The sequence below is a fragment of the Brachybacterium sp. genome, assembly GCF_036379615.1.
GTDB lineage: Bacteria > Actinomycetota > Actinomycetes > Actinomycetales > Dermabacteraceae > Brachybacterium.
The window spans coordinates 1-54681 of record NZ_DASVGJ010000006.1 but is presented as its reverse complement, the minus strand read 5'-3'; the positions used below and the strand labels follow the sequence as shown (position 1 = coordinate 54681).

Sequence of the window (54681 nt, the reverse complement as noted above, 5' to 3'; positions counted from 1 at the left end):
TACGGGACCGAGGTCCGGCAGGTCTCGGCCCCCCGCCCCACCTACGCCGAGGCTCTCGCGCACGCCCTGCACGAAGTCGGCCTCACCCCCACCAACCCCGAGGAGCAGTCATGAACGACGAGACCGAGTCCCTGGCCGAAGACATCAGCAGATGGGACGACACCATCGCCACAGACGGCCCGTGCGACGCCACCTGGGACTCTCTGGCCGAGTTCCTGACCGGGCGTGGCTGGACGCGTCATCCGTCCGCCCGGGCCGTGGGGAGGGACGCACGATGAACGACGACGGCAAGCCCTACTGCCGCCCGACGAGACGAGGAGAAGCGATGAGCAGCCGCCCGAAGTGCCCGACGGACTGTGGGTGCATCTGCCACGACTGGCCGGGCCATCCCGCCATGCACCTCCCCGGCATGAAGGGCTGCCCCGGGAAGCACGGCTACGTCATGAACGACCGAGACGAGTGGATCAAGGAGAAGCGATGACCGACACCGACGCGCTGACCGAGCGCATCGCACGAACCGCGCATCATCACGACGAGGTCGAGACCCACGCCAGGCCGCGAGCATGGGAGGACGAGCACCCGGAGCGACGAGGCGAGTATCTGGCCCTCGCAGACGCCCTCCTCACCATCGTGGCCGAAGAGGTGCGCAAGGCACAGGCAGACGCATGGGACGAGGGGTACGGGGACTGTTGGACCTACCACCAGTCAGAGGGCATGAAGGGCACCGAGCGCAACCCCTACCGCGCCACCGACATCGAGACGGAGGACTGACCATGGCCGAACGCGGCTTCAAGTACGACGAGCTGGCCGAGGCCGACGACGCGACTGTAGAGCGGTCCCGTCCCAACCTGCACGCGGCCCCGTGCGGACATGGCGTCTGGGTGTCCGCCCTGGATGGCGCGGTCTACGAGGGCCACGGCGGGAACGAGCGAGAGCAGTGGTCCCTGCACCAGCGCGGTCCCTGGGTCCGGCTCACCGACGAGGACTTCCTGTCCAGCACCCACCGTGAGGTACTCGCCCGGGCGGAGCATCGCGCTGCCCGTGCCGAGGCTCAGTCCGCGATCCGGGGCCGTGCTGTTGCGATCCACCGGAAGCGCACGCAGGAGGCGGAGGCCGACGGCGAGAAGCGCGGCGATCTGATCCTCCGCGCCCTCGCCACGTCGGACACCTGGCAGAAGCGCGCCAAGTCTGCCGAAGCGCGGATCAAGGCCGTGCGAGACATGCTCGACCGGCCCGCCGATGACACCGAGGGCATGGACTCAATCAGTGCCCACTACGCGAACGGCTACGAGATCGCCCTACAGGACATCCGCCGCGCCCTGGACGGTGACGCGTGACCGGGTGCGCCGAGTGCGACGACCAGAACGTCATGGACCCGCGCACGCTCCACCACGCGGCACGGGACCTACACCGGGCATGGCACGAACTAGTGCGCCCGGTCGAACAGGCCCTAACCGCGCGGCTGATCGAACCACTCACCCGCGCACTGGAAGGATGAGGACATGAGACTCGAGCAGCTAGGCACCGAACACGTCGGTCACCGAATCAGGATCCGCACAGCCGGAGGAACCGCAACCGGTGTCCTGACGGACATCCGCAGAGCCGTCAACCTTCACGAACAGCAGGGACATGGTGGCGACGCGGCGTTCACGGAAAGAACTTGGGTGACGCTCTGGATCGACGACACCCGCTTGGAACCGCTCGAAGGCTGGTCGGTCGACGTCGACATCCTGGACTAGACCAGCACCTCACCCATTCCGCAGCCCCGTCACCGTCCTGGTGGCGGGGCTTTCTCATGCCCAGGAAGGACACCACCGTGACCGAGGACCGCCTCGCCCTCCGACTCAAGAACATCCGCGACCAAGCCGACCGCGCGATCCGCGACGGCCAGCAACTCGACCCCCGACAGATCCGCTCCATGACCCTCGGAGAGCGCGCATGAGCCGCACCCGCGCCTCCGCCCGCGCAGCCGGCGCCCGCTTCGAACGCCAGATCGCTGACTGGCTCGCCGAGCACCTCGACGACCGGATCGACCGCCGCGTGAAGACCGGTGCGAAGGACCGCGGCGACATCGGCGGGATCCGCCACCGAGGCGAGCGTGTCGTCCTCGAGCTCAAGGACACCGCCCGCCTCGACCTCCCCGGCTGGATCCGTGAGGCCCACCTCGAGGCAGGGAACGACGACGCCGCGATCGGGGTCGTGGTCCACAAGCGCCGCGGCACCGCGGACCCGGCCCAGCAGTGGGTCGCGATGACCGTCGCCGATCTCGCATGGCTCCTCGGAGCCGACCACCCCACCTACGACGAATGAACAGGAGGCACCCATGTGGGTGAAAGTCGACGACCGACTCCCCTCGTCCCGGAAGGTGCTGCGCATCCCCCGCACGGCACGCCCGGCGGCGATGGGCCTGTGGGTCATGACGGCCGCCTGGTCCAGCCGCGACGGCACCGACGGGTGGATCCCCGCCTACGTGATCGAGGAGCACGGCGGCGAGATCGAGCACGCCGAGGCGCTCGTCGCCGCCGGTCTGTGGGACCACGATGACCGCGACGGGGAGGACGGCTACCAGTTCGTGAAGTGGGCCGAGTATCAGCCGACGCAGTCCGAGATCGACGAGCGACGCCGCATCGAACGGGAGCGTAAGGCCGAGCAGCGCCGCAACAAGGGCGGCAAGTTCGCTGGTCAGGACGAGTCCCACGAGAGTCCCACGGATGTCCCACGAGAAAACCGTGGGACACCACGGAAGTCCCACGGAAGTCCCACGGTCCCCGTCCCGTCCCGTCCCGACCCGTCCCCCTCTCCTACGGAGAGAGAGGCGCCCAAGCGCGCCCGCGCACTCCCCGACGACTGGACCCCGACCGAGGAGCACCGGGCCCTCGCTGCCCAGCGTGGCGTCGACTGCGACGCCGAAGCCGGGGCGATGCGGGACTGGGCCACCGACAAGGGCGCGACGGGCAAGGACTGGGACGCCCGGTTCCGGAACTGGCTCCGCCGCGCCGAACCGCCCCGAGGCAGTCAACAACGACCGAACCGCGAGGTCGCTTCCCGCGACTCGCTCGTGCAAGCGCACTTCGACATGCAACAGATGGGAGCACCCTGATGAACGACCCCACCCCGATCGGATCCGCCCTCGACACCATCGCCCAGCCCGCCACCGAGATCGTCACCGCCCCTGACGGAACCCGCGCCGCGATCCAGTGGCAGGGCACCGCCGTCACCGGCGAGTGGATCACCGCCTACGTCGAGTCGCTGATCCTCGCCCGCCTCGTGGAGCAGTGGCAGCCCCGCACCGGCACTACCGAGCAGCAGGACAAGGTCCGCCACGCGAACCGTGACCGGCTGATGCTTTGGCACCAGGCTCTCGCCGGCCTCCCCCGTGAGGGGCTCGAGGCTGCACGGGAGTACTTCGTCCGCCAGGGACCGCGGACGGAGCGTTGGTTCCTCCGCCCGTCGGACGTGTCGTCGTGGGTCCGTGCGCGTGCGGCCCGGAAGATCCCCGTCGGGAAGGAGTGCGGGTCGCATCCGGATCAGTGGGCGCATGACTGCCGGAAGTGCTCGACGCCCCTCTCCCCGGGTGAGGCGAAGGCCCGCATCGCGCAGATCCGGGCAGAGCTCGCACGACGGAAGGAGACCCCGTGAGCAATTGGCGAGACCTCATGACGCCGGAGGCCAAGTCGCGCGCGCAGGCCGTGCTCGACGACTGGCGCGAGAACCCCGTCCAGGGATCGGAGCCGGAGCCTGTGCCACCGGACGAGTGCACCAGCCCGGCGCACAGCCGAGAGTTCGGTCCATGCACGGACGTCGGGCAGTGCCGATGCGGGATGCCCGTCGCAGCCCTCCGCCCCCGCGGCGAGACGTACGGCTTCCACGCCGACGACTGCGCCTCCGAGGAGCGGCACTACGGCGCGTGCGACCCCGGCGGCACCGGCCACCCCGTCGGCCTGGTCCGTGGGTACTGGCGAGGTATGGAAGACGACATCGCCGCCGCCCGAGCACGGCACGGCACCTACACGAGCAAGGAAGAGGACTGGGACCTATGAGCACCCGAACCGTCTACGTTCCCCGCCTGATCGAGTCCGCCGAGCAGGCCGAAGCACTGCCAGAGGGGACCGTACTCATCCGCGAGGAGCACTTCGCATTCCAGAAGCACGCGGGCCAATTCGTGAGCGCCGACCCTCACGACCTTCCCACCGGAGCCGCATGGGAAGTCGTGGGCTGGACGGCTCTCGTGCCCGTCGAAGCCGAGGAGGAGTTCAGCGACAAGGTGGTCTCCGCTGTCGCCAACGAACTGCGGCACAGGATCCTCCCCGACAGCCTCGAAGGCGTCGTTCGCGAGGTCCTTTCCGCTCGCCACCTCGTCACCCCCTGGGAGGAAGCATGACCTCGTTCGAACTCATCGGCACCATGCGAGACCGCCTCGAGAACATCCGCCAGTGGCGCGGGCAGCTGACCGACGTCATGCTCACCATCACCAGCCACGGCCCGGACCTCACCGGCATCCGCGGCACCACCGACCGGATCCCCGGCGGCGACGCCCTCGCCATGCTCGGACCCTGGGCGCCGGACGCCGACCACGGTGACGACCTCCCCCACCCCGACCAGGTCCTCCGGGAGTGGCGGGAGACCATTACCGAGGACACCCATCGCGGGTCGTGGGAGGAGTGCTGGCGCTGGCACTGGGACCAGACTCAGCGGATCCTCGAGTCGCCCTGGGCCGAGGAGTGGCAACAAGACCTCACCGCCCTGTGGTGGCGTCTCGCCCGCCTCACCGGCAACGCCCCAAAGGACGACGTACCGACGATGGCGGACGCGGAGGAGATCCAACGCCACGCCGCAGCCGTCCCCGACCACACGATGCTCACCCTCCGCGAAGCGGACCGGTTCGCTCCCGGCATCGAGAACCGCGTCAAGCGGGACCGCAACGCCGAACGGGACCGTGCCCGCCGGCAGCATCGCGACCCCGACTACCGGTGCGACCCCGAGGGCAAGTACTGGTGCGTCCAGGACCTCCGCGCACACTACGGCTTCCCGGTACTCGCATCCGTCCCCGTCATCGTGTAACCTTCCGACTGAGGCACCAGTGTCTCTACAGCCAGGCCGCTACCCATCACCGGGTGAGCGGCCTTTCTCATGTCCAAGACCGGGCACCGACGACGCTTCCCGAGAGCGTGTCCCCCGGCACCCCGATCGGCGGTCGAGGCACACGGCGCACACGACAGCCTCCCGACCCGCGCACCGGAAGAGCACCCGAGAGGGCGAACCGGCCGCGCACGCCCGGCAGGGACCACCGGAGAGAAACCCGACCCCCTGCCGGGCCACACACCACGGGCACAGCCCACCCACCCCGCCCCCGTACCGACGCGACCGGCACGGGCAGGCGGGGACCAATACCCCATGGAAGGCACCCCGTCGTGCCGACCTCATGGAAGACCGAACGAAAACGCCCCCGGGCGGTGCTACCAACACCGACTCCGAGGGCTCACCCACCAACTCGATGAAAGCGAGAGGTGCGCTGCGATGCAGACTACCGCCCTGAACCCGAAGCGGGGAATTGCCCCCGCTCTCGATGCGCCCAGTGAAGTCACCGACGCTCTGCTGGATGTCTACGCATCGTGGCCGGAGAGGTTCCGCTCGAAGGTCCATATGGATGCCGGATGCTGGGAATGGCTTCGGAGCCGCCAGCGGAACGGCTACGGCCGGTACGGGCTCGGGCCGCGCGGCGCGGGATGGGCGGTTGCTCATCGCGTCGCGTACGAGCTGACGTACGGCGAGATCCCCGAGGGCCTGGTCCTCGATCACCTGTGCGGGAACGCCGGGTGCGTCCGCCCCGACCACCTTGAGGCTGTCGCCCAGGTCGAGAACGTCAACCGCGGCGCGGCTTCCAACGCCTCAGGCGTGTGCCGAGCTGGGAAGCACCAGTGGGTCCCCCAGAACATCATCGTCGAGACGAGCGGCGCGCGTCGGTGTAGGCCATGCAGAGACGACCGTGAGCGCGAGTACAGGCCGCACTACAAGGCAGGGAAGGGAGCACGTCATGGCACAGCGATGCTCCGCAACGGCTAAGTCGACCGGCAAGCCCTGCGGGCGCTGGGCGATCGATGGCGGGTCGACCTGCCCGATGCACGGCTCGTCGGCCCCGCAAGTGAAGGCGAAGGCCGCGCAGCGCGTCGCGGAGGAGAAGGCGGCAGCGAAGATGCGCCTGTTCGCCGCCCCTGTCGACATTGACCCCGCGAACGCGCTCCTCGAGCTGGTGCAGTGGACTGCGGGTGAGGTCCGGTACTGGCGTGCCGAGGTCGCTCGCATCGCCGAGGCTGAGGCCGAGAAACTGACGTGGTCCCAGACCTCCCACGAGGAGGGGACCACGCCCGGCGCGGAAGGTGGCTACTTCGACAAGGACGTCACCGAGGCTGTCCCCCACGTCGCGTACCGGATGCTGACCGATGCGCAGGACCGTCTCGCGAAGTACGCCGCCGCCGCGCTCCGTGCCGGCGTCGAAGAGCGTCGCGTCCGTCTCGCCGAAGACCAGGGTGCCGCCGTCGCTGGGGTCATCCGGAAGATCCTCGAACGTCTCGACCTCCTCGAGTGGCAGGCCGAGATGGTGTCGACCATCGTCCCCGAGGAGTTGCGGGCACTGACTGCGGGGGTGTGACGTGACGGTCCTGGATTGGGCCGAAGCTGCCGCGAAGCTGTTCGAGCCGTCCCCGTCGGCGAAGTACCTCCGCGACCCGGCGATGTGGGCGACGGACAAGCTCGGCGTTCATCTCTGGTCCAAGCAGCGGGCGATCTTCGAGTCCGTCACCCAGAACCGCCGCACCGCGGTGAAGTCCTGCCACGGTGCCGGCAAGTCGTTCTCCGCTGGCGCTCTCGCGGCATGGTGGATCGACACCCACCCACCGGGTGAAGCGATCGTCGTCAGTACGGCACCGACCTACAAGCAGGTCCACGCCGTGCTGTGGGAGGAGATCCGGAAGCAGCACCGCAAGGGCGGTCTCGACGGTACCGTCACCCTCGACGACGAGTGGAAGATCGGCGACATCCTCGTCGGCATGGGCCGCAAGCCCGCCGACCACGACGCGCACGGCTTCCAGGGCATCCACCGACGGTATGTTCTCGTCCTCCTCGACGAAGCGTGCGGCATTCCCGCCCCGCTGTGGGACGCGGTCGAGGCGATCACCACGAACGATGATGCGCGGATCCTCGCGATCGGGAACCCGGACGACCCGAACACCCAGTTCGGGGCAGTGTGCGGGCCGGGCTCCGGCTGGGAAGTGCTGCAGATCAGCTCGTTCGACACCCCGAACCTCAGCGGTGAATGGGTGCCGGACTATATGCGGCCCCTCCTCCCCTCTACCGAGTGGGTCGAGGACGCACGCAAGCGCTGGGGTGAGGACTCCCCCGTCTACAAGGCGAAGGTGCTCGGCGAGTTCCCTGACGCGTCGGAGAACACGCTGATCCGGCCGGAGTGGATCCTCGCCGCCCAGCAGCGCACGCTGCCGATGGTCGGTGAGCGGACCCTCGGCGTGGACGTCGCCCGGTACGGCACAGACCAGACCGTCATCATCGCCCGCGCCGGCGACCACGCCCGCGTGCACGACACCTGGCAGGGCCAGGCCACCACAGCGACCACCGGGCAGGTGATCCACGCGCAGGCAGCGCACATCGCCGACGCGATCAACGTCGACGGTGTCGGCGTCGGTGGCGGTGTCGTCGACCAACTGCAGGAGCAGGGGTATCCGGTGCAGGACATGCAGGCCGGGTCCGGCGCCCGCGACACGGGGAAGTTCGCCAACGCCCGCGCTGAATGGTTCTGGGGTTTGCGTGAACGGTTCGAGCAGGGCGACATCGACATCGACCCGAACGATGACGAGCTCGCGACCCAGCTCGGCCAGATCCGGTTCGAGTACACCTCCCGCGGGCAGATCAAGATCGAATCGAAGGACGACATGCTCCAGCGTGGCGTCGACTCCCCTGACCGTGCCGACGCGCTCGCCCTCGCGTACGCGATCCCGAAGAACTACCGGGCCCCGTCCCGTATCCACTGAGAGGAGCCGCAATGCCCGTTGCTGACGTCCTCGAGGCAGTGCAGGACCACATCGACCGTGCAGGCGACTACGACCTGTACCGGGACTATGAGGAAGGCCGGCACAAGTACCCGTACGCGTCGACCGCGTTCGTGAACTCGTTCGCGTGGATCCTCAAGGCCGCGCGCGCGAACGCCTGCTACACCGTCCGCTCGAACTTCACGGACCTGGTGCAGATCGAGGCATGGTCCGGTGCCGGCGCGAAGCAGGCACAGACCCTCGCGGACACCACCGATCTCGACATGGTAATCGACCTGGCCGTGTCGGAGTCGTGGCGGTGCGGTGACGCGTACATCCTCGCCTGGCCCGGGAAGGACGGCACTCGCCGCCCCTGGTACCACCGCGCCGATCAGGCAGGGTTCCGTGTCGACCCCGAGGACCCGTCGACCATCGAGGTCGCCTGGAAGATCTGGGTCGATGCGGGCGGGCGCGGGCGCGTGAACCTCTACTACGCGGACCGTCTGGAACGCTGGGCGACGCTCGGCGTGATCCGGGTGGGCAAGGACCAGCCCATCACGTGGGATGGTGCGAAGCAGGAGAACGCGTGGGGCCCGTACGACGACGACGGCGAGCCCGAGATCCAGCCTCACGACTTCGGGCGCGTCCCGTGGATCCACGTCCCGTTCGACCCGCAGACGCAGGGCGGTCGGGGCCGGTCGATCCTCCGTGATGTGGTCCCGCTGCAGGACGGCCTGAACCATGCCGTGCATGCGGTCGTCGTGAACACGGAGCAGTACGCTGCGCCTCTGCGTGCCCTCCTCGGGTATGTCGCCGCGAAGGAGCTCGACCCGACCACGGGCCGGCAGAAGCAGGTCGAGTTCAAGATGGACCCGACCCGGAAGAGCATCTATGCGTTCGAGGGCGAGAGCAACCAGCTGGTGCAGCTCGACCCGCCCGCATCGGAGAACATCCTCTCGGTGAAGCGCGACTGGCACTCCGACATCGCGAACACCGTCGGTGTGCCGGTCTCCGACGTCGTCCCGGATCTGGGGAACATCCCCTCGGGTGCCGCGCTTCGTGTCCTCGCCGCTCGTCGTACCGCGACCGTCCGGTCGTACACGCGCGCGATCCGTGGCCGCATCGGGGATCTGATGGGGATGCTCGGCGTTCCCGATGCTCTCCCGGAGTTCATCGACCCCGCCCCGACGGACGACACCGAGCAGTGGGCGCTCGCGGAGATCCGCGACCGTCTCGGGTTCCCCCTCGGGGAGAACCTCCGCGCCATGGGTTGGGATCAGGAGGACATCGACCTGGTCCTCGGTGCGGTGTCTAGTGAGGAGGTGGCTGTCGGGCGTGCTGCACGCGTCGCTTACGAGCAGGGCCAGTCGACAACCGCCCTCTCGGATGCGTCGGACGTGAAGTCCCGCGCTGACGCGATGGGCGTGCTGATCCGTGCCGGCGTCGACCCGGAGGACGCGGCCGAGAAGGCTGGTCTCGATGTCGACTTCACCGGCGCGGTCCCGACGTCGCTCCGCCTCCCTGAGGCTGAGGCTGGGAGGCTCGAGGCGACGTGACGATCAACCGGGACGTCCTCGCGATCGATGAGGAGCTGGATCGTCTCCTCGCGTCCGGCCTCGACGAGCACGAGGCGGTCCTCGTCGCCGCATTCGCTGATGTCCTCCGCGTGACCCGCGGGGAGGCTGAGGCGATCGCGGCGGCGATGGTGCAGGCCGCTGAGGAGGGCCGCTCGGTCGCGGGCCTCGCGGTCCGGAACGAAAGGGTCGCCCGCGCGCTCTCAGCGATCCAGGAAGCGATCCAGCAGGCACTCGCTGGCAGTCTCGCCCGCGTCCCGATGACCATCGCCCAGGACGTGCAGGCAGCTTCCGTGGGGGCGCGGGACATGATCGGCGCGCAGCTGACCGGGGTCGCCCGTGCTGAGCTCCGAGCGAGCGTGGTCGCCGCGTCCCCGGACCAGATTGCCGCGATCGTTGAGCGTTCCACGCAACGGATCGTCTCCCAGTCGATGCCGCTCGCCGCCGACGTGGAACGCGTGATGCGGCAGGAGCTGCGTCGCGGGGTCGCGGTCGGCGAGAACCCCCGCCAGGTCGCGCGCCGCATGGTGCGCGCCCTCGAGGATGCGTCGGACCTGTCCCTGTCCCGGGCGATGACCATCGCGAGGACGGAGCAGATCGACGCGCACCGTGCCGCCGGCAAGGCGACCGAGGACGGGAACACGGACGTCCTCGAGGGGTGGGAGTGGATCTGCCACGCCGACGAGCGGCTCTGCCCCGCGTGCCTGTCGATGCACGGGGAACGGTTCCCCACCGATCAGCCGGGCCCGGAAGGGCACCCGAACTGCCGGTGCGGCCGGGTCCCGGTCACGAAGTCGTGGGCCGAGCTCGGGTTCTCCGGGATGCGGGAGCGGAAGCCTGCCGGCGAGTCCCGGGAGGACATTCTCGCGGACATGTCCGAGGAGGATCTGCGCCGCATGCTCGGACCCCGCGGATACACCGCATGGAAGGCCGGGGACTACCCGGTATCGAAGTGGGCGGTGAAGCGGGACAACGCCGACTGGCGCCCGTCCTACCAGGTGCGCAGGCCTCCGTCTGGCTCTTCCTGATCTGGGGTTGCTGTGAGCAGCCCTCTGCAGTGGCGGCACCGGTAGTCCCGCCACAGTCCCCACGCGTCCAGATGGGCGCTGATCATCGCCCAATCGTGGCCCGGGCATTCGCCGGGGCCGTCGTTGGCGTCATCAAGTCCACCCATTGCGGGCCTTCCTCGCACATGGGTTCCACCATACGGCTCGCGCGATGCGGGCCACTACCCCGAGGAGGAAGCCGAGATGGCCGACACCACCACGCAGGATGCACAGCAGGCCCAGGAGCAGGCGACCGAGGCCGAGGTGGAGCAGACCTCCACCGAAGCCACGGAGAACACGCAGGAAGCCGCCCAGGACGACCAGGGCAAGGGCTCCAAGTCCGCGGTCCTCGCCGACCTCGCGACCGAGCGCGACAAGCGTCAAGCCGCCGAGACCCTCGCCCAGGAGAACGACGCGAAGCTGACCGCCGTCCTGACCGCTCTCGGCCTCAAGACCGACAGCACCGACGAGGTCGACCCCGCACAGCTCGCGACCGACCTCAAGGCCAAGGATGCCGAGCTCGCCGTCCTCCGCGCCGGCAACGGCATCGCCGACGTCGACGCCCTCCTCGACTCCCGAGCGTTCACCAACACGCTCGGCACCATCGACCCCTCGGACCGTGACGCCGTGAAGGCCCACATCGCCGAGTACGTGACCGCGAACCCCAGGTTCGCCGTCGCAACCCAGAAGGCCCAGGGCGTGCGTGATGCCGCCGCGGGGACCGAACGCCAGTCCGCTCACGAGGGTGACTGGATCCGCAACGCAGCACGCAAGAACTGACCGGAAGGAACCACATCGTGGCCGGATACAACAACGTCATCACTCGCACCGACGCTGGCGACGGGCTCGTCCCCGTCGCTGAGTCCAACCAGATCATCCAGGAGGTCCCCGGCCAGTCCGTGGTCCTCCAGCGTGCGCGCAACGTGCGCATGTCGACCAAGTCGATGAAGCAGCCCGTGCTCAGCACCCTCCCCGAGGCGTACTGGGTCAACGGCGACACCGGTCTCAAGCAGACCACCAAGTCGTCCTGGGACTCCGTCGTGATGACCGCCGAGGAGCTGGCCGCACTCGTGGTCATCCCCGACGCTCTCGTCGATGACGCGAACGTTCCCCTGTGGAACGAGGTCCGTCCCCTGCTGGTCGAGTCGATCGGGCAGAAGGTCGACCAGGCCGCTCTGTTCGGTACCGACAAGCCCGCGTCGTGGCCCACCGCGATCGTGCCCGGCGCGATCGCTGCCGGCAACGCGGTCGCCGATGGCACCGGTCGTGACTTCGCATCCGACGTCGCCGCACTCGGTGGCCTCATCGCCGCAGATGGGTTCGCGCTGAACGGGTTCGCGTCCGCTCCCGGCCTGAACTGGCGACTCGTCGGCCTCCGGGACGACAACGGTCAGCCGATCTACGCACCTTCCCTGACCCAGGGAACCCCGTCTTCGCTGTACGGGTACCCGCTGAACGAGGTCACCAACGGCGCCTGGGACCCGGAGGCCGCGTCCCTGCTCGCCGCTGACTGGTCGAAGTTCGTCGTCGGCATCCGCCAGGACATCACGTTCAAGATGCTCGACCAGGCGGTCATCACCGACGCGGACGGGAAGGTCATCTTCAACGCCCCGCAGCAGGACTCGCAGATCATGCGCGTCGTGTTCCGGGTCGGGTTCCAGGTCGCGAACCCGCTGACCCGTCTCAACTCGGACGCGGCGACCCGCTACCCGGCCGGCGTCATCACCCCGGCCGCCGAGACCACCCCGGAGGTCTGACCCATGGCTCTCAAGGTGGAGCAGAACGGGGTCACCCTCGTCGTCAACCGGCCCAGCCACTCGAGCGTCTCCGCGCTCGAGCACCTGGGGTGGGAGGTCGTCGAGGGCACCAAGCCCGAGCCGCCGAGTGCCCCGGAGCCCGAGGACCCGCAGGGGTCCGGGGATGGGGTCCCGCGCGGCAACGCGTCCCGCGAAGTGTGGGCCGAGTACGCCGCGTCCCTCGGCATCGAGGTGCCGGAGGACGCGAAGCGCGACGACATCAAGGTTCTCGTCGAGCAGCACGAGGCCGAGTGAGGGGGTGGTGGGTGTGGTGACCACTGACCGCAACAAGGCCACGGAGTGGCTCGAGAGCGCTGTGCAGCCGGGCACCGCACCCGCCCTCCCTCCCGGCGCTGTCGACGCGGCACTGGACATGTCCCGTGTCGTCGATGCCGAGGGCCGGGCGCCGGTCGATCCGGGGTACGTCCCGACGTGGAACGTGTACTACGCGGCGGCGCTGCTCCTCGAGCAGAAGGCCGGGCAGGCGATCGTGTCGAAGGTGGCGCGGGTCCAGTCGTTCACGTCTGAGGGCTCGTCGGTCGCGAAGACCGAGGGCTCCACGGCGGTGGACTTCCGGGGTCTCGCCGCCTACTACCGGGGTCTCGCGTTCCCGTCCGGGGACGTGCACGTGATCGACCTCGGCCCCGCGCTCGGCCCGATCCCCCGCTCCGCATATGAGGGGGTGACGCCGGATGATCACCGCTGGTGAGCTCGAGGAGATGCGCGCCGATCAGGTCGCGTTGATGTTCGATGCGGTCGTGATCGACCGGAAGGCCGGCACGCACTGGGATGAGGAGGAGCAGGCGACGGTCCCGACGTGGGATCCCGTCTACTCTGGGGCGGCTCGTGTGGCGCTCCCGCACGGTACCCCGATCGTCACCGCGTCCGGTGAGCTGGTCGTCCCCCGCACGGCGATGGTGACGGTCCCTCACGGGACTGTCCCGGACGTCGGTGACCGGGTCAAGGTCGTCGGCCCACGCCCGGGGGTCCCGGAGTACGTGTGGGTGCAGGCGGTCGAGGCCGCGGCGATCCCGACCGCGTGCCGTATGGCGTGTGGTGCCCTGTGAGTGGGGATGCGATGCGGCGTGAGGCGGCACGGCTTGAGGGTCTGGCGGACTCGCTCGTGCCTCGAGCTTCGGCTGTCGTCAGGAAGGTCGCGTTCGATACGGAGGCGGACGCGAAGGCGCTCGCCCCGGTCGACACGGGCAACCTCCGCAACAGCATCACCACGGTAGTGACAGGGAACGGTCTCACTGCGGCGGTGGTCGCCACGGCGTCCTACGCCCCGTTCGTCGAAGGCGGGACTAGTCGGCAGGCTCCGCAACCGTTCATGGGCCCCGCCACCGACCGGAACACGCCGATGTTCCACGAGGCCATGTCGCAGCTCGGGGGTGACGGATGAGCACTCTCACCGCCTGGCACAACGAGGTCAGGAACGTCCTGAACGCCTCCCTGCCGACCCAGTTCGGACCCGCCGAGGATCTGCCCACCGAGGGCGGTTCCGTCGTGCAGTGCGCCGTCCTGTGGCCCACCACGGGCGCTATGGCGTCCCGTGCATCCGGGGGCCCACACCAGCGCACCGACTCCGTGCTCGTCGTGTTCATCGGCCCGACCGTCCTCGACGCTCTCGCCGCAGTCGGCAAGGGCCGCAAAGCCCTGCAGGGTGCCCGCCTCGTCGCGTCCGGGAAGGGCGGCGGGCAGGTCCGCGAGGGCGGCTTCACGGGCGGACAGCCCACCCCGGAGCCTGGCACGGATCCCGTCCGTGTCTCGCTCTCGATCCAGTTCGACGCGATCACGAAGGACCCCACATGACCCGCCCTGTCCGTGCCTCCCGCCCGGAAGGCCACTACACCACCACCCGACACCACGCCAACCGGCGCGGCCACAAGGTCCTCGAGGGCCATCCCGCCGTCGATGAGCACGGCCGATGGCTGGACCCCACACCCCGAGAACAGATCACCCCCGCCCGTGACGATCACGGACGGTTCACGACTGAGCCCGCTACGGGCGAGGAGGAATCATGAGCAAGACCCGCGTCCCCGGAGTGAACGCCGCCGGTATGCAGCCCGTCTGGGTGATGCAGTACGACGATGCCACTCCCATCACCGCCGACACCGAGACCTTCTCCCTCACCACCCTCCAGGGTGGCGTGAAGGTGGACTGCTACATGGACTTCGGCGACTTCACCATCGACCGGACCGCGAACACCACCACCCGTCAGCGGATGTGCCAGAAGGTCGCCGAGGAGATCGTCATCGGCCACACCATCGCCGGCACCATGACCGTGGTCCACGACCGGCAGGCCGCGGACACCGAGACCGTGAACCTCGCCTACGAGGCACTCCCGGAGGGTGGGGAGGTCGTGATCGCGGTCGCGCACGGCTGGGACCAGGACAACGACCCCACCGCTGAGACGGTCGTGGATCTGTGGGTCGTGACCGTCGCGATGCTGAAGCACCTCATCGCCACGTCCCCCGATGCGGACATCAAGGCGGAGGCGACCCTGAACGGGTCCGTGTACGCGCCGAACGTCGTCCTCTCCGGCGTCTGAGACCGACTGGCCCGGCGCTTCGGGGGAGGCGCCGGGCTGGTCACCTCTCCCCCACCATCCCCCGAATCCCCCTTGAAGGAGCATGTCGTGGTCACTCGCCGTACCGCCACCGTCCAGATCACCCTGGACGCGAAGAACGAAGAGCAGGACGAGCTGCGCGCCCTCACTGATGAGGAGCAGCGCCTCACCCGCGAGCAGGCCCGATCCAAGCCTGCCGAGGCTGGCCGGCATGATGCCCGCCTCGCCGACATCCGTACCGCCATGAGCGCCCTCGAAGCAGCGATCGAGACCGGTCGGATCACGCTCACTGTGACCGCGCTTCCGAACACGAAGTACCGGAACCTCCTCAAGGACCATCCCCCGCGCGAAGGGGATGAGTTCGATCAGAAGGTCGGCTACAACGAAGAGACGTTCATTCTCCCGTTCCTGACGGAGGCGACGGTCGCCGCCCGCGACCACGGCTCCGGTGATGTGCCGCTCGAGGTCGAGGCGTGGCTCGACGACGACAACGGCCTCGACCCTGTCGACACGCTCGCATGGTTCAACACCGCTCTCGGACTCCAGACCGGCCGCGTGAATCGGGGCCCTCGGCTGCGCGTCTCCTGACGGACTCCCCCTCCCTCCGGGAGGAAGCGCTGGCGGCGCGCGCCATGAACCTGACCATGTCCGAATGGGATGCGCTCTCGGACGATGACCGTGATTGGGCGCTCGGCACAGACCAGCTCGCAACCTGCCCCGCCTGTGGCGGGCATGACCCGGACCGTGTCTGTCAGAACCCCGACTTTCAGCGTGCGTGGATCTTCGAGACCCGCACCTGCTACCGCACCGCTGCACTCCTGCGCGGGATGAAGAAGTTCGAGGGGCATCCGGAGGCGGGGGCGGTGATCCCGTCCGTGACGCTCGACCCGTCCCGAGCCAAATCCGCACAACGACGATAGGGGGCACGGGTGGCGACTCAGACTGTCCGCACGATCTACGAGGCCGTCGTCAACGGCGCCCAGGCCAACCTGGGCAGGCTCGCCCGGGAGACGGACAAGGCCGCCACCAGTGTCGACAAGCTCGACCAGGCCCTCGACTCCGCAGGGAAGAAGGACGTCACCCCGAAGATCGACGTCGACATCGCGGGCGCTGAGGCGGAGGTCCGGAAGCTCACCGCCGAGCTGGAGAAGCTTGAGGCGAACCCCGTCGACCCCGTCATCCGTGCCGATGTCGCGGACTCTGAGGCGAAGATCGAGCGGCTCGTGGCCGAGCTTGAGCAGCTCGAGAAGATGGACCCCTCCCCGCAGGTCACTGCGGACACCGAGCGTGCTGAGGCACAGCTCGAGGGGCTCATGAACCGTATCGAGTCGATGAACCGCCTCGAGGCTTCGGCTGAGGTGAATGTGTCCATCGATCAGGCCCGCTCGGACCTCGACTCGGCGGAAGCGAAGCTCAAAGCGCTGCAGGGCGCGAAGGCGGAGATGATCGTCACCGCCGACGCCGGCGCGGCCGAAGAGGTCTTCGAGGACGTCGGGGACGAGGGTGCCGCCGCTGGTGCGGAGGCTGGCGAAGCCGCAGGGAACGCGATCATCGACGGCCTGAACAGCACCCCGATCCTGGGTGCCGTATCGGGGATCCTCGTCGGTGTCGGCGCGTACCTCGGCAAGCAGCTGATGGACGACATTCAGGCCGCGATCGCGACCGAGGACGTGTTCGGTGCCGCGTCCGGGCTGGATGAGGCCACGGCCCGGAAGTTCGGGACTGCGGCGAGCCTCGCCTACTCGAACGCGTGGGGTGAGTCGCTCGAGGCGAACATGGGCGTGGCACAGTCCGCGCTCGAGAACGCTCTCGTCCTTCCCGATTCGACGGGGCGTGAGATCCAGACTGTCATCGAGCAGCTGAATGCCGTCGCCGACATCCTCGACGTGGACGTGACGGAAGCTGCTGAGGCGGCTGGGAACATGATCAAGAACGGTCTCGCCGCAGATGCGACGGAAGCGTTCGACATCATCATCGCGGGGCAGCAGAACGGCTTGAACCGGTCCGAGGACTGGCTCGACACCCTCCGCGAGTACTCCGCCATGTTCGAGTCGATCGGTCTGTCCGGTGCTGAGGCTGGTGGCCTGATCGAGCAGGCGATGGATGCTGGCGCCCGGAACTCGGATGTGGCCGCGGATGCGCTGAAGGAGTTCTCCATCCGAGCGCAGGACGACTCGGAAGCGACCCGGCAGGCGTTCAAGGACCTTGGCCTCGATGCTGACGAGATGGGCAAGGCGATCTCCGAGGGTGGTGACACTGCGAAGGACGGGCTCGATACGGTCCTGGACGGGCTCCGCTCGATCGAGGACCCCATGGCCCGAAACGCGGCCGGCGTCGCCTTGTTCGGCACCATGTGGGAGGACATGGGCAACGGTGCCGGCGTCCTCGCAATGGACCTCGACACCCTCGGCGGGTCCTGGGTGAATGTCGGTGACACGGCAGCGGATGCGATGGAGCGCATGTCCTCCAACGCGGCCACGGCCTGGGAGTCGACCAAGCGTACCTTCGAGACGAGCATCGACACGGTCCTCGGTGGCCTGTCGGTCGCGTTCTCGGCCCCGCTCGAGGACCTGTCCGGCTGGATGTCGACCAACACGAACACCATCCTCGGATGGCTGATGGACATGGGTTACGGGTTCTTCGACCTGGCCCGCGCCGCTATCGAGTTCGGTGCATCGACCATCGAAGTGATGGGCGACGTAGCGGGAGCCCTCGACGGGATCGTCGACGGGATCGGTGTCGCGGTCGAAGCGTTCGGGTACCTCACCGGGGATCAGGACATGGTCGACCTGGGCCTGTCCATCCAGGGCGCAGCCGACGACATGGAGACGTTCAGCGACAACGCTGACGGTGCCGCAGAGATGCTCCGCACCGAGGTCGGCGGAGCACTCGACGAAGCGGAACGACGCTTCACGGACTTCACCGGCCCGGCACTGCTGCAGACCGCGATCAACGACGCGATCAACGCCATGATCGCCGACACGGACCGCTTCGTGGAGCATGTCGGTGGGGCTGACGCGACGATCGAGATCAACGGCGAAACCCTCCTCGCAGAGGACGCCCTGAACTCCCTCATCCAGGAAGTGTCCGAATCGAACGGGACCGTGGACATCAACGGGGACACGGTCCTGGTCGAGGACGCTCTCGATCACGTGATGGGACTCGTCGACGAGGGCGCGGAGATCGTCGTCACCGCGAACACTGGCCCCAGTGAGCAGCAGGTCGATGACCTGATCGCTCGGATCCAGGAAGCTGGGGAGGGTGGCGTCGCAGAGATCCCGATCGACGCCGACACTGCCCCTGCAGCGGAGTCCGTGGACGTGTTCAAGGGCAAGACCACGGAGACCACGGCGACGGTCGGTGTGAGCGCGAATATCGAGCCCGCACAGATGGACGTCGTCAACCTCGAGAACACGATCGCCGCCTCCGGCGGGACGGTCACCATCAACGGCAACTCAACGCCGGGTGACCAGGTGCTCGACACACTGATGGCGATCATCAACTCCTCGGACGGCACGGTCACGATCGACGGCAACGAGGTCCCCGCCGACCAGGCGCTCTCCGCCGCGATCACCGCGATCAACAACGGCCGCGGCACCGTCACCATCAACGGCAACGCTTCCGATGCTGAGTCGAAGGCGAACCACGCCGCGAGGGGCCGGTCCTCCACCATTGACGTGAACGCGAACACGTACGGCGCGAACGCAGCGATCAACGCCGCGGCACGCACCCGCACCGCGTACGTCAACGTCGTCGCAACAGGGGCCGTCTCGGCACTCCGAGCAGGAGTGCGAGGTATCGGCAACGCCACAGGCGGCGTGGTCGGTGCTGGCCTCGCTGGCGGCGGAACAGTCGGCTCGGGGTACGGGACTGTCCCTGCTCCTGCCGCGCCGTGGGGTGTCGACAACGTGCTATGGCCGACCAGTATCGGCCTCGCCGGGGGCGGGACCCTGAACCAGCCCCTCGCGGGCGGGGAATGGGTCGTCAACCCCATCTCCTCCAAGCAGCACGACGCGACGCTTCGAGCGATCAACGCCGGCGCGTCCCGGTCGGAGCTCGCCGCATCACTCGGTGGCGGTGCGTCGGGGCCGTCCACCCTCACCCTCGATGGTGCCGCACTCGGCGCGCTCGCGGACGCGGTCCGTACCGGCGCTTCCCAGGCCACGATCGCGATGACGGACAGGGTCGCGGCATCCACCTACCAGCGCGGCGCGTCCGCATCTCGAGCGATGGGGGCACGATGACGACGTACATCGGTACGCCAGGGGCTCTGATGAGCGTTGCTTGCCCGTCTCGCCTCTCTAGTGGGGGTGGGCGGGCGGTGACGTTCGAGGACACGCAGTCGCGGCGGAAGGCGTTCCTGGGGCGGTCCGCACTGCGCGAGTGGTCGGTGGACATCGGTGTGGCGTCTCCGCGGGAAATGGCTGTGTTCGAGCACCTGGCCGACTACTCCATGCCCCCGTTCGTCTACTACCCGGACGATGCGGTGCTCCACAACATCCTCGCGCCCGCCTATGCGGCGTTCGCTCCCGGGACCCATACGGGTCTGGACGCGAGTCTGGTGGAGGTCGAGTCGGGTGTGTTCGTGAAGGCTGTCGCTGCGTCCGGGAGCAACGTCTCGTTCCCTCAGCGTGACGGACTGTTGGATGCCGTCCCTATCCCCCGCGGTGGCCCGGTGACGGTGTCGGCGTGGATGCGAGGCGGGACGGTCTCCGGCGACACCCAGATCTCGGTGATCTGGCGCGGAGCGACAGGGGAGTACATCTCGCCGGAGTCGACTCGGTTCCCGGGCACGAGTGTCCTCACCCGTCGTCACGTCACGATGACCCCGCCCCCCGGTGCGGCGTCGATGACGTTCCAGTTCTGGGCGCAGCAGACGGCAGGCGTCGCGGTCTCGCTGACCAGCTCGCTGATGCCCTACGCACCGGGTCGCGGGGCACCCCGCACCGTCGTGCACGGCTTGTCCCGGGACCTGATCGTCGCCCACAACCGCCTCACGCTCGAAGACGCGAGCTTCACAGTCACGGAGGTCGGATAAATGCAGGTAGGCGGAGTCACCACAGCGAACATCTACGACATCACGGGGCGGATCCTGGTTGATGGCCGGGACATTGGCGCGAGCGTGCAGACCGTGTCTGTGGACCGGGAGATCCCCTCGGGCCTCCCCACGGGGCGGGGGTTCACTGCCGCGACAGGTGACGTGACCGCCACGTGGGGCGGCGACGTTGAAGATCGCGTTCACCATCCGTGGGGGACTGATCCGGTGTGGCCTCCCCGCCCCCAGGCCCGCGTCGAGGTGATCCTCGCCGACGGCACCGGCACCGAGTGGACGCAGCTCAAAGGCGTCGTCGTGGACCCGTCCGGCACTGACACGAGCAGGACGATCAGCTTCGGCGTGCGAGACAACTACCGTGCCCTGGACACGATGGTCACGCTCCCTGCCCTGTCGGACATCATGCCGTCCCTGGTCGACGCGAACACGCACCGCTACATCTACCTGCACACCACATGGATCACCGATTACCTGCTGCGCGCGGCGGGCCGGTACGCCACTCCGGCACCATCGGCGGATTGCTTCTCGTCGGTGACGTTCCAAGGGTCGACGTGGCCGGAGCGGGGTGACTGCCTCACGTCGGTGAAGCAGGAGCCAGACTCTGCCGGCCAGGCATACCCGAACTGGCGCAAGACCAGCTACGGCATGGCGGTCCACAACGTGACCGCGACCTACGCCCCGTTCTCCTGGTCGGGACTGGATCTGACGTTCAACCGGCCGATGGAGATCACGCAGGAGATCGTCCCCATGGACGGTGGGTCCACGTTCCTCCGGGTGCGAGTCGGGTCGGGTGACCTCGCGATCGGTCACGCGACTGGCACCGTGTACGCCCGCTACTACCCCTCGTCAGGCTCACCGATCGATCTGGTGTCTGCCACGAAGGGGAACGCGACTCGGGTGGCCGTCCGGTATTCCCGGTCGGGCTCGACCCTGACCGCGCAGCTGCGCTTCCGCAACGCGGACGGCACCCTGTCAACGGTCAGCACGGGCACAGCCACAATCACGTCCGGTGACCTGTCGGGCGTGGTCACCCAGATCTGGGCCAACGGGACGGACGCGCAAGGAGCGTTCCAGGCCGGGTACCCCACCGCCGAGTGGGGGCCTCTCGCCTCGACGCCTTCCGCGGTGATCAACGCGTCCATGTCTGGCAGGAACTCCCTCACCGGGCTGCCGCCGCAGATCAACGGCAACGTCCTGGACCTCCTGAACGATCAGGCAGATGCGGAGTTCGCGCAGTGGTGGATCGACGAACTCGATGTGCTGCAGTGGTGGGACCGTGGACTCCTCGCCTCACGCGGCACCGTCGGCACCCTCATCGGGGCGGACCACGTCAAGGAACTGTCCTGGTCGCACAGTGCCGAATCGGTGCGCCGACGCGTGCACGTGAAGTACCGGGCGGCGATGTCCACCATGAGGTGGCGCACGAACCTGACCCTGTGGCAGAACTCGGGCGACACTCTCGAGGAGGGCGACACTGCCGAGATCCTGGTCAACGTCCCCAGCGATGAGATTTGGCTCGGCGTCGACCTTGACCCGGTCCGATACTCGGCTGACACGTCGAACTACTGGGTGATCAACCGGGGCATCAAGTCCGTGTACGGCGGGATCGCGGTCAATGACACGGGCGGCGAACGGGTAACGAACTCGATCATTCCGTCTGTGCGTCGCGTGAATGATGACCTGTACGTCTTCGAGCACACTGTCACGAATCTGCAGCCCCGAGAGCAGGCTGCTCTCGAACTGCCCGATGAGTACGAGACAGACATGTCGCTGTGGCGGCGCAGGCGTGGGGAGAACCTCCCGATCCTGCGCGGCAAGAAGCGGATCGTGCTCGATGAGAACGCCGCGACATCGTCCATTCGAGGCGATAGCGCGGCACCGGACTACACCCACGACGCAGGCTGGTGGATCCAGTCCGCAGCCTATGCGGGGCAGACCGCCGACTATGCCGCCGAGGCGCTCACCCAGCCGCGACCAGCGATTGACGGGCTAGACATCATGCCCGTCCTCGCACTGCAAGTCGGGGACAAGGTGGAGGTCGTGATGACCGACCGGGCCGAGCTCAGCATCACTGGCGTGGTGACCAGCAACCGGGTGCGGGTGAACCTCGCGGCCGGAATCGTGTCGCAGTCAATCGGTCTGCTGCCCACTGTGGTCACCAGCCTCGCCCGCAGGTGGTCCGATTTCGGAGCCGACCGCGCCGGGGATACGTGGACTGATTTCGGGGCCGACCGGGCTGGGGACACGTGGACAGACTTCGGACACACCCCCCTGGGGTGACCATCACGGAAGGGGGCCTTTGTGGCACCGAACATGGGCCGGGGCATCACCGCGCCAGCGAACGACGAGAACATTAAGACGGGTGCCGCAGAGATGCAGGTTCTCGGGTCGACGACTGCTGCGGCGATCAGCGACCTCGAAGCCGCAACGGGGGCAGAGCTTGCCGGTAAGGCATCGACGGGGTACGTCGATGCTGGTCTGGCGGGGGCTACGTCGTACACCTCGACTGTGGAGTCCTCGTCGCTCGCACGCGACGATGCGCTCGCGGCGGATATCGCGGGCATGGAGGGCATGACCTACGTCGGCTCTTGGCAGTCCGGGGTCGTCTACCGGGTCAACGATGTGGTGACGCATGGCGGGGATTCGTGGGCGCGGCTGACGGCGGGGTCCACGGGAGAGCCTGGCGCTGATCCTGCCGCGTGGGGCCTCGTCGCCCGCAAGGGCGACGGTGGCGGGTTCGGTGAGCTGTCCGAGACTGATGTCCCCGGCCTGTACGCCCCGGTCCAGTCGGCGGGCCCCACTTATGACTCAGGCCCGCGCCGATTCACCCCGACGGGCGGCATCATCGACCCTGCCAACACGGGATCGATCATCCTGCAACGCCTCGGCCGGGCCGTGTACTGCCGGATCGACGGGCTGCTCGTGGTGCCGGGTGCGCTCGATGCATGGCTGTGGCCCAACGGCATCCCCGCCGGCTTCACGATTGGGGAGTTCGGCCTCGTCGTCGATGTGACTGGCGGGTACACCGGTCAGGCGGGGATGAACGGTGCAGTACGCCACCGCCTCACGGTCTATCAGAACGACCTCCGCTACGTCGGCTACCTACACGGCGCGACCGCCACAACGGTGGAGCCATCTCGCGCGGACCAGACCCGCCGCATCTACGGCTGGCTCCCTTCATGGATCACGGACGACCGCGAGCCAGCCTGACCCATCCTCCGTTGTCAGATCCAGCCGCCCCATCTTGGGCGGCTTTTCTTATGCCCGAAAGGGGTGCCTGTGTCTACGTACGACAAGCTAGTCGGAGCGACCAGCGACGGTCTCCTGCCCCCCGCAGTGCTCGAACACATCGAGCCCTCCGTCTCTCCGTCCTCCACCACCTTCTGGGTCTCCGTGACGGGAGACGACAACGCCGACGGGTCGGAAGCCGCACCATTTCGCACCATCAGCCAGGCACTCGCCATGATCCCGGACCTCGTGCGCGCCGGCCACGTCTACACGATCACCATCGGCGCGGGGACCTGGGACGAGATCGTCGCCCTGGAACACCGGATCGTCTACGGACAGGTGGTCATCCAGGGCGCATCCACTGACCGGGGGCTCCACAAGGTGCGCGCCGTCCGGTGCGACACCGTCGTCGGACACCTGACGATCCAGAACCTCACCACCACTCTGAAAACGGCGCTGGGTGCCTCATTCCGGTTCTACCGGTGCGCCCCCATGGTCGAGGTGCTGAACGTGAAGTCGGAGTCTGACGCGAGTGTCGAGAAGGGTGTCGAGGGCGTGATCGGCCTCCTCGCCGACTACGGATCACAGGTCATCGTCCGTGACTCCGACTTCGGCGGCAAGCGGTACGGGATGCGATCGAACTACCTGTCTCGCATCTTCTCCCGCAACACCACCGGCACCAACAACACTTTCGGTCTCGGCGCACGCTGGGGCGGCATCCTGACCACATCCGGCACCCAGCCCGGAGGAGACACTGCGCTCTCGACAGACTCGGGTGGGATCCTGTCTCACGACAAGGGCGCGAAGCTCGGAACACCGGGCGAGATCGGACTCGTCTCCGCGCTCGGCCACGGCGACGATTCCCCCCTCATCAAGCGCTACCAACTGAATTCCGCGAACACTGGTCTGGACAGTAACCTCACCAGCGGACAGCTGATCCGCGTGCGGTTCCGTGCCCCGAACGACGGGTACGCGTTCTTTCGGGTCGGCTACGGAGGGCAGACCTCCATCTCGGCAGCGCAAGGCATCGAGCGCAACATGTACGGATTCATCGGTCGCACCGGGTTCCTGACATCGGGTGCGACAACGGTGTCGAACAACAACTTCGGCAGCCGCACCATTGAAATGGTGCACACCGGGGCGGGCGGGGTCGTAGACCTCAAGGTCGAGCCTCTTGCCGCGCTAGCAGGGCGGTGGGGAATCGACATCGAAATGTCGTTCCACCGGAACGTCCCGGCACCGGTGATCGAGAGCGTCACTCTGCTCTCGGCGTGATCAGCTCGGCGGTCGCTCATCCCCATTGACCGCTGCGGCGAGCACAGCCCGGATGGTGCTCTTCGGTGGGGGACGGTGCCCCTGCTCTCCATCGACAAGAACTGGATGGACGCTGTGCCCTTCCGACAGGCCATCCATGAACGGCGTGAAGTGGTTCTTCATGTGCGTCGGGTCGTTCTGATTCTGGACATAGAACACCGGCCGGCCCGGTGCTCGGTGCACCCTGGCAAGGTCGGTGACGGCAGGCATTTGATTCAGCGCCCCCTCCCCGTGAAGTGCCCACGCCAGCTTCGCGTAGCGAGCCACCGCTGCCGGAAGGTATCGCGCCAGGTTCGTCTGTGGGTTCACGGGAACTGCCACAGCCCCCTCACGAGTCCCCGCGTAGTAGAGCGCGGCGAACCCTCCACCAGACGCCCCGAACGTCACCACGCGCTGCTCAGCCGGGATCAGACGGTTGAGGATTCCACGTATCGCCCACTGCAGGCGGGGCTGCTTCCGGTTCCCGGCATACCAGCCGAGCATCAGCTTGTCGTGGAGATACAGCGACGGGTCCGTGATGAATACCCTGTTGGTGGGGAGGTCCTTGCTGATCCCCAGCCCGGTGAAGACTGGGAAGCCGGACCACTGGGGAGACAGTGCGGAGTGGAAGAACACGGTCGTCGTGTCGTGTCCGAGTGGCTCGTGCCGGATGTCGATCGGTAGCCCGCCGTGCATGACGGTCAGCACCCCGGGCGGGTACTCGCCCGCATCCATGAACTGCCTCAGTGAGCTGTAGACGGTGTGCTCGCCGGGGTCGATGTGCCTCTCTCGCATCCGCCGATCCTACCTGGGGCGAAGCCCCCTACCCGGCCCTCGATATCCACGTCGGGGGCCTTTCTCATGCCCGCACGGCGGGAGAACGGAGCACCACGATGCCTTGGATGCCGGGCGCGTCACGCGTCCAGACCTTCTCCGGCAACCGCCACAAGCGGCCCATCACGAAGATTGTCCTCCACACCACCGAGGGCTCGAGCTGGCCGGGCTACAACGGCGGCGGCAGCGCGCCTCACTTCACCGTCCATCGTGACGGGACGATCCGGCAGCACATCAACACGGACTACTCCGCCAAGGCACTCGTGAACCGTTCCGGCGGGGTCGAGACGAACAACGGCGGCGTGGTCCAGATCGAGTTCATCGGCTCGTGTGATCGGTCGTGGGCGCGGAAGCACGGCCTGTTCTTCACCGAGAACGCGACCGACCGTGACCTCGCCGGCCTCGCCCGTGTCCTGGCGTGGATCAGCAAGACCCATGGGGTGCCGCTCACCGCGACCGGGCTCCGCTGGCCCACCAGCAACGCCGCCTATGCGACCGCTCCGCAGCGCTTCTCCTACGCGGAGTGGAACCGGTACCGGGGCATCTGCGGCCACACTCACGTGCCGGAGAACGACCACTGGGACCCGGGCGCGTTCCCGGTCGCTCGGCTACTCCGTCTCGCTGGCGGTGCGTCGATCCCGATCGGTGGCGGGGCGGGTGTCCCGCAGCCGTCCGTGAAGCCGGACCCGAAGCGGCCCTGGATCACGTCCCCCCGCGTCAAGGGGATGTCGAAGGCCGAGGTGCGGGAGATCCAGCACGTCCTCGCCGGGTTCGATCTCGACCTCGGGAAGTACGGCGTCGACGGCTCCTACGGCGACGCGACCGGCACAGCAGTACAGACCCTGCAGCGCGAGCTGCACATCACCCCCACTGACGGGATCTACGGTCCCGGAACGGAGAAGGCAGTCATGACCATCCGCGAGGACATCAACAAGCTCACCCGCACCCTTGAGCCGGGCATCAAGAACAAGCGCACCGACGGCGAGTTCGCCAGCTTCATCCGGGACCAGCGGAACATCCTCCGCGGCGACATCGCACAGTCCCGCGCCGCGATCATCAAGGCCGTCCAGGAGACCGGGAAGGCGCAGGGGCTCACCGACGCGCAGGTCCAGAAGGTCGCGCAGGCCGCCGCCGAAGCCGCAGCATCCGTGTCCGCTGAGGACGTCGCCGGCCTCCTCGACGTGACCGTCAAGGGCTGACACCCGACGACCTGAGAGCAGGTGGTGAGGACATGGCATGGACTGGGATTCTCTCGGACCGATCTCCCTCGCCCTCACCGCCGCGTCCGCGGTCGTGGGCGGGGCTATTAAGTGGATCGACTCGGTACGGCAGCGGAGGCGGGATCAGATGATCAAGGCACTCGAGTACCGCCTCGCCGCCGAAGAGAAGGACCACGCGGAAGACAACGCCGAAGCCGCCGAGAAGCGGATCGCGCTCGAGGCGGAGCGGGAACGGTACCGGGAGGCGTACTTCTCGGCCCGGGCCACCCTCCGCTCCTACGAGCGGCAGCTGCTCGCAGCGGGCATCACGCCGGAACCCCACTGGGAGGAGCCTGATGTCTGAGACGGAGCGGGGCGACCTGATGGTCGCGGAGGCGGGCGGGAAGTACCGCCGCGCCGGCGTGTACGCGTGGATCGGGAGGGTCGCCCTGGTCGGGCTGGTCCTCGCGATCCTCGCGATCCAGGGCTACGGATACATGACGGGCAAGCAGCGTGAACGAGAGATCGATGCACTGCAGGCCCGCGCGTCCGAGTCGGATACGGCAGCGGTCGAGGTTGCCGAGGACAGGCAGCAGCAGGCCCGGACGATCACGGAGCTCTGCCAGTCGGGCGCGATCGAACAGGATCCGGCCGGGCAGGCCGTGTGTGACGAGGCGGCACAGACCGCGGAGCAGGACCCAGCGGAGACGGTCGCGCAGGCGAAATCCGGGCCGCAGGGCCCACCCGGCCCGCCCGGACGCCCCGGCGCGGATGGTGCCGACGGGAGCGACGGCGCAGACGGGGCCGACGGTCCCGTAGGCACGGCCGGTCCCGAAGGTGGAGACGGAGCAGACGGCGCGCCGGGCGAGGACGGTACGCCCGGTTCCCCTGGCGAGTCCGGGCCTGCCGGTGAGGCTGGGCCCTCTGGTGAGGACGGCTCTGCTGGCGCGCCTGGCGGGACAGGGCCTCGCGGTGCCTCTGGTGACACCGGTCCACAGGGCCCCGCTGGACCGAAGGGCGATCCCGGACCCACTGGCCCCACCGGTGACCGCGGCCCCGCGGGCGAGGACGGCAACGATGGCCGCGGCATCGACTCCGCCACCTGCGACCCCGAAACGAGCCGCTGGACCATCACCTACACCGACGACTCCACCAGTGATGGCGGCACCTGCCTCGTCACGCCGGACGATCCGGCACCCACCCCCACCCCGACCGAGGAGGTCACTCCATGAACACTCACCGCGCCCCGTCCACTCAGGAAGCGCACCCGTGGCGCTCAGTCGTCCGCACCTTCGTGGCCGCCGCCGTCGGCGTCGCTCTCGCGTGGCTGGTCCGCGTCCTCGGCGTCGACCTCACCGCTCTGTCCCAGCCGATCATCGACTCCCTCACCGCGGCCGCCTGGGCCGTCGGCACCGGCCTCGTCCAGTGGCTGCTCACCCGACCGTGGGCACAGCCGGTGCTCGAGGCGATCGGTCTCGGCACCGGCGTCCACACCGAGCAGCGCGCGCTCGCCGAGAACGTGCGGCGGTCTCAGAGTGGCGACGCCTGATGTTCGAGTGCCCGCTCTGTGAGGCCCGGTACGGCTCGCACTGGGCCGCTGAGGAGGGCGCGGCCGAGTGCCGCGCCGCTGACCGCGACGCCCGCCGACGATCATGATCATCCGCTGATGATGAAGCGCCCCCACCCCCTGGCTCCGGCCGGGAGGGTGGGGGCGCTTTCGTCATGCCCGGGGAGCTCCCGACCGCCCGCCGTAGTCGTTCGGCACTTCGACGAACCCCACACACCCGAGCGTCCGCACCGTGTCGCACGCCTTGCACCGCCACGACGGATGCCCGCCACTGTCCGAGCCGGCGCACCGGCAGAACTGGAACCCGTGCATCGCCGCGGACTCCCCGCACGGGCAGGGTCCGGGGTCCGGGTAGGCCCAGCCGTCACGGGTCTTGATCAGGTCCATGGGGACATCATGCTCCGCACCCCGGACACCTGTTGCCCGGTCACGCCAGGGTACGGAAACGTGCTGGTCAGTGGGCCGACGCTCTGCACCCGCTAAGATGGCCGTTCCCGAGTATTGCCGCAGGTCACCGGCTGCAAAACCCCTCAGATCAACCCGGGTTCGAATCCCGTTGGGGGTACTCGTCAGGAACACGGCTTTCGGGCTGCGACCAGGCGAGACGGAAGTGCGAGGCGGCTCACAGCCAAAGTGGCGCAGAGCCCCGAGAACGTCCGGTAGAGTTATCCAGGTCGAAGCGGGAAGCCGCGAAGACATGCAAGGCCCTGTAGCTCAGTTGGTTAGAGTGCCGCCCTGTCACGGCGGAGGTCGCCGGTTCAAGCCCGGTCAGGGTCGCCCCTGCGAGAAGGCCCCGGAACATCGTTCCGGGGCCTTCTTCATGCCTCCGCACCCCGCCTCGGGCGCGACGTACGCTCGAGGGATGAGCACCTCCCTGCGCAACCACCGCATCCGCCTCGCCGCCCGCCCGCACGGCGAGCCCGTCGCCGAGGACTTCACCCACGACGTCGTGGAGGTCCCCGCCCCCGGTCCCGGCGAGGTGCTGCTGCGCACCCGATACCTCTCCCTGGACCCGTACGTGCGCGGGCGCATGAACGACGCGCGGTCCTATGCCGCGCCGATGGAGATCGGGGACGTCATGGTGGGCGGCACGGTCTCCGAGGTCGTGGAGTCCGCGGCCGAGGGCTTCTCCCCCGGCGACACCGTGCTGTCCTACGGCGGCTGGCAGGAGTTCAGCGTCGAGCCTGCGGAGCGTCTGCGCCGACTGGACCCGTCGGCCGCCCCGGTCACCACTGCCCTGGGCGTGCTCGGCATGCCCGGGTTCACGGCCTATGCGGGCCTGCTCGCGATCGGGAAGCCGCAGCCCGGGGAGACCGTCGCCGTCGCCGCGGCGACCGGGCCCGTCGGCTCCGCCGTCGGTCAGATCGCGCGGATCCACGGTGCCCGGGCGGTCGGCATCGCCGGCGGCGAGGCGAAGGTCGCCCGGATGGAGGAGCTGGGCTTCGACACGGCCCTCGACCACCGCGCCCCCGATCTGACGGGCCGGCTCGCCGCCGCTGCGCCCGACGGGATCGACGTGTACTTCGAGAACGTCGGCGGCGCGGTGTGGGATGCGGTGCTCCCCCAGCTCAACGAGTTCGCACGAGTGCCGGTGTGCGGGCTCGCCGCGCACTACAACGCGACCTCGCTGCCGGAGGGCCCCGACCGCAGCGGCCAGCTCCTGGGCGCCGTGCTGTCGCGCAGCCTCACCCTGCGCGGCTTCATCCAGCGCGAGTTCGTGCCCACGATGTTCGAGGGCTTCCTGCGGGACATGACCGGGTGGCTCGCCTCCGGCCGGGTGCAGCACACGGAGGACATCACCGAAGGGCTTCAGCGGGCACCCGAGGCGTTCGTGGGAATGCTCCGCGGTCGCAATCTCGGCAAGGCGATCGTCCAGGTCTCCTGAGCCCGCGAGCCTCGCACGTCCGAGCCCGCACGAGCCGCGCACGTCCCCCGCCGTGGTGTGCCTCTCACCCGCGGCCCGGAGTTGGGAGCAGCCCCTGAGGGCTGTTAACCTTGTCCTCGGTCGCCCCGTGCGACCACGGCTCTGTAGCTCAGTTGGTAGAGCGTTCGACTGAAAATCGAAAGGTCACCGGATCGACGCCGGTCGGAGCCACCGCCACGAAGCCCCCTGGTCACCCAGGGGGCTTCGTCGTTCCCGGGGCCTTCGGGATCGTCCGGCAGCGACGTAGCCCTGCGCGCCCGGCCCCCGCGGCCGTCGCGGATTGTCGACAACTGGCGTCATGCCGATATCGCCGCAGTCCTCGCCGTGGCGCCGCAAGCCGACCACCTCATCCGGAGACTTCGGAGAGAGTTCGCCACATGCTTTCTTCGATGAGGGTCGCCGCCTCTCCTTGTCACTAGATTTTTGACGATCCCCCCAGATTTGTCGCCTTACAGAGTTACTGTGGCTGAGACGGCAAACATTCAACTTTTCTGGAGACTCGGAGGACTGTGGTGGAGTTCAGCGAACGGCTCGAAGCACTGTCGGCGAAGGTGCGCAATCAGGCCTCGGCCATCGGCACTGAAGAAGCGACCAAGAACGCCTTCGTGATGCCGTTCATCGCGACGATCCTGGGATACGACGTCTTCGACCCACTGGAGGTCGTCCCGGAGTTCACGGCCGACGTCGGGATCAAGAAGGGCGAGAAGGTCGACTACGCGATCGTCCGTGACGGGGAGGTGCAGATCCTCATCGAATGCAAGGCCTCGCTAGGCGCCCTGAAGGTCGAGAACGCCTCCCAGCTCTTCCGATACTTCGGCACCACAAATGCCCGTCTCGCGGTCCTCACCAACGGTGTCGTCTGGCAGTTCTACACCGACCTCGACGCACCGAACAAGATGGACTCCAAGCCCTTCCTGGTCTTGGACCTCCTCGACATCGACGAGATGCTCCTCCCTGAGATCCAGAAGCTCAGCAAGGAGAGCTTCGACCTCGATTCGATCATCAACGCCGCCGAGGAGCTGAAGTACGTCGGAGCACTGCGTCGTGAGATCGCCACGCAGTTCCGGGAGCCCTCAGACGAGTGGATCAGGTTCTTCACGACACGCGTCTACGAAGGCATGTTCACGGCCAAGGTCCGCGAGCAGTTCACCGGGCTCGTCCGAAAGGCGTCCAAGCAGTTCCTCACCGAACAGGTGAACGATCGACTCAAGACCGCGCTCGGCGCCGGTGTCATCGCACCGCCCGAGACGGACAGCACAGATGAAGTCTCGAGCCAAAAGGTCGCAGCGGAGGACCTCGACCGCGACACCGAGATCGAGACAACGCTCGAAGAGCTCGAGGCGTATCAGATCGTCAAGGCGATCGCGTGCAGTGAGGTCAAGCCCCAGCGCATCGTCCATCGCGATCAGAAGTCGTACTTCGCCATCTTGCTCGACGACAACAACCGCAAGCCCGTGGCTCGACTGCATTTCAACACCAAGCAGAAATACCTCGGTCTGTTGGACGAGGCCAAGACCGAGTTCCGCCATGCTATCGAGTCGCTCGACGAGATCTATCAGCACTCGGAGGCCATCCGCGACGCGGTTCGGCGCTATGCCTGATGCCTTCCGGAGATCATCTGCATCAACGGCCTGCTGAACGTCGGTCTGCAGCGTTCGACTGATCGTCAAGAGGTCACCGGATCGACGCCCGTCGGAGCCACCACCACGAAGCCCCCTGTTCACTCAGGGGGCTTCGTCATTCTCCTGGGCCTCCGGGATCGTCCGGCGGCGACGTCGCCCTGCGCGCGCCGGGACTGCTGCCGTCGCGGATGGTCGACAACTGGCGTCAGCGCGATCGGTATGCCGATATCGCCGAGGTCCTCGCCGTGGCGCCGCAAGCCGACCACGGACCGGGCCGAGCCGAACCGGGCGAGGTCTGACCGACCACGGACCGGGTCGAGCCGGACCGGGCGAGGTCCGACCGTGGTGGACCTGGCAGGACCGGCGCGAGCAGTCCGTCTCCTCACCGGACCCGGACGGCCATGAAGCCGGCACAGGTGCGCGCTGTCCTCTCTTCCCCCGAGCAGCCTCTGACTAAGCTCCTCCCATCCGCGTCATCGTGGATGTCGAGATCGCCCGCCCTGTTCCGTCCCGAATATGAAGGCGACCATCCAGGGTCGCCTCGCACAGAGGAAGAGACCCATGCCCAAATATCTGATGCTGAAGCACTACCGCGGCGCGCCGAAGACCGTGCACGACGTCCCCATGAGCGAGTGGACCGAGGACGAGATCTCCGCGCACATGCAGTTCATGGAGGACTTCGAGGAGCGGCTGAAGGAGAGCGGCGAGTTCGTCGACAGCCAAGCCCTCAGCCCCGAGGGCGCCTGGGTGCGGTACGACGGGGAGGGGAGGCCCCCGGTCACAGACGGCCCGTTCGCGGAGACCAAGGACCTCATCGCCGGCTGGATGATGATCGACGTCGACTCCTACGAGCGGGCCGTGGAACTCGCCGGTGAGCTCTCCTCGGAGCCCGGCGCGGGCGGCAAGCCCATGGGCGAATGGCTCGAGCTGCGACCGCTTTTCATGCCGCCGCCCACCCTCTCGGAGGTCGGCGAGATCGTGAGCCGCGAGAGGCGCTGAGTGACCGACCCGCGTGCACTGGACGAGGACCTGCTGCGACGGACCGCCCCGGCCGTTCTGCAGGTCCTCGTGCGCCGCGGCGCCGACTTCACCTCGGCGGAAGACGCCGCCCAGGAGGCTCTGATCGAAGCCCTCCGGACCTGGCCGGAGCAGCCGCCACGCGATCCGCAGGGCTGGCTGATCACCGTCGCCTGGCGGAAGTTCCTCGATGCGGCGCGCTCCGAGTCCTCGCGCCGTCGCCGCGAGGAACGGCTCGAGGCCGAGCCGCCGCCCGGGCCCGCCGCCACGAGAGACGACACGCTGTGGCTGTTCTTCCTGTGCGCGCACCCCTCGCTCACCCCGTCCTCGGCCGTGGCGCTTACCCTGCGGGCCGTGGGCGGGCTCACCACCCGCCAGATCGCCGAGGCGTACCTCGTGCCCGAGCCGACGATGGCCCAGCGCATCAGTCGGGCCAAGCGCACCGTCTCCGGTCGACGGCTCGACGGGCCCGGGTCCGCGGCGTCGGTGGCCCGCACGCTCTACCTGATCTTCAACGAGGGGTACTCCGGGGACGTCGATCTGTCGGCCGAGGCGATCCGCCTCACCCGCGAGCTCGCCGGCCTCGTCGATGACCCCGAGGTCCACGGGCTGCTCGCACTCATGCTGCTGCACCACGCCCGTAGCGCGAGCCGCACCGCGGCCGACGGCGCCCTCATCCCCCTGGCCCGGCAGGACCGCTCGCGCTGGGACACCGCTCTGATCCGGGAGGGCATCGACATACTGCTGCAGGCGCTGGCGCGGGACCGCCTGGGTGAGTTCCAGGCCCAGGCGGCGATCGCGGCTCTCCACGCCGACGCCCCCAGCACGCAGGAGACCGACTGGGTCCAGATCGTGCAGTGGTACGACGAGCTCGCCGCCCTCGCCCCGAGCCCCGTGGTGCAGCTGAACCGTGCCGTCGCGGTTGGAGAGGCCGACGGCCCGCGGGCGGGCCTCGCCGCGCTCGCGCAGATCGACCCCTCAGTGCCCCGGTACACGGCGGTCGCCGCGCACCTGCACGAGGCCGACGGAGACCGCAGGGCGGCGGCCCGGCTGTATGCCGAGGCGGCGCAGCAGGCGCGCTCGCTCGCCGAGCGCGATCACCTGACGCGGCAGGCGGCGCGGCTGCACGCCGAGGAGCTCTGAGCCGCCCGGCTCCCCCGGCGGACCCCGTCAGTCCTACCCAGCCCCGTCAGTCCCCCTCAGGCTCCCCGGGGCGGTCCCGCTCCACCATCGCCCGCTCCGCCTCGACGGCGGCGACGATCTCCTCGACCGCCTCGTCCACGGACAACTGGCTGGTGTCGATGATCAGGTGGCAACGGCCCTCGTCCGTCGGCTCCCAGTGCATGAGGCGGCGCGACATCCGCGGCCGCACGCGGTCCTCGCGCACCTGGCGCTGCGGGCGCGGCGCTGGTTCAGCTCCTGCACGATGCCCGCGTGCTCCTTCGCGGTCAGCGGGTACATCAGCATCGCGCCGACTGCCACCAGGCACAGCACCGCGGGCGCCCAGCCGGCCGCGATCTTGATGCCCTGGACGGCCTGCTCGGTCTGGTCCGGGGCGCCGGAGACGTAGCCGAAGGCGGCGATGCCCGCGCCGCCGAGGAAGCCGCCGAGTCCCTGGCCGGTCTTGCGGACGAAGGAGAGGATCGAGTAGCTGCCGCCCTCGGCGCGGGTGCCGGTCTTCCACTCGCCGTAGTCGACGGTGTCGGCCTGCATCGAGAACATCATCGCGTTGGTGCCGCCGAAGCCGATGCCGTAGATGAGGAAGGCCAGCAGCGCCATCGGCAGGTTCCCGGTGGGGGTGAGACCGATGACGACCAGGCCCAGCACTGCGAACAACGCCAGTCCCACATAGCTGGTGCGCTTGCCGAAGCGCTCCGAGACCCTGGGGATCACCGACGCGATCGCGATGGTGCCGATCGTCTGGAGGAGGAACAGCAGGGTGAAGTATCCGGCGCCGCCCACCACGTCCCGGGCGTAGTACATCATCACCGCGTTCATGGTGAACGAGCCGCCGAGCAGGAAGAACGCACCCAGGCAGAGGATGATCAGCGGCCGGTTCCGGCGCACCATCGCCATCGTGGTGCGCAGGGTGACGGTGCCCGTGCCGGCGGGCACGACCTCCTTGGTGCTGCGGAAGCAGACCCAGTACAGCGCGAGCGCGAGCACCGCGAGGATCACAGTGGCGATCGTGAACTTCAGACGGATGCCGTCCACCGTGGTGTCCTCGAACTGCGGGGAGAGCACCAGGGAGAGGACCACGCCGGTGACCGCGCCGCCGATGGAGCGGGCTCCCGCCAGGCGGGAGCGGTCGGTGGCGTTCTCCGTCATCGCCGCGGAGAGCGAACCGTAGGGGATGTTCACGAAGGAGTAGCAGAGCTGGTAGGCCGCATCGAACAGCAGGATCCAGGCCACGGTCGCCATCGGCCCCAGCGCCGCCGGAGTGCTGAACAGGCCCACCAGCGAGATCGCCAGCAGGGGGCTGACCCCGATCAACCAGGGCCGCAGCCGCCCGTGGCGGGTCTGCTTGCGACCGACGGTGTTGCCGGCGAACAGGTCGGTGAACCCGGCCCAGACCTTGGTGACGCCGTAGATGGGTCCCGCGCGCACCGGGTTCGCGGTTCCCGCTCCTGGACACCGCGCGCGCCGTAGGCTGGTCCACGGAACCGCCCGGCACCGCCCGGGCGCTCGAGACCCAGTGGAGGACGACGATGTCAGCCGAGAACCCGGACCTCGCGATCGCCCAGGCGGCGACCCTGCAGCCGATCACCGAGATCGCCGAGACGGCCGGAGTGCCCGTGGAGGCCCTGGTCCCCTACGGCGCGTACAAGGCCAAGGTCGACGTGCGGAGGATGACGCCGACGGGACGGACGGGCCGGCTCGTGCTGGTCTCGGCCATGTCCCCCACCCCGGCGGGCGAGGGCAAGTCGACCACCACCGTCGGCCTCGCGGACGCCTTCTCCCTGCAGGGCCATCGCACGATGGTCGCCCTGCGGGAACCGGCGCTGGGCCCGATCATGGGCATCAAGGGCGGCGCGACCGGTGGCGGTTACGCCCAGGTGGTGCCGATGGAGGACATCAACCTCCACTTCACCGGCGACTTCCATGCCATCCAGATCGCGAACAACACCCTCGCCGCTCTGGTCGACAACCACCTCCACCAGGGCAACGCCCTGGGCATCGACCCCCGACGCATCCAGTGGAAGCGCGTGGTGGATGTCAACGACCGCGCCCTGCGCAATATCACGATCGGCCTCGGCGGTCCGACCCAGGGCGTGCCCCGCGAGGACGGCTTCGACATCGTCGTCGCCTCCGAGATCATGGCCGTGCTGTGCCTGGCCACCGATCTGCAGGACCTCGAGGCCCGCATCGATCGGATCGTCGTCGGATTCACCTACGACCACGCGCCGGTCACCGTCGCCGATCTCGGGGTGGGCGGCGCCGTCACCATGTTGCTCAAGGACGCCCTGCTGCCGAACCTGGTCCAGACCCTCGGGGGCACCCCCGCGCTCGTGCACGGCGGGCCCTTCGCGAACATCGCGCACGGGTGCAACTCCCTGGCCGCGACCCAGCTGGCGCTGTCGCTGGCGGACATCACCGTGACCGAGGCCGGGTTCGGCTCCGACCTCGGCGCCGAGAAGTTCCTGGACATCAAGGCACGCCTCGGCGGCCTCTCCCCCGACGCCGGGGTGGTGGTCGCGACCGTGCGTGCGCTGAAGATGCACGGCGGGGTCGCCAAGGACTCCCTCTCCCACGAGGACATCGACGCCGCCCTCGCAGGCACCGCGAACCTGGCCCGACACGTGCAGAACATGCGCAAGTTCGGGATCGAGCCGGTGATCGCGCTGAACCGCTTCCCCACCGACACCGAGGCCGAGCTCGAGGCGGTGCTGGGCTGGGCGAAGGAGCAGGGTTTCCGCGCCGCGCTCTCCGAGGTGTGGGCCAAGGGCGGCGAGGGCGGTCTGGCGGTCGCCGAGCAGGTGCTCGCCGCGATCGAGCAGGACGCCCCCGACTTCCACCACCTCTACGACCCGGCCGCCGGGATCGAGGAGTCGCTGCGCACCCTGGCCCGTGAGATCTACGGGGCCGACGACGTGGTCTTCGAGGATCGCGCACCGATGCAGCTGCGGATGCTCCAGCGCAACGGCTGGGACGCCCTGCCCGTCTGCGTGGCCAAGACCCAGTACTCCTTCTCCGACGATCCCACGGCGCTCGGCGCGCCCACCGGGCACGTGCTGCATGTGCGGGACCTTCTGCCCAAGATCGGCGCCGGCTTCGTGGTGGCCCTGACCGGCTCGATCATGACCATGCCGGGCCTGCCCAGGGAACCTGCCGCGCTGCGCATGGGCGTGACCGAGGCCGGGGAGTCCATCGGGCTCTTCTGAGGCCCGGGCACCGGCCCGCCGTGGTCCGGGCGCGGGCCGGCCGCGGCCCGGGCACCGGCCGGCCCGAGGCACGGGACGTGCCCGACCCTACCGGCGGTCGCGCTCGGCGACCTCCTCGGCCTCGAGCTCGGTCTCGTCGTCCAGATCGATGTCGATGACGTCCTCGTCCTCGACGTCGCCGCCCTCGGGCTCCACCCAGTTCGGATCTGTCAGCGGCTCCACCTTCGCCGTGACCACGTTCTCCGGGAAGCGGTCCCGACCGCCGTCGGCCATGCCCACGTGGTCGTCGCCGTCCTCGTCGATGAAGCCGTCCTCGTCATCATCATCGTCACCGGTGTCCGCGAGCCGAGGACTGAGCTCGTCGATCGCGTAGTCACCGCCGCGCACGAAACCGCGCCGGAAGGCGGCGCGGCCCACCATCACGCTGGAGACCGGGACCGTGAGCATCTGTGCGAGCAGGACCACCAGCAGGAACCCCGCGAGCGACCATGACCCGACCGCGAGCGCGACCCCGGAGAAGACCAGGATCAGGCCCAGCACCTGGGGCTTGGAGGCCGCGTGGATGCGCATCAGCACGCCGTCGAAGCGGTTCAGACCGATCGCGGCGACCACGCCCAGCAGCAGCCCGCCGCCGATCAGCACGGCGGCGATGATCTCGGTGACGCTCATCGTCCTCCCTCCGTCGCTCCGCCGGAGCGGTGGCCTCCCGCGTCGAACCCGCGATCCTCGAAACCGCGGTGGCCGCCCCCGGCACCGAAGCCGGCGCCGAAGTCCTCGTGGTCCGGGTCCGCAGGGTCGAGCCCGTCCGCCCCGGTGGCTCCGTCGGCTCCGTCGGTCGTGGTGGTCCCGTCTGCCGCAGCGTTCCCGTCGGCCGTGGGGGGCTCCTCTGCCTCCGGCTCCCCCGGATGATGCGGATCCTCGACCGCGTCCTCGAGGCTCCAGGTGTCCGCCTCCGGTGACTCGGCGAAGTGGTTCCCGGGCACCTCGTCGGCGCTCTCGGCGGTCTCGAAGTGGATCGCCTCGTGCGGACCGGTGTCGGTGCTCGGCTCCTCAGGATGCGGCCGCCGGCGGCCCTGGCGCGGGTCCTCCCGGGCGACGAAGCGGGCGAAGGTGACCGTGCCGATGAACGCCAGACCGGTCAGGGCGAGCATCACCGGCCCCGCCCAGGACGCCCGGGACTGCGCGGTGTACAGCGCCATGCCCATCACCACCAGGGTCACGAGGGAATCGCTGGCGATCGCCCGGTCCAGGATGGTGGGGCCCACGATCGTCCGGTAGACCACGGCCAGCGCCGCCAGGGCGAGCACGCCGGCGTAGACCAGCAGCAGGATCTCGAAGGGGGTCATCGCAGCCCCGCCTCCTCGAGGATCTCGCGCCGGCCGACGGCCCACAGCAGCCGCTCCTCCTGCGCGCGGACCTCCGCACGCGCCTTCTCCACGGCCTCGGGCGTGCCGGCGTTGAAGGTGTGCAGGAACAGCATGCCGGTGGCGCGCTGGGCCTCGACGACGACGGAGCCGGGGATCAACGTGCACAGCACCCCGGTGAAGGTGAGGAAGAAGTCGGAGCGCGAGGCCATCTTCACCGCGATCACGGAACTGGGCGGCTGCGGCCCCGGGCGCAGGGCGAAGTACGCCACCTGCAGGGCGGAGACCGCGCAGTCCGCGAGGAAGCGCAGGACGAACAGCGTGAAACGGACCGGCCGGAGGGTGAGCTCCTGCCCGGTGGGCGGCATCGGGAACAGGACGAACACCAGCACCGCCACGGCGAGGCCGCCGAGCAGATTCTTGAGGTCCACCCCTCCCCAGAGCAGGCACCACAGAGCGACCGAGAGCAGCATCCACAGCCAGGAGCGGCGCAGGTCCTTGAGCCGTTGCAGGATCACTCCTCCACCTCCTGTCCCTCGCCGTCGAGCCGGTGGCCGTCATCGTCGATCCGGTACTGCAGGTCCCCGGCGGCCTCGTCGCCGAGCACGGCACTGACGTAGGGGACCCGCTCCAGGACCGAGCTGGCGGCCTCGTCCGCGTAGTTCATCAGAGGGCCGGCGAGAACGGTGAGGACCAGGGAGAAGGCGATCATCGCGGCGGTCGCGCCGGCCATGACGGCGGGCAGCGGGACCGCACGGGCCACCATCTCCTGGCTGGGCTCCTGCCAGAAGGCGCGGTTCCAGATCTTCGCGATCGCATAGAGGGTCAGCAGGCTGGTGATCACGCTGATCGCGATGAGGATCCAGCCCGAGGTGCGGTCGTACTGGATACCGGCCTCGATGAGGCCCACCTTGCCGATGAAGCCGGAGAACGGCGGGATGCCGGCGAGGTTCATGGCGGGGATGAAGAACAGGATCGCGAGCACCGGGGCGAGCTTCTGGAGCCCGCCGAGCTTGATCAGGTTCGTGGTGCCGCCGCGGTGCTCGATCAGCCCGGCGGCCAGGAACAGCGTGGACTGCACGGTGATGTGGTGGGCGACGTAGTAGATGGTCGCAGCCATGCCCGCCTGGGTGACCATGCCGATGCCGAACAGCATGTAGCCCATGTGGGAGACCAGCGTGAAGGAGAGCACTCGCTTCAGGTCCGTCTGCGCCACCGCACCGAAGATGCCGATCAGCAGGCTCAGCGCCGCCGCGGCGAGCAGCAGGTTCGAGATCTGGGAGGCCGGGAAGAGCAGGGTCTCCAGGCGCAGGATCGCGTAGATGCCGACCTTCGTGAGCAGTCCCGCGAACACGGCGGTCACCGGGGCGGGAGCGGTCGGATAGGAGTCCGGCAGCCAGGCGCTGAGCGGGAAGATCGCCGCCTTAATCGCGAAGGCCACCAGCAGCATCAGCTCCAGGATCATCCGGGTGCCGGGCTCCAGACCGTCCAGCCGCACGGCCATCTCGGCGAAGTTCACCGTGCCCACGGCGGCGTAGACCGCGGCCACCGCCGCCAGGAAGATCACCGAGCTCAGCAGCGAGACGATCACATACGTGGTGGCGGCGCGCACACGGCTCGCGGAGCCGCCGAGGGTGAGCAGCACGTAGCTCGCCGCCAGCAGCACCTCGAAGCCGACGTAGAGGTTGAAGAGGTCGCCGGCGAGGAACGCCATCGACACCCCGGCCACCAGCGCCAGGTAGGTGGGGTGGTAGATCGCCACCGGGGTGCGTTCGACGTTCTCGCTGACCGTCTGCGCGCTGGAGTACACCAGCACCGCGAGCGTGACCACGCTGGAGACCAGGAGCATCAGCGCGGTGAGCCGGTCCGCGACCAGCACGATCCCCAGCTGCGGGGTCCAGTTGCCGATCTGGAGGACCAGCACCCCGTCCTGGATCACCTGGTGGCCCAGCACGAGGGCGACGGTGACGATCGCGACCAGGGTGAAGATCGCGACCCACAGCTGGATGCGGGCGTGATGGCGCAGCAGCAGCGTGAAGGCCGCACCGCCCAACGGCAGCATCACCGGCAGGGCCAGGAGCAGCTCGACGCTCATCCCTCACCCCGTCCGTCCGTGTGCTCTCGGTCTGTCTCGGTCGCGGGGCCCGCGCCGGGGGCCCCGGCCACGTGGTGGCTGTCGGCGGCCCCGTCGGGCGGGGCATCCCGCTGGTTCTTCCTGCGGGGGGCCTTCTCGCCCCGTGGACGTCCCCCGCGCGGCGGCAGCGGCTCCTGGTCCTCGTCCGCCTCGGTGGCGTCCTGCGGGACGTCCTCGGCGCTCGTGAGGTCCGAGCCGAGCGGGTCGTCGTCCTCCGGTGCGTACACCCCCTGCGACTGGGCCAGCGCGCCGCGACGGGACTCCTCGGAGAGGGCCTGCGACCACGGCAGGTGCTCGGCGTCCTCGGACTTCCGCCGGCGACGGCGCAGCACACGACGGTCCTCGACGTCATCGGGGACCTCGTCGTGTCCGAACAGCTGCCAGGCCCGGTAGGCCAGCGCCATCCCGAAGGCGGTGATGCCCAGGGAGATCACGATCGCGGTGAGCACCATCGCGAAGGGCAGCGGGTCCGTCATCTCCGCGGGATCGCCGCTGCCCTCGAAGGGCGGCAGGCCCCGCGGGCCGGCAGCGATGATGAACAGCAGATTCACGCCATTGCCCAGCAGCACGTAGCCCAGGATGATCCGGGACAGGGTCCGCTCGAGCATGAGGTAGACGCCGCAGGCGACGAGCACCCCGGCGGTCAGGAGCAGGGCGAGGCTAACGGGCATCGGTCTCCGCCTCCTGCTGCTGGTCGATCTGTGCGCCGAGGGAGCGCAGGAAGTCGAGCATCACGCCGAGCACCACGAGGTAGACACCGACGTCGAAGATCAACGCGCTCGGGAAGTGCAGCTCGCCCAGCAGCGGCACCTGTACCACCGGAGTCGCACTGGCGAAGACGGTGCCGCCGAAGAGCAGCGGGAGCACCCCGGCCAGCACCGCGATCGCCATGCCCCCGCCGAGGACGAAACCGGCCTGCACGGGTGCCGCCTCGCTGAGCTCGTAGCGGCCACCGGCGAGATAGCGCAGCGCCAGCGCGAGACCGGCCACCAGACCACCCGCGAAGCCGCCACCGGGCGTGTTGTGCCCGGCCATCAGCAGGTAGACCGAGAACATCATCATCAGCGGGAAGGAGATGCGGGTGATGACCTCGAGGATCACCATGCGGCGCTCCGGGGCGAGGGTCAGCCCGGCCGAGAGCCAGGTGCGCCAGCGATTTCCGCCCGCGACCTCGTCGGGGCGCGCATCGAAGTCCAGAGCGTTCTGCGGCAGCTCCGAGTCGATGCGGCGGCGCCAGATGGACGTCTTGGACTCCAGGTCGCGCACGCGGGAGATCGGGCGCTCACGCCGAGTGACGAAGATCAGGGAGGCCACCCCCGTGGCCACTACCAGGAGCACGCCGATCTCGCCCATCGTGTCCCAGACACGCGCGTCGACCAGGGTCACGTTGACCACGTTGTGGCCGCCGCCGATCGTGTAGGCCTTCTCGATGAGCCCCGGCCCCAGCGCTTCCCGGTAGCGGGCATCCGCGGCGTACAGGGTCCCGCCGCACAGCACCACCGCGGTCGCGATCGCGATCCCCCAGCGCCCCCAGGCGCCGATCCGCAGCGGCCGACGGGAGAAGTGGATCGGCAGACGTCGAAGCACGAGCACGAGCACCACGGTCATCGCGGTCTCGACCAGCGCCTGAGTGATGGCGACATCCGGGGACCCGGCGACCAGGAACAGCAGCGCCACGCTGTAGCCGGTGACGGTGATCAGGAAGACGGCCCGCAGGCGCCGACGCGAGCGCGCCGCGCCGAGAGCAGCCAGTCCTGCCACCGGCAGCAGGATCAGCTCGAGCGGATGCTGGAAGAGCACCAGGTTGTCCGGCAGCGGGGACTGGGTGAGCGCCACCGGGATCACCAGGGCGATGAGCACAACCATCATGGTGCCCAGCGTGTACGGCAGGGAGCCTCGCTGGAACAGGGTGGTCGCCACGATCGAGAGGGCGTCGGTGCCGCGCAGCAGCCGACGGAAGCCGCGCTCGGCGTCGAAGGCCTCGAGCACCCCGCCCTCGGCCCAGGTCTGGGGCGAGAGAGCCTTCTGCAGCGTCGCGAACGGCCTGGCGAGCAGGCACAGCGCGATGCCGAGGCCCAGGGTGAGCCCGGAGGCCAGCAGCGGGACGCCGAGATGCGGGACCACGGCCAGGTGCACGTCCTCGCCGGTCTCCGGCAGCAGCGCGGTGTGGGCGCGCAGCGTCTCCTCGAGCGGCCCGGCGGCCAGCGAGAGCACCACCGAGAACACGGCGACCAGCGCCGGGGGCAGCCAGTTCAGCACCTCGATGCGGGGGGTCTGCACCCGCGGAGCGCCCGGGGCGGCGCCGAAGGCGCCGTGGACGAACCGCCACGAGTAGGCGACGGTGAGGATCGAGCCGGCGATCAGCGCGAGCAGCAGCAGCCGCTGCCATCCCCCGGCGTACCACAGCGCGGTGTAGATCGCCTCCTTGGCGACGAACCCGTACAGCGGCGGGACCGCCGCCATCGAGGCCGCCGAGACGACGCCGATCACGGTGACGATCGGGGCGGCCCGGGCCACCCCCGAGAGCACTCGCAGGTCACGGGTGCCGAACTTCTTGTCGATGATCCCCACGACCATGAACAGCGGCGCCTTGAACACAGCATGCGCGATCAGCATCGCGAGGCCCACCAGCACTGCGTCGTGCGTGGCCACCGCGGCCACGGCGGCGAGGAAGCCCAGCTGGGAGACGGTGCCGTAGGCGAGCAGCAGCTTGATGTCCGTCTGTCGCATCGCCCGCCAGCCGCCCACGAGCATGGTCACGGCGCCGACGCCCGCGAGCACCATCGAGACCACCTCGAGATGGGTCAGCGCCGGAGCCATCCGCAGGATCAGGTAGATGCCCGCCTTCACCATCGCCGCGGCGTGCAGGTAGGCAGAGACCGGCGTGGGCGCGGCCATCGCTCCGGGGAGCCAGAAGTGGGTGGGCACCAGGGCGGACTTGCTCGTCGCCCCCACCAGGATCAGCACCATCGCCGTGACCAGGTACGGCCCGCCCTGCTCCCACATCGGATCGGCCACGATCACGGACAGGCGGAGAGATCCCGCCGGCGCGGCGACCATCAGCAGACCCACCAGCATCGCCAGGCCACCGGCCGTCGTGGAGATCAGGGCGTTCAGCGCGGCACGGCGCGAGGCCTGCTTGTCCTGGTAATGCCCCACCAGGAGGTAGGAGAAGACGGTCGTGAGCTCCCAGAACGTGTAGATGACCATCACGTCGTCGGCGAGCACCAGGCCCACCATCGCCCCGGCGAAGGCCGTCAGCACCCCGGCGAAGCGGCCGAGCCCCGGCTCGGTGTCCTTGAAGTAGCGCGCGCAGTACAGCAGCACGATCGCGCCGATCCCGGTGGCGATCAGCGCGAGCACCCAGCTGAGCGCGTCCAGGCGGAAGGCCAGGTCGATGCCGAAGGCCGGGATCCACGGAACGGACTCCACGCGCGGCGCCTCGGCGAGCTCGCGGGGATCGAGGGTGGCGAGCCACAGCGCCGAGGCCCCGGGCACCACGGCCAGCGGGTAGAAGGCGTTGCGGCCGATCCACCGCACCAGGAGGGGTCCCCCGAGCGCCGCCACGAGGTGGGCGAGCAGCATCGGGAACACAGAGTTCTCCGTCCGTGCGGGGAGGGAAAGGGCCGACGTCATCTTACGGGAGGAGTCCGTGGCAATTCTGGACGGAGTCGAATGGATCACGGCAGATCGCGCGCCACGCACCGCACACCCGGCACCGCGCACCAGCGTTCACGAACTCGTCGGCCCGAGGACTGCGGACCGCCCCGACGCAGAGCGTGGGGCTCCGTAGAGTGTGACCATGGCCAGCATCCCGGACTCGGGGGCGCGCGCGCCCCGCCGCACGCGCCCGCCCGTCGTCCCCTTCGCCCTGTGGGACGGGGGGATGTCCGCGTTCAGCTCCGTGATCCTCACCTTCGTGTTCGCGACCTATGTCGCCAGCGCCGTGGCGGCCGAGGGCGCTGTCGGCGACGAGGCGATCAAGGCCGCACAGGATCACGGCTCCCAGGTGCTCACCACCTGGCAGTCGATCGGCGCGGTCGCCATCGCCCTGCTGGCCCCGCTGCTGGGCAACCTCGCCGACCGCGGCGGTGCCCGCAACGCGCTGCTGCGGGTCACCACGATCGCCACGGTCGTGACCGTGGCGATGATGCCGCTGGTCGCGCTCGATGCGGACTACCTGACCTTCGGGGCGGCGCTGATCGCGCTGGCCGTGGTGTTCAGCGAGCTCGCCGGGGTGTTCGTGAACTCCGTGCTGCCGGAGATCTCCACTCCGGAGAACCGCGGCCGCATCTCGGGCACCGCCTGGGCGGTGGGCTACTGGGGCTCGATCGTGTGCCTGGGCATGGTGCTGGTGCTGTTCGTGATGCCGGGCACCGGGCTGCTCGGCATCACCGGGGAGGACGGGTGGAACTATCGGGCGATCCCGCTGTTCGTCGCGCTGTGGATCCTGGTGGGGACGATGCCGCTGATGCTGACGGCACCGAAGCACCCCGCCTCCGCCCCCGGGGAGCGGTGGAACCCCTGGCAGGGCTATGCGCACATCGTGCGCCGCGTGATCCGCGCCTTCAAGGAGGAGCCGATCATGCTGCAGTACCTGGTGGCCTCTGCGATCTACCGCGACGGGCTGGGAGCGGTCTTCTCCATCGCCGGGGTGCTGGCCGCCAATGCCTACGGCTTCTCCACCGTGGGGATCATCCTGTTCGGCATCGCCGCGAACCTGGTCGCCGGCATCGGGGTGTTCCTGGGCGGACGGGTCGACGATCGTGTGGGGCCGCGTCCCGTGATCATCGTCGGCTGCGCCGGGATCATCGTGCTGGGGCTGGTGGTGCTGTTCTTCGGTGCGACGCTCGTGTTCTGGGTGGCGGGCCTGGCGATCTGCCTGTTCGTCGGCCCTGTGCAGTCCGCGTCGCGGAACCTGCTCACCCGCCTCTCGCAGCCGGGGCGGGAGACGGAGAACTTCGGTCTCTACGCGACCACCGGCCGGGCGCTCGGCTTCCTGGGCACCGCGGCGTTCGCCGCGACCGTCGCGATCTCGGGCGACACCCGTACCGGCATCCTCGGGATCGTGCTGGTGATGGCGCTGGGGCTGATCGCCTTCCTGCCGATCCGCCTCGGCGCCGCAGGGCGGGCGCCGGTCACCGCGTGAGCACGGTGAGCGGGGTCAGGCGAGGTCGGCGGGATCGACCAGGAAGCCCTCGACGTCCACGATGTAGCCGCCGACGGTCTCGCTGAGCAGGCCTGCGATCAGGCCGATGCGGCGGTAGGCGAGCTCCCAGCGCTCAGTGGTCTCCGCATCCGGCGCCTCGACGGCGTCCTCCTCGGGGTCTGCGGTGAGATGCACCAGCTCGTAGTCCACGGCGTCCTCGAGCCAGCCGAGCGCCCGCAGCGCAGTGGGCCGGGAGCTGCGCCCCACCCGCAGGGAGATCGCCTCCCCCCGGGGCAGCGGGATCGTCGCGCTGTAGCCGGTGCGGGGCGCCCCCTCGGGCACCTGATCGAGCTCCGCCTCCGGCTCGAGCGGACCCAGCAGCTCGGCGAGCGACTCGGGGGCCAGCGCATGCGGGCTGACCAGTGTCAGGTCGCGCAGATGGAAGGGGTGCGGTTCGAGGCGGGCGCCGCCGTCGGTCACCACCGCGCCGTGCAGGCGTCGGCCCAGCGACCAGGCGAGGTCCAGGCCCTGCCGCTCCAGGCCGAAGGGGATGCCGTCCGGGAAGGCGCGCCCGTAGCCGTGGGAGTCGCCCATCCCCTCCGGCAGCGGGTCCTCCCTCTCTCGCGGGGTGTCCAGCGTCCAGCGCCCGGCGCCGCGCGGTGAGCGGTCCGGCGTCAGGTGCTGAGCGTCCCCGAGGTGGATCACCCCGTCCTCGTCCTCCTGCGCGTCGGGGCGCACATTGCGCACCATCGTCAGCACATCGGCGGGATCGGTGTCCCGCGGCAGCTGCAGGCGGTGATGCGTGCGTGGCTGCTCGGCGGGCGACGGCGGAACCGATGCGGTCACTGCTGCTCCTCCACGGGGATGCGGGTGCGATGGAAGTTCTGGGCGGAGCGCGACGGGGTGGGTCCGCGCTGGCCCAGGTAGCGGTTGAGGTTCCCGGCACTGCCATAGGGGCGCTCGGAGGCGCTCGAGAGCCGGAAGAAGCACAGCTGCCCGATCTTCATCCCGGGCCACAGCGCCACGGGCAGGGTCGCCATGTTGGACAGCTCGAGCGTGATGTGGCCCTGGAAGCCGGGATCGATGAAGCCCGCGGTCGAGTGGGTGAGCAGGCCCAGCCGACCCAGCGAGCTCTTGCCCTCGAGCCGGGCGGCGACATCGTCCGGCAGGGTGATCTGCTCATAGGTCGAGGCGAGCACGAACTCCCCGGGGTGGAGCATGTACGGCTCCTCCGGGCCCACCTCCACCACACGGGTGAGCTCGGACTGCTCGACGGCGGGGTCGATCATCGCGTACTTGTGGTTGTCGAAGAGGCGGAAGTACCGGTCGATCCGCACGTCCACGGAGGCGGGCTGGATCATCTCGGGGTCGAAGGGGTCCAGACGCACCCTGTCGGCCTCGATCTGGGCTCGGATATCTCGATCGCTCAGCAGCACGGCGTCCACCCTAGTCTCCCGCGGCCATGGCAGGCACCCTGTTCCCTCAGCCCGACCGCGCCTCCCGTCGGGCCCCGCCACCATCGCCGTCCGCGATCGCGGCGCCGGTTCGCGCTGCATCCCATCTCGGGGTATGCTGATCTGCGTTCGTTCGAGCAGCGGCCCTCCCCCGGGAGTACGGCACCGAGCGGGCACCGCTTCGCGGGTGTAGTTCAATGGTAGAACTTCAGCTTCCCAAGCTGATAGCGCGGGTTCGATTCCCGTCACCCGCTCTTCCGGACGCCGGCCCCTGCAGGGGCCGGCGTTCTTCGTTCCCGGTCGACACGGCCCGGAGCACCTCCCTCGCCGCCCTTGCCGGGGACAGCGCCAGCGTTATGTCGCTCTGCACGGAAGTGTAAGAATGCGGCATGCCCAAGATCATCGGAGGATCCCTCGAGGAGCATCGCGAGCGCACGCGGGAGAAGATCTTCACCGCCCTCGCCGAGCTCCTCGAGACCCAGGAGTTCGAGTCGGTCACTTTCTCGCGGATCGCCACGGCGGCCGAGGTGGGCCGCACCGCGATGTACAACCACTTCCCCGACCGTGAATCACTCCTGGTCGAGTACGCGATCCACCAGACGATGGACTACATCCAGCAGCTGCGCGCCGGGGTGAGCGATTCGGCGACACCGCGCGATGCCGCGATCGCCTACGTGCACACCCAGCTGGACCTCACCATCTCCTTCCACGTCCCGCAGACCTCCGGCGGAGCCACCCTCTCCCCGGAGACGGCCGCCCGCATGCGGGAGCACGTGGTCCTCATCGAGGACGTGCTGCGCACCATCGTCACCGACGGTGTCGCCTCCGGTGACTTCTCCGCCGATCTCGACGTGGACGCCACGGTGCGCATCATCAACGGGCTGCTGGTGGGGTCCTCCGCCAAGCGGTACTCCCGCCCGGCCCTGGAGGCTTTCGTGCTGCGGGGCCTCGGCGCCACGGTCTGAGCACCGCCCGCGGCTGAGCAGCGCCCGCAGCTGAGCTGCGCCCCGGGCCGACCTCCGCCGAGGAGCCCAGGGACCGGCCGCTCCCGCGGGTCAGTCCGTCGCGTCGTCCTCGTCGCGGTCCTCGCGGGCATCGGCCTCGGCACGGCGCCGACGCCGCTTCTGCTTCTTCGCGCTCTGCGCGGGGACCGCGACCTGCTCCACGTGCTCCTCGTCGGCCTCCCAATCCATCGCGTCCAGCGCGTCGGCGGGCTCCTCCTCGGTGCGGGCGAAGAGCGGCTTGGAGATCTCGCCCTCGCCGTCCTCCAGATCGACCTCAGGGGCCGTCGCGGCGATCACCCAGCATGTCACCACGATGACCAGCGCGACCACCGCGATGCCCCAGTGGAGGAAGGAGCTGGTGCCATCGGTGTTCATCCCGACGACCGCGCTCACGGCCAGCGCGGTGAGCAGGCTCGAGGTGAGCAGCAGCGGCAGAGCCACCGAGCCGATCGCCGAGCGCAGCACCGTGGTGAGCACCGCGCCGCCGAGGGCGCCGGAGTGGCCCCAGGAGCCGCGCCCGCCGTACCGGCCGGAGCCGATCACCGCGGCGGCCCCGCGCAGGGTCGAGCCGGTGCCGAGCATCCACAGTCCGAGTCCGGCCGACGAGAGCACCACGCCGAGCACCAGTCCGGGCAGGGCGCCCGGTCCGAGGCCGAAACCGGCCACCAGCGGCATCAGCACGACCACCACGACGGGGGGCACGGCGGCGCGGCGCACCATCTCGGCGAGGTCCGCGAGCTCGTAGCGGTCGCGCTTCTCGAGCATCGAGGCGCGCGCCTCGACGACGGCGCTCGCCCCGAGCCGGCGGGCACCGTCCAACAGCGCGGAGGTCACCAGCAGCACGGTGAGGACGCCGAGGCCCACACCGCCGAGCATGGTGAGCGAGTTCGGGGTGAGGGTGTGCAGGGCACGGTCCTCCCAGATGGTCCCTGCGCGGGGGGCGCTCTGCAGGGCGCTCACCACGGGCCCCAGGGTGCCGAGGGCGGCGAGCGCTCCGGCCAGCAGCAGTGCGGCGCGGGGGCCGGTGGGGGTGCCGGCAGCGGCGCTGCGCAGCGAGACCTCGGTGTCGGGGCGATCGGTGAGCGTGCTCGAGAGCAGGGATCCCGCATATCCTGCCACCACGATCAGCCCGCCGAGGCCGGCGTGGACCAGCAGTGTCAGCGCGAGCCCCGGCACCCCGGCTGAGAGCACCGAGATCACGGCCGTGATCAGCACCAGCAGCGCCACGGCACCCGCAGCGGTCAGCGCCGTGGATCCCAGGCCCGCGATGATGCCGAGCGCGCCACCGGTGCGGCTGGTGCGGGCGGCCCGCAGCACGGGCGAGCCGACGCGGTGCCCGGTGCCGTCCAGCAGCAGCACGGCCGCGAGGGCGGCGAGGACGCCCAGACCCACCGCGACCGCCACCACGACGTTCGGGGTGGTCGAGTACAGGGCGATCATGTCCAGGAACGAGCTCGCGTACAGGGACTCGTCGGTGCGGGAGACCCAGCCGCCGAGATCCGCCAGCGCGTCCTCGATCTGCGGCTCGAGCTGCGCGCGCGGGGTCGGGGTGCCTCCGGTGATGGCGGGATCGGTGAAGTTCTCCAGGCCCACGTCCTCGAAGCGGAGGTTCTTGTAGAGCGAGGGGATCCACAGCGCGGAGGCGGCGACCGCCCCGGCGCCGCCGAGCACCGACGGGATCAGCCCACCCAGCAGCAGGGCGCCGCGCTGATGTCCCGGGCTGCCGCGATGGGGCATCACGGCGACCGCGGCGGCGGCGAGCATCGCCACGCCCAGGCCCAGGAGCACCACGATGAACCCTTCCGCCGCGAGGACGGGCACGCCGAGCAGCACGCCGAGAGCGGCGAGGGCCGTGGTGACGGCGACGAGGTCCGCGCTCAGGGCACCGCCGCGCGAGGCCATCCGGGCGCTGCGCAGGTGGGGGCCGCCGAGGTTCGCGGGATCCTCCTCCTCCAGCTCGTGCTCGTCGGTGCCCACGAGCACCGCTGCCGCGGACGCGGCGGCATCGACCGGGACCGCGCAGACGCGCATCGCGAGCGCCGAGATCGCTGCACCGCCGGCCAGGGCCATCAGCGCGGGTCCCGAGGTGGTCTGCAGGAACCAGACGATGATCACCATCGGCAGCACGGCGAGCGCGAGCGCTCCGGTGACGGTGAGCGCCCCCAGCCGGGAGATCATCGCCGGGCGGCGCTCGGCGTCCAGGCCCAGCGCCGCGACCTGGACCGCGATCCCGCGCCACGCGGCGAGAGCTCCCAGCGCGAGACCCGCCAGCAGCAACCCGGAGCGCAGCAGCCGGTCATCGGTGGAGCCGGGGGCGAGATACAGCAGCACCGCCAGCGGCAGGCCCACCCACAGCATGATCGACCCGGCGGAGAGCAGCTGCGCGCCCAGACGCCGGCCGATGCCCTCGTCGAGCTCATCGCTGTCCTCGTCACGGCGCAGCCGGCTGGGGACGACGGCCCCCACCACGAGCGCCGCCACGGCGAGCACGCCGAGCGCGAGGAGGGTCCAGGCGAGATCGTCGCCCAGGGGGAATTGCGTGATCAGATCCACGTGAGAGCTTCCGACGACGGGGCTCGGCGGGCCGAGCGGGAGGACACACCGGAGCGGGGCTCCGGCGGCCGAGGATAACCGAGCAGGATGACCGCTGCGGTCACCGACTCAGGCGAGCAGCGACAGGTCGAGATGGGTCGGACCGCCCTCGACCACCCGGATCGGGACGCCCCAGTCCTGCTGGTGCATGTGGCAGGCGGGGAACTCGACCGTGGGATCCGCATCGCAGGAGGCGACCCGGGCGCTGACGTGCAGCACCCCCTCGGTGTAGGCGGGGTCCAGCTCGAGCGTGCGCTCCAGGGCGGTTTCCACTCCCCCGCCGGAGGTCAGCATCGAGGTGGGCGTGGTGGAGATCGTCACCTGGGTGGAGGGCCCGAGCGAGTCGTCGAGCTTGTGGCCCGCGGGCGGCGTGAACAGCACCCGCACGGTGAGCGGTCCGGGGCCCACGTCGGTGACCGGGCGCTCGGAGCGCTGAGCCCCTTCGTCGATCATCCGCTCGGCGGCCTTGGCCACCGGGACCCAGGTGATGCGGTGCATGCCGGACTCGACGACGATCAGCTGGCCGATCCCGTCCACCGGGGGGCCGACGATCGCGTCGGAGGGCTCCTTGAGATCGGTCGCGACGGTGACCACGTGCGCCTGCACGGCGGCGGCCCCGTCGGCCTCCGCACCGGAACCGGACCCTGCGCTGGCGCCGGACCCCGCGCCGGAGAGATCCGCGACGGCGATGACGCCGTCCAGCGCGGTGATGCCGCCGGTCGTGGCGGTCTCGCCGTCGGCGCCCGGCTCCTCGATCAGGCGGATCGCACCGTTGTACGTGTCGCTCACGGCGATCCGGCCGTCGGGCAGCGCGGTGACGGCCAGGGGGTGCTGGAGGCGAGCCACCTCGGCAGGGCCGTCCACATGCCCGAAGTCGAACAGCCCCTGCCCCACCAGGGTGCTGACCTGCATGGTCCGCGGATCCAGGAGGCGCACGGCGGAGGTCTCGGAATCCGCGACCACGATGCGGCCGTCGGGCAGCTCGTCCAGCCCCGAGGGCTGCGCCCACCAGGAGGTGACGGCCGGGCCGTCCACCAGGCCCTCCTGGGTGGTGCCGGCGAGCACCATCAGGGCACCGGTGACGGGGTCGAAGGTCCACAGCTGGTGGATGCCGGCCATCGCGATCACGGCCCGGCCCAGCACATGCGACCAGGTGAGGTCCCAGGGGGTGGACAGCGCGAAGGACAGGGCATCCCCCTCGCCGCGGGGCAGCGGATCGCCCTGCATCCACTGCGCGCCGGAGCCGGCGACGGTCGTGACCTCGGTCGCGGTGCGAGAGCGCAGCAGGCGGTCCTGGCCCACCTTCACCCCTCGCAGGCGATGGTTCGCGGTATCGGCCACCAGCAGGTCGTAACCGACCTCGTCGGCGACCTCCGCCGGCAGCGCGAGCACGCCGTTGGGCTCGGTGAACTGCGCGATCTCCTCATCGCCGTCGGCGTGGCCGCGGGCCCCCGTGCCGATGGACGCATCCACGGTGACGCCGTCGTTCTGGAAGACCACGAGGCGGTGCTGGCCCGCATCGGAGACCACCAGGCGGCCGTCCGGCAGCAGCGTGAGCTTGGAGGGGAAGCGGAGGGTCTGCGGGGTGCGCTCGGCGAGCACCGTGGGGGCGGGCCCTCGACGCAGGGAGCCATCGGCCTCGCCCTCGGCGACGAGCTGGGTGACCAGCTGATCGAGATTCGCGGCGTGTCCTTCGCCGGAGAGGTTGCCGGCGATCCGGCCGTGAGTGTCCAGCACCATCAGCGTGGGCCAGGCGCGGGCGCCGTACTCGCTCCAGGTCTCCAGCTCGGGGTCGTCGATCACCGGGTGGGTGACCTCGTACCGCTCGATGTTGGCCGCCAGGGCCTCGGGGTCCTTCTCGAACTCGAACTTCGGGGAGTGGACCCCGATGACCACCAGCTCCTCGGCCCACTTCTCCTCCAGCGGGCGCAGCTCGTCCAGCACATGCAGGCAGTTCACGCAGCAGAAGGTCCAGAAGTCGAGCAGGACGATCTTCCCGCGCAGCGCCTCGAGGTCGAGGTCGGCCCCGCCGGTGTTCAGCCAGCCGCGACCGCGCAGTGCGGATCCGTGGGCACGGGCTGTCAGGGGCGAGGACGGGTCCGGCGTTGTGGTCATGAGGTCCAGTGAACACCGGATCGGCGCCGTGTGGCGAACCAGGGTGACATGCATGGACATCCCGGGCCCGGACCCGCAGGTGGCAGGCACCGGTCACACCCGGCGCCGGTGACCGATCCGACGATGGTCACCGGTCCGTCTCCGGCCGTCGGCCCGGTGCCGATCGATGGTTCGGGGCCGCTCGATGGCCCCGGGCCGCTCGTCGGCCCGTCACCAGCTCGCGATCCACGCCCGCAGGTCGGGGTCCGTCAGGGAGGTCAGCGTGAGATCCGACGGCGGGGCATCGTGACCGCCGACGGGCACGGCGATCAGCCGCAGGCCCGCCTCACGCGCGGCCTGCGCCCCGGTGCCGGAGTCCTCGAGGGCGAGCACCTGCTCGGGGGCGGCGCCCAGCGCACGGGCGGCCGCGGCATACATGTCCGGGAAGGGCTTGGGCCGCTCGACGGTGTCGGAGGCCTCGAGCACCGCGAAGTGCTCACGCATCCCACCGCGCTCCAGCTTCTCCTCCAGGGAGCTGAGCCAGGAGTTCGAGGCGCAGCCGAGCGGCACCTTCTGCCCGGTCAGCTCCAGGATCTCGGCAGCCCCGGGCATGGTGCGGATGCCCGTGGCGAGCTCCCGGTCGAACTCGCGGTGCAGATCGGCGAGCACCTCCTGCTCGTCGTGACCGGAGCGGCGGGCGATGAGCTCGGCGGCGACCTCGATGGTCGATCCGTGCAGCAGGTCGGCGTCGCCCTCCAGCAGCCGGGCACCGTGGCGCGCGACGACCAGGTCCTCCGTGCGCTGCCACACCGACTCGGTGTCCAGCAGCAGCCCGTCGCAGTCGAAGACGACCGCCTGCGGGACCCAGTCGCCGAAGGCCTCGGCGAACCGGGCCGGGATCCCGGCACCGCTCCGCTGCCCGTTCTCTCGTCCGTCTTCTCGCCGGTCCGCGCGCCCGTCGTGTGCAGCGCTCATCGACGTGCCTCCCAGCCGGCGATCCACTCGGTCAGCACCGGATCCTCGAGCGAGGCCAGACGGCGCGGCGCCTGCGGATCCTGCCCGGGGATCGAGGGCACCGCGATGAGCTGCAGGCCCGCCGCCCGAGCGGCGTCCGCACCGGTCTCGGAGTCCTCGAAGCCGAGGCAGTCGGCGGGGTCCGCCCCGAGCGCGCGCGCAGCAGCGAGATACATGTCCGGAGCGGGCTTGGGCTCAGCGACGTCCTCGATCGCGATCGAGGCGTCGAGCAGCTCCGCGATCCCGAGGCCCTCGAGCTTGGTCTCCAGCATGTCGCGTGGTGAGTTCGAGGCCACGGCGACGGGGCGCACGGCCGCGATCGCACGCAGGGTCTCCAGGGCGCCGGGCAGCGGGGTGAGGGACTCCCCGATGTGCTCGCGATGCGCGGTCAGCAGCTCCTCCCCCACCAGGTGCGGATCCTTGCCGACGGCCTCGGCGAGGGCGATCACGACGAGCTCCGCGGACCTCCCGGTGATCCTGCGCCGGGTGGCCGGGTCCAGTGCGGTGCCGTGCGCGGCGAGGTACTCGTCCTGCAGAGCCACCCACTGGCCCTCGGTGTCCACCAGCAGGCCGTCGCAGTCGAAGATCACTGCGGCCGGGCTCCAGCGCGGAGGCCACTGATCCAGCGGGGAGGCGGGCAGGGCGATGGATGGGGAGAGGGGGGAAGCGACGGGCTCGGAGCTCATGCCCACCAGCGTATCGATCCTCTCCTGCACGTCCGCCGGACCATCCG

60 protein-coding genes and 3 tRNA genes (1 of these 63 only partly in view) are annotated in these 54681 nt (G+C 69.5%); 48 read left to right on the top strand and 15 right to left on the bottom strand.

The genetic code is table 11. From position 1 onward, the window contains the following. From VF289_RS01245 to VF289_RS01080, 34 genes are all read left to right on the top strand, one after another. A protein-coding gene (locus VF289_RS01245; RefSeq protein ID WP_330880283.1) for a hypothetical protein crosses the window boundary here: on the top strand, window positions 1-114 show its 3' portion. The gene continues 75 nt to the left of window position 1, outside the view; only the last 114 of its 189 coding nucleotides appear in the window; its start codon lies beyond the left edge, outside the window; its stop codon occupies window positions 112-114. Beyond that, complete coding sequence (locus VF289_RS01240; protein WP_330880281.1) at window positions 111-278, top strand: hypothetical protein; 168 nt, start codon at window positions 111-113, stop codon at window positions 276-278. The genes VF289_RS01245 and VF289_RS01240 overlap by 4 nt, the downstream gene beginning before the upstream one ends. Before the next feature lie 47 nt (window positions 279-325). Continuing rightward, on the top strand, window positions 326-481 hold the full coding sequence (locus VF289_RS01235) for a hypothetical protein (protein ID WP_330880279.1): 156 nt from the start codon (window positions 326-328) through the stop codon (window positions 479-481). Further along, window positions 478-771 carry a hypothetical protein gene (locus VF289_RS01230; RefSeq protein WP_330880277.1) on the top strand — a complete coding sequence of 98 codons (294 nt, stop codon included), beginning with the start codon at window positions 478-480 and terminating at the stop codon, window positions 769-771. The genes VF289_RS01235 and VF289_RS01230 overlap by 4 nt, the downstream gene beginning before the upstream one ends. 2 nt (window positions 772-773) lie before the next feature. Next, a complete protein-coding gene (locus VF289_RS01225) occupies window positions 774-1337 on the top strand; it encodes a hypothetical protein (protein WP_330880275.1) in 564 nt (187 codons plus the stop codon). Window positions 1338-1502: 165 nt separating this feature from the next. Further along, window positions 1503-1739, top strand: coding sequence for a hypothetical protein (locus VF289_RS01220; RefSeq protein WP_330880273.1), 237 nt, complete (start codon window positions 1503-1505; stop codon window positions 1737-1739). A 77-nt stretch (window positions 1740-1816) separates the two neighbouring features. After that, a complete protein-coding gene (locus tag VF289_RS01215) occupies window positions 1817-1942 on the top strand; it encodes a hypothetical protein (protein ID WP_330880271.1) in 126 nt (41 codons plus the stop codon). Further along, complete coding sequence (locus VF289_RS01210) at window positions 1939-2310, top strand: hypothetical protein (RefSeq protein WP_330880269.1); 372 nt, start codon at window positions 1939-1941, stop codon at window positions 2308-2310. The genes VF289_RS01215 and VF289_RS01210 overlap by 4 nt, the downstream gene beginning before the upstream one ends. Window positions 2311-2323: 13 nt before the next feature. Then, window positions 2324-3100, top strand: a complete 777-nt coding sequence (locus VF289_RS01205; RefSeq protein ID WP_330880267.1) for a hypothetical protein — start codon at window positions 2324-2326, stop codon at window positions 3098-3100. After that, window positions 3100-3639 carry a hypothetical protein gene (locus VF289_RS01200; RefSeq protein WP_330880266.1) on the top strand — a complete coding sequence of 180 codons (540 nt, stop codon included), beginning with the start codon at window positions 3100-3102 and terminating at the stop codon, window positions 3637-3639. The genes VF289_RS01205 and VF289_RS01200 overlap by 1 nt, the downstream gene beginning before the upstream one ends. Next, window positions 3636-4040 carry a hypothetical protein gene (locus VF289_RS01195; RefSeq protein WP_330880264.1) on the top strand — a complete coding sequence of 135 codons (405 nt, stop codon included), beginning with the start codon at window positions 3636-3638 and terminating at the stop codon, window positions 4038-4040. The genes VF289_RS01200 and VF289_RS01195 overlap by 4 nt, the downstream gene beginning before the upstream one ends. Beyond that, window positions 4037-4381, top strand: coding sequence for a hypothetical protein (locus tag VF289_RS01190; protein WP_330880262.1), 345 nt, complete (start codon window positions 4037-4039; stop codon window positions 4379-4381). The genes VF289_RS01195 and VF289_RS01190 overlap by 4 nt, the downstream gene beginning before the upstream one ends. Beyond that, the gene (locus VF289_RS01185; protein ID WP_330880259.1) at window positions 4378-5061 is read left to right on the top strand and encodes a hypothetical protein; all 684 of its coding nucleotides are present in this window, start codon (window positions 4378-4380) and stop codon (window positions 5059-5061) included. The genes VF289_RS01190 and VF289_RS01185 overlap by 4 nt, the downstream gene beginning before the upstream one ends. 456 nt (window positions 5062-5517) lie before the next feature. Next, the gene (locus tag VF289_RS01180) at window positions 5518-6063 is read left to right on the top strand and encodes an HNH endonuclease signature motif containing protein (RefSeq protein WP_330880257.1); all 546 of its coding nucleotides are present in this window, start codon (window positions 5518-5520) and stop codon (window positions 6061-6063) included. Next, window positions 6035-6649: a hypothetical protein gene (locus VF289_RS01175; protein ID WP_330880255.1), complete on the top strand. Its 615-nt coding sequence runs from the start codon at window positions 6035-6037 to the stop codon at window positions 6647-6649. Before VF289_RS01180 ends, VF289_RS01175 begins: the two co-directional genes overlap by 29 nt. A gap of 1 nt (window position 6650) precedes the next feature. Further along, window positions 6651-8042, top strand: a complete 1392-nt coding sequence (locus tag VF289_RS01170) for a hypothetical protein (protein WP_330880254.1) — start codon at window positions 6651-6653, stop codon at window positions 8040-8042. 11 nt (window positions 8043-8053) lie between these two features. Next, window positions 8054-9595 carry a phage portal protein gene (locus VF289_RS01165; protein ID WP_330880252.1) on the top strand — a complete coding sequence of 514 codons (1542 nt, stop codon included), beginning with the start codon at window positions 8054-8056 and terminating at the stop codon, window positions 9593-9595. Next, window positions 9592-10641: a phage minor head protein gene (locus VF289_RS01160; RefSeq protein WP_330880250.1), complete on the top strand. Its 1050-nt coding sequence runs from the start codon at window positions 9592-9594 to the stop codon at window positions 10639-10641. Before VF289_RS01165 ends, VF289_RS01160 begins: the two co-directional genes overlap by 4 nt. A 222-nt stretch (window positions 10642-10863) precedes the next feature. Further along, window positions 10864-11439: a hypothetical protein gene (locus VF289_RS01155; RefSeq protein ID WP_330880248.1), complete on the top strand. Its 576-nt coding sequence runs from the start codon at window positions 10864-10866 to the stop codon at window positions 11437-11439. Window positions 11440-11456: 17 nt separating this feature from the next. Continuing rightward, window positions 11457-12416: a phage major capsid protein gene (locus VF289_RS01150; protein WP_330880246.1), complete on the top strand. Its 960-nt coding sequence runs from the start codon at window positions 11457-11459 to the stop codon at window positions 12414-12416. 3 nt (window positions 12417-12419) lie between these two features. Next, the gene (locus VF289_RS01145; protein WP_330880244.1) at window positions 12420-12710 is read left to right on the top strand and encodes a hypothetical protein; all 291 of its coding nucleotides are present in this window, start codon (window positions 12420-12422) and stop codon (window positions 12708-12710) included. 16 nt (window positions 12711-12726) lie between these two features. Further along, on the top strand, window positions 12727-13164 hold the full coding sequence (locus VF289_RS01140; protein WP_330880242.1) for a hypothetical protein: 438 nt from the start codon (window positions 12727-12729) through the stop codon (window positions 13162-13164). Further along, window positions 13148-13522: a DUF6093 family protein gene (locus tag VF289_RS01135; RefSeq protein ID WP_330880241.1), complete on the top strand. Its 375-nt coding sequence runs from the start codon at window positions 13148-13150 to the stop codon at window positions 13520-13522. The genes VF289_RS01140 and VF289_RS01135 overlap by 17 nt, the downstream gene beginning before the upstream one ends. Window positions 13523-13533: 11 nt before the next feature. Further along, on the top strand, window positions 13534-13857 hold the full coding sequence (locus tag VF289_RS01130) for an HK97-gp10 family putative phage morphogenesis protein (RefSeq protein WP_330880239.1): 324 nt from the start codon (window positions 13534-13536) through the stop codon (window positions 13855-13857). Next, window positions 13854-14267, top strand: coding sequence for a hypothetical protein (locus VF289_RS01125; protein ID WP_330880237.1), 414 nt, complete (start codon window positions 13854-13856; stop codon window positions 14265-14267). The genes VF289_RS01130 and VF289_RS01125 overlap by 4 nt, the downstream gene beginning before the upstream one ends. Continuing rightward, the gene (locus VF289_RS01120; protein ID WP_330880235.1) at window positions 14264-14479 is read left to right on the top strand and encodes a hypothetical protein; all 216 of its coding nucleotides are present in this window, start codon (window positions 14264-14266) and stop codon (window positions 14477-14479) included. Before VF289_RS01125 ends, VF289_RS01120 begins: the two co-directional genes overlap by 4 nt. After that, window positions 14476-15006, top strand: coding sequence for a hypothetical protein (locus VF289_RS01115; RefSeq protein WP_330880233.1), 531 nt, complete (start codon window positions 14476-14478; stop codon window positions 15004-15006). The genes VF289_RS01120 and VF289_RS01115 overlap by 4 nt, the downstream gene beginning before the upstream one ends. Before the next feature lie 87 nt (window positions 15007-15093). Next, entirely contained in the window at window positions 15094-15612 is a 519-nt protein-coding gene (locus tag VF289_RS01110; RefSeq protein ID WP_330880231.1) for a hypothetical protein, read from the top strand. Window positions 15613-15656: 44 nt separating this feature from the next. Then, complete coding sequence (locus VF289_RS01105) at window positions 15657-15944, top strand: hypothetical protein (RefSeq protein WP_330880229.1); 288 nt, start codon at window positions 15657-15659, stop codon at window positions 15942-15944. 9 nt (window positions 15945-15953) lie between these two features. Beyond that, entirely contained in the window at window positions 15954-19268 is a 3315-nt protein-coding gene (locus VF289_RS01100; protein ID WP_330880227.1) for a phage tail tape measure protein, read from the top strand. Window positions 19269-19345: 77 nt separating this feature from the next. Then, complete coding sequence (locus tag VF289_RS01095) at window positions 19346-20062, top strand: hypothetical protein (RefSeq protein WP_330880225.1); 717 nt, start codon at window positions 19346-19348, stop codon at window positions 20060-20062. Between the two features lie 417 nt (window positions 20063-20479). Beyond that, a complete protein-coding gene (locus VF289_RS01090; protein WP_330880223.1) occupies window positions 20480-22357 on the top strand; it encodes a hypothetical protein in 1878 nt (625 codons plus the stop codon). Window positions 22358-22378: 21 nt separating this feature from the next. Beyond that, window positions 22379-23287, top strand: a complete 909-nt coding sequence (locus VF289_RS01085; RefSeq protein ID WP_330880221.1) for a hypothetical protein — start codon at window positions 22379-22381, stop codon at window positions 23285-23287. A 69-nt stretch (window positions 23288-23356) separates the two neighbouring features. Next, window positions 23357-24580, top strand: a complete 1224-nt coding sequence (locus VF289_RS01080; RefSeq protein ID WP_330880219.1) for a DUF1565 domain-containing protein — start codon at window positions 23357-23359, stop codon at window positions 24578-24580. On the opposite strand, the gene VF289_RS01075 is transcribed toward VF289_RS01080, so the two are convergent. Beyond that, a complete protein-coding gene (locus VF289_RS01075) occupies window positions 24581-25393 on the bottom strand; it encodes a hypothetical protein (RefSeq protein ID WP_330880217.1) in 813 nt (270 codons plus the stop codon). A 107-nt stretch (window positions 25394-25500) separates the two neighbouring features. On the opposite strand from VF289_RS01075, the gene VF289_RS01070 reads away from it, so the two are divergent. The 10 genes from VF289_RS01070 to VF289_RS01025 all read left to right on the top strand — a co-directional run bounded on the left by VF289_RS01070 (window position 25501) and on the right by VF289_RS01025 (window position 33904). Beyond that, a complete protein-coding gene (locus VF289_RS01070; protein WP_330880215.1) occupies window positions 25501-26631 on the top strand; it encodes a peptidoglycan-binding domain-containing protein in 1131 nt (376 codons plus the stop codon). A 37-nt stretch (window positions 26632-26668) separates the two neighbouring features. Further along, on the top strand, window positions 26669-26995 hold the full coding sequence (locus VF289_RS01065) for a hypothetical protein (protein WP_330880213.1): 327 nt from the start codon (window positions 26669-26671) through the stop codon (window positions 26993-26995). Next, window positions 26988-27863 carry a hypothetical protein gene (locus VF289_RS01060; protein WP_330880211.1) on the top strand — a complete coding sequence of 292 codons (876 nt, stop codon included), beginning with the start codon at window positions 26988-26990 and terminating at the stop codon, window positions 27861-27863. Before VF289_RS01065 ends, VF289_RS01060 begins: the two co-directional genes overlap by 8 nt. Continuing rightward, window positions 27860-28180: a hypothetical protein gene (locus VF289_RS01055; RefSeq protein WP_330880210.1), complete on the top strand. Its 321-nt coding sequence runs from the start codon at window positions 27860-27862 to the stop codon at window positions 28178-28180. The genes VF289_RS01060 and VF289_RS01055 overlap by 4 nt, the downstream gene beginning before the upstream one ends. A 721-nt stretch (window positions 28181-28901) precedes the next feature. After that, window positions 28902-28975, top strand: a tRNA-Asp gene (locus tag VF289_RS01050). Window positions 28976-29060: 85 nt separating this feature from the next. Continuing rightward, the gene (locus tag VF289_RS01045; protein WP_330880209.1) at window positions 29061-30083 is read left to right on the top strand and encodes an NADP-dependent oxidoreductase; all 1023 of its coding nucleotides are present in this window, start codon (window positions 29061-29063) and stop codon (window positions 30081-30083) included. Window positions 30084-30220: 137 nt separating this feature from the next. Then, window positions 30221-30293: transfer RNA gene (locus VF289_RS01040), tRNA-Phe, on the top strand. A 341-nt stretch (window positions 30294-30634) separates the two neighbouring features. After that, window positions 30635-31723 (top strand): type I restriction endonuclease, encoded by a 1089-nt coding sequence (locus tag VF289_RS01035; protein WP_330880207.1) that lies wholly within the window; start codon window positions 30635-30637, stop codon window positions 31721-31723. A 582-nt stretch (window positions 31724-32305) separates the two neighbouring features. After that, window positions 32306-32743 carry a YciI family protein gene (locus VF289_RS01030; RefSeq protein ID WP_330880205.1) on the top strand — a complete coding sequence of 146 codons (438 nt, stop codon included), beginning with the start codon at window positions 32306-32308 and terminating at the stop codon, window positions 32741-32743. Then, the gene (locus tag VF289_RS01025) at window positions 32744-33904 is read left to right on the top strand and encodes an RNA polymerase sigma factor (protein WP_330880203.1); all 1161 of its coding nucleotides are present in this window, start codon (window positions 32744-32746) and stop codon (window positions 33902-33904) included. Between the two features lie 46 nt (window positions 33905-33950). Here VF289_RS01025 and VF289_RS01020 read toward each other — a convergent pair whose 3' ends face one another. After that, complete coding sequence (locus VF289_RS01020) at window positions 33951-34106, bottom strand: hypothetical protein (protein WP_330880201.1); 156 nt, start codon at window positions 34104-34106, stop codon at window positions 33951-33953. Then, window positions 34067-35368 carry a glycoside-pentoside-hexuronide (GPH):cation symporter gene (locus VF289_RS01015; RefSeq protein ID WP_330880199.1) on the bottom strand — a complete coding sequence of 434 codons (1302 nt, stop codon included), beginning with the start codon at window positions 35366-35368 and terminating at the stop codon, window positions 34067-34069. The genes VF289_RS01020 and VF289_RS01015 overlap by 40 nt, the downstream gene beginning before the upstream one ends. 101 nt (window positions 35369-35469) lie before the next feature. On the opposite strand from VF289_RS01015, the gene VF289_RS01010 reads away from it, so the two are divergent. Next, entirely contained in the window at window positions 35470-37143 is a 1674-nt protein-coding gene (locus VF289_RS01010) for a formate--tetrahydrofolate ligase (RefSeq protein WP_330880197.1), read from the top strand. Window positions 37144-37230: 87 nt separating this feature from the next. On the opposite strand, the gene VF289_RS01005 is transcribed toward VF289_RS01010, so the two are convergent. From VF289_RS01005 to VF289_RS00980, 6 genes are read right to left on the bottom strand one after another with little or no spacing between them, the layout of a single operon-like run. Next, the gene (locus VF289_RS01005) at window positions 37231-37812 is read right to left on the bottom strand and encodes a monovalent cation/H(+) antiporter subunit G (RefSeq protein WP_330880195.1); all 582 of its coding nucleotides are present in this window, start codon (window positions 37810-37812) and stop codon (window positions 37231-37233) included. Further along, window positions 37809-38489, bottom strand: coding sequence for a monovalent cation/H+ antiporter complex subunit F (locus VF289_RS01000; protein WP_330880193.1), 681 nt, complete (start codon window positions 38487-38489; stop codon window positions 37809-37811). Before VF289_RS01000 ends, VF289_RS01005 begins: the two co-directional genes overlap by 4 nt. Beyond that, a complete protein-coding gene (locus VF289_RS00995; RefSeq protein WP_330880191.1) occupies window positions 38486-39025 on the bottom strand; it encodes a Na+/H+ antiporter subunit E in 540 nt (179 codons plus the stop codon). The genes VF289_RS01000 and VF289_RS00995 overlap by 4 nt, the downstream gene beginning before the upstream one ends. Further along, entirely contained in the window at window positions 39022-40602 is a 1581-nt protein-coding gene (locus VF289_RS00990) for a Na+/H+ antiporter subunit D (protein WP_330880189.1), read from the bottom strand. Before VF289_RS00990 ends, VF289_RS00995 begins: the two co-directional genes overlap by 4 nt. After that, on the bottom strand, window positions 40599-41312 hold the full coding sequence (locus VF289_RS00985) for a Na(+)/H(+) antiporter subunit C (RefSeq protein ID WP_330880187.1): 714 nt from the start codon (window positions 41310-41312) through the stop codon (window positions 40599-40601). Before VF289_RS00985 ends, VF289_RS00990 begins: the two co-directional genes overlap by 4 nt. Beyond that, window positions 41302-44226 (bottom strand): Na+/H+ antiporter subunit A, encoded by a 2925-nt coding sequence (locus tag VF289_RS00980; protein ID WP_330880365.1) that lies wholly within the window; start codon window positions 44224-44226, stop codon window positions 41302-41304. Before VF289_RS00980 ends, VF289_RS00985 begins: the two co-directional genes overlap by 11 nt. Window positions 44227-44443: 217 nt before the next feature. On the opposite strand from VF289_RS00980, the gene VF289_RS00975 reads away from it, so the two are divergent. Further along, window positions 44444-45790, top strand: a complete 1347-nt coding sequence (locus VF289_RS00975; RefSeq protein WP_330880185.1) for an MFS transporter — start codon at window positions 44444-44446, stop codon at window positions 45788-45790. 15 nt (window positions 45791-45805) lie between these two features. On the opposite strand, the gene VF289_RS00970 is transcribed toward VF289_RS00975, so the two are convergent. Together VF289_RS00970 and dcd are read right to left on the bottom strand one after the other, a co-directional pair. After that, window positions 45806-46636, bottom strand: a complete 831-nt coding sequence (locus VF289_RS00970; RefSeq protein WP_330880183.1) for a hypothetical protein — start codon at window positions 46634-46636, stop codon at window positions 45806-45808. Next, complete coding sequence (dcd, locus tag VF289_RS00965; RefSeq protein WP_330880181.1) at window positions 46633-47226, bottom strand: dCTP deaminase; 594 nt, start codon at window positions 47224-47226, stop codon at window positions 46633-46635. Before dcd ends, VF289_RS00970 begins: the two co-directional genes overlap by 4 nt. 201 nt (window positions 47227-47427) lie before the next feature. Here dcd and VF289_RS00960 point away from each other — a divergent pair. Together VF289_RS00960 and VF289_RS00955 are read left to right on the top strand one after the other, a co-directional pair. Further along, window positions 47428-47498 (top strand) — tRNA-Gly (locus tag VF289_RS00960). Window positions 47499-47633: 135 nt separating this feature from the next. Then, window positions 47634-48209: a TetR/AcrR family transcriptional regulator gene (locus tag VF289_RS00955; protein ID WP_330880179.1), complete on the top strand. Its 576-nt coding sequence runs from the start codon at window positions 47634-47636 to the stop codon at window positions 48207-48209. Between the two features lie 90 nt (window positions 48210-48299). Here VF289_RS00955 and VF289_RS00950 read toward each other — a convergent pair whose 3' ends face one another. From VF289_RS00950 to VF289_RS00935, 4 genes are all read right to left on the bottom strand, one after another. Then, on the bottom strand, window positions 48300-50801 hold the full coding sequence (locus tag VF289_RS00950; protein ID WP_330880177.1) for a sodium/proton-translocating pyrophosphatase: 2502 nt from the start codon (window positions 50799-50801) through the stop codon (window positions 48300-48302). A 108-nt stretch (window positions 50802-50909) separates the two neighbouring features. Continuing rightward, a complete protein-coding gene (locus VF289_RS00945; protein WP_330880175.1) occupies window positions 50910-52955 on the bottom strand; it encodes a thioredoxin-like domain-containing protein in 2046 nt (681 codons plus the stop codon). 210 nt (window positions 52956-53165) lie between these two features. Then, complete coding sequence (locus VF289_RS00940) at window positions 53166-53909, bottom strand: HAD family phosphatase (protein WP_330880173.1); 744 nt, start codon at window positions 53907-53909, stop codon at window positions 53166-53168. Then, window positions 53906-54681 (bottom strand): HAD family phosphatase (locus VF289_RS00935; protein ID WP_330880171.1); only part of this gene is annotated, 776 nt, incomplete at its 5' end. The genes VF289_RS00935 and VF289_RS00940, both read right to left, overlap by 4 nt.

What these genes read in the sequence shown, in the direction of transcription:
- VF289_RS01240 (WP_330880281.1), top strand. Translation starts at nt 111, where the DNA reads ATGAACGACGAGACCGAGTCCCTGGCCGAAGACATCAGCAGATGGGAC.
- VF289_RS01235 (WP_330880279.1), top strand. Translation starts at nt 326, where the DNA reads ATGAGCAGCCGCCCGAAGTGCCCGACGGACTGTGGGTGCATCTGCCAC.
- VF289_RS01230 (WP_330880277.1), top strand. Translation starts at nt 478, where the DNA reads ATGACCGACACCGACGCGCTGACCGAGCGCATCGCACGAACCGCGCAT.
- VF289_RS01225 (WP_330880275.1), top strand. Translation starts at nt 774, where the DNA reads ATGGCCGAACGCGGCTTCAAGTACGACGAGCTGGCCGAGGCCGACGAC.
- VF289_RS01220 (WP_330880273.1), top strand. Translation starts at nt 1,503, where the DNA reads ATGAGACTCGAGCAGCTAGGCACCGAACACGTCGGTCACCGAATCAGG.
- VF289_RS01210 (WP_330880269.1), top strand. Translation starts at nt 1,939, where the DNA reads ATGAGCCGCACCCGCGCCTCCGCCCGCGCAGCCGGCGCCCGCTTCGAA.
- VF289_RS01205 (WP_330880267.1), top strand. Translation starts at nt 2,324, where the DNA reads ATGTGGGTGAAAGTCGACGACCGACTCCCCTCGTCCCGGAAGGTGCTG.
- VF289_RS01200 (WP_330880266.1), top strand. Translation starts at nt 3,100, where the DNA reads ATGAACGACCCCACCCCGATCGGATCCGCCCTCGACACCATCGCCCAG.
- VF289_RS01190 (WP_330880262.1), top strand. Translation starts at nt 4,037, where the DNA reads ATGAGCACCCGAACCGTCTACGTTCCCCGCCTGATCGAGTCCGCCGAG.
- VF289_RS01185 (WP_330880259.1), top strand. Translation starts at nt 4,378, where the DNA reads ATGACCTCGTTCGAACTCATCGGCACCATGCGAGACCGCCTCGAGAAC.
- VF289_RS01180 (WP_330880257.1), top strand. Translation starts at nt 5,518, where the DNA reads ATGCAGACTACCGCCCTGAACCCGAAGCGGGGAATTGCCCCCGCTCTC.
- VF289_RS01175 (WP_330880255.1), top strand. Translation starts at nt 6,035, where the DNA reads ATGGCACAGCGATGCTCCGCAACGGCTAAGTCGACCGGCAAGCCCTGC.
- VF289_RS01165 (WP_330880252.1), top strand. Translation starts at nt 8,054, where the DNA reads ATGCCCGTTGCTGACGTCCTCGAGGCAGTGCAGGACCACATCGACCGT.
- VF289_RS01155 (WP_330880248.1), top strand. Translation starts at nt 10,864, where the DNA reads ATGGCCGACACCACCACGCAGGATGCACAGCAGGCCCAGGAGCAGGCG.
- VF289_RS01145 (WP_330880244.1), top strand. Translation starts at nt 12,420, where the DNA reads ATGGCTCTCAAGGTGGAGCAGAACGGGGTCACCCTCGTCGTCAACCGG.
- VF289_RS01135 (WP_330880241.1), top strand. Translation starts at nt 13,148, where the DNA reads ATGATCACCGCTGGTGAGCTCGAGGAGATGCGCGCCGATCAGGTCGCG.
- VF289_RS01130 (WP_330880239.1), top strand. Translation starts at nt 13,534, where the DNA reads ATGCGGCGTGAGGCGGCACGGCTTGAGGGTCTGGCGGACTCGCTCGTG.
- VF289_RS01125 (WP_330880237.1), top strand. Translation starts at nt 13,854, where the DNA reads ATGAGCACTCTCACCGCCTGGCACAACGAGGTCAGGAACGTCCTGAAC.
- VF289_RS01120 (WP_330880235.1), top strand. Translation starts at nt 14,264, where the DNA reads ATGACCCGCCCTGTCCGTGCCTCCCGCCCGGAAGGCCACTACACCACC.
- VF289_RS01115 (WP_330880233.1), top strand. Translation starts at nt 14,476, where the DNA reads ATGAGCAAGACCCGCGTCCCCGGAGTGAACGCCGCCGGTATGCAGCCC.
- VF289_RS01105 (WP_330880229.1), top strand. Translation starts at nt 15,657, where the DNA reads ATGAACCTGACCATGTCCGAATGGGATGCGCTCTCGGACGATGACCGT.
- VF289_RS01090 (WP_330880223.1), top strand. Translation starts at nt 20,480, where the DNA reads ATGCCGTCCCTGGTCGACGCGAACACGCACCGCTACATCTACCTGCAC.
- VF289_RS01075 (WP_330880217.1), bottom strand. Translation starts at nt 25,393, where the DNA reads ATGCGAGAGAGGCACATCGACCCCGGCGAGCACACCGTCTACAGCTCA.
- VF289_RS01070 (WP_330880215.1), top strand. Translation starts at nt 25,501, where the DNA reads ATGCCGGGCGCGTCACGCGTCCAGACCTTCTCCGGCAACCGCCACAAG.
- VF289_RS01065 (WP_330880213.1), top strand. Translation starts at nt 26,669, where the DNA reads ATGGACTGGGATTCTCTCGGACCGATCTCCCTCGCCCTCACCGCCGCG.
- VF289_RS01060 (WP_330880211.1), top strand. Translation starts at nt 26,988, where the DNA reads ATGTCTGAGACGGAGCGGGGCGACCTGATGGTCGCGGAGGCGGGCGGG.
- VF289_RS01055 (WP_330880210.1), top strand. Translation starts at nt 27,860, where the DNA reads ATGAACACTCACCGCGCCCCGTCCACTCAGGAAGCGCACCCGTGGCGC.
- VF289_RS01045 (WP_330880209.1), top strand. Translation starts at nt 29,061, where the DNA reads ATGAGCACCTCCCTGCGCAACCACCGCATCCGCCTCGCCGCCCGCCCG.
- VF289_RS01030 (WP_330880205.1), top strand. Translation starts at nt 32,306, where the DNA reads ATGCCCAAATATCTGATGCTGAAGCACTACCGCGGCGCGCCGAAGACC.
- VF289_RS01020 (WP_330880201.1), bottom strand. Translation starts at nt 34,106, where the DNA reads ATGCACTGGGAGCCGACGGACGAGGGCCGTTGCCACCTGATCATCGAC.
- VF289_RS01010 (WP_330880197.1), top strand. Translation starts at nt 35,470, where the DNA reads ATGTCAGCCGAGAACCCGGACCTCGCGATCGCCCAGGCGGCGACCCTG.
- VF289_RS01005 (WP_330880195.1), bottom strand. Translation starts at nt 37,812, where the DNA reads ATGAGCGTCACCGAGATCATCGCCGCCGTGCTGATCGGCGGCGGGCTG.
- VF289_RS01000 (WP_330880193.1), bottom strand. Translation starts at nt 38,489, where the DNA reads ATGACCCCCTTCGAGATCCTGCTGCTGGTCTACGCCGGCGTGCTCGCC.
- VF289_RS00990 (WP_330880189.1), bottom strand. Translation starts at nt 40,602, where the DNA reads ATGAGCGTCGAGCTGCTCCTGGCCCTGCCGGTGATGCTGCCGTTGGGC.
- VF289_RS00985 (WP_330880187.1), bottom strand. Translation starts at nt 41,312, where the DNA reads ATGCCCGTTAGCCTCGCCCTGCTCCTGACCGCCGGGGTGCTCGTCGCC.
- VF289_RS00980 (WP_330880365.1), bottom strand. Translation starts at nt 44,226, where the DNA reads ATGCTGCTCGCCCACCTCGTGGCGGCGCTCGGGGGACCCCTCCTGGTG.
- VF289_RS00975 (WP_330880185.1), top strand. Translation starts at nt 44,444, where the DNA reads ATGGCCAGCATCCCGGACTCGGGGGCGCGCGCGCCCCGCCGCACGCGC.
- VF289_RS00955 (WP_330880179.1), top strand. Translation starts at nt 47,634, where the DNA reads ATGCCCAAGATCATCGGAGGATCCCTCGAGGAGCATCGCGAGCGCACG.
- VF289_RS00945 (WP_330880175.1), bottom strand. Translation starts at nt 52,955, where the DNA reads ATGACCACAACGCCGGACCCGTCCTCGCCCCTGACAGCCCGTGCCCAC.
- VF289_RS00940 (WP_330880173.1), bottom strand. Translation starts at nt 53,909, where the DNA reads ATGAGCGCTGCACACGACGGGCGCGCGGACCGGCGAGAAGACGGACGA.